At 70.9% G+C, this 57,170-nt stretch carries 47 protein-coding genes, 6 tRNA genes and 1 riboswitch; of the genes, 33 read left to right on the top strand and 20 right to left on the bottom strand.

From position 1 onward, the window contains the following. Window positions 1–4: 4 nt before the first annotated feature. Entirely contained in the window at window positions 5–2,098 is a 2,094-nt protein-coding gene (locus tag IF78_RS0124230; RefSeq protein WP_031484489.1) for an asparagine synthase-related protein, read from the bottom strand. A gap of 782 nt (window positions 2,099–2,880) precedes the next feature. Between IF78_RS0124230 and IF78_RS0124225 the strand changes: the two genes are divergently transcribed. Next, the gene (locus IF78_RS0124225) at window positions 2,881–4,305 is read left to right on the top strand and encodes an NsdA family TPR-like regulatory protein (protein WP_031484487.1); all 1,425 of its coding nucleotides are present in this window, start codon (window positions 2,881–2,883) and stop codon (window positions 4,303–4,305) included. A 92-nt stretch (window positions 4,306–4,397) separates the two neighbouring features. On the opposite strand, the gene IF78_RS50680 is transcribed toward IF78_RS0124225, so the two are convergent. Continuing rightward, complete coding sequence (locus IF78_RS50680; RefSeq protein ID WP_031484486.1) at window positions 4,398–4,610, bottom strand: hypothetical protein; 213 nt, start codon at window positions 4,608–4,610, stop codon at window positions 4,398–4,400. Between the two features lie 194 nt (window positions 4,611–4,804). Between IF78_RS50680 and lhgO the strand changes: the two genes are divergently transcribed. The 4 genes from lhgO to IF78_RS0124200 all read left to right on the top strand — a co-directional run bounded on the left by lhgO (window position 4,805) and on the right by IF78_RS0124200 (window position 8,937). Further along, the gene (lhgO, locus tag IF78_RS0124215; RefSeq protein WP_037641113.1) at window positions 4,805–6,013 is read left to right on the top strand and encodes an L-2-hydroxyglutarate oxidase; all 1,209 of its coding nucleotides are present in this window, start codon (window positions 4,805–4,807) and stop codon (window positions 6,011–6,013) included. An 82-nt stretch (window positions 6,014–6,095) separates the two neighbouring features. Next, window positions 6,096–6,947, top strand: coding sequence for a tRNA (guanosine(46)-N7)-methyltransferase TrmB (trmB, locus tag IF78_RS43855; protein ID WP_031484482.1), 852 nt, complete (start codon window positions 6,096–6,098; stop codon window positions 6,945–6,947). A 132-nt stretch (window positions 6,948–7,079) separates the two neighbouring features. After that, complete coding sequence (locus IF78_RS0124205; RefSeq protein WP_031484480.1) at window positions 7,080–8,441, top strand: PrsW family intramembrane metalloprotease; 1,362 nt, start codon at window positions 7,080–7,082, stop codon at window positions 8,439–8,441. Window positions 8,442–8,706: 265 nt separating this feature from the next. Next, window positions 8,707–8,937, top strand: a complete 231-nt coding sequence (locus IF78_RS0124200) for a hypothetical protein (RefSeq protein ID WP_031484478.1) — start codon at window positions 8,707–8,709, stop codon at window positions 8,935–8,937. An 87-nt stretch (window positions 8,938–9,024) separates the two neighbouring features. Here IF78_RS0124200 and IF78_RS0124195 read toward each other — a convergent pair whose 3' ends face one another. The 3 genes from IF78_RS0124195 to IF78_RS0124185 form a co-directional block, all read right to left on the bottom strand. Then, entirely contained in the window at window positions 9,025–10,053 is a 1,029-nt protein-coding gene (locus IF78_RS0124195) for a M23 family metallopeptidase (RefSeq protein WP_031484477.1), read from the bottom strand. An 11-nt stretch (window positions 10,054–10,064) separates the two neighbouring features. Then, window positions 10,065–10,222, bottom strand: a riboswitch (cyclic di-AMP (ydaO/yuaA leader). Window positions 10,223–10,544: 322 nt separating this feature from the next. Next, window positions 10,545–10,618: transfer RNA gene (locus IF78_RS0124190), tRNA-Met, on the bottom strand. A gap of 102 nt (window positions 10,619–10,720) precedes the next feature. After that, window positions 10,721–11,857, bottom strand: coding sequence for a dihydrofolate reductase family protein (locus IF78_RS0124185; RefSeq protein WP_031484475.1), 1,137 nt, complete (start codon window positions 11,855–11,857; stop codon window positions 10,721–10,723). An 83-nt stretch (window positions 11,858–11,940) separates the two neighbouring features. On the opposite strand from IF78_RS0124185, the gene IF78_RS0124180 reads away from it, so the two are divergent. The 14 genes from IF78_RS0124180 (at window position 11,941) to IF78_RS0124115 (ending at window position 24,161) form a co-directional block, all read left to right on the top strand. Beyond that, entirely contained in the window at window positions 11,941–12,456 is a 516-nt protein-coding gene (locus tag IF78_RS0124180; protein WP_031484473.1) for a MarR family winged helix-turn-helix transcriptional regulator, read from the top strand. Window positions 12,457–12,567: 111 nt separating this feature from the next. Continuing rightward, entirely contained in the window at window positions 12,568–13,212 is a 645-nt protein-coding gene (locus IF78_RS0124175) for a GTP cyclohydrolase II (RefSeq protein ID WP_031484471.1), read from the top strand. A 295-nt stretch (window positions 13,213–13,507) separates the two neighbouring features. Next, window positions 13,508–14,209, top strand: a complete 702-nt coding sequence (locus IF78_RS43850; protein WP_324617287.1) for a thiamine pyrophosphate-binding protein — start codon at window positions 13,508–13,510, stop codon at window positions 14,207–14,209. Next, window positions 14,152–14,718 (top strand): thiamine pyrophosphate-dependent enzyme, encoded by a 567-nt coding sequence (locus tag IF78_RS0124165; protein ID WP_199921422.1) that lies wholly within the window; start codon window positions 14,152–14,154, stop codon window positions 14,716–14,718. The genes IF78_RS43850 and IF78_RS0124165 overlap by 58 nt, the downstream gene beginning before the upstream one ends. Beyond that, complete coding sequence (locus IF78_RS0124160; RefSeq protein WP_051828140.1) at window positions 14,715–15,743, top strand: beta/alpha barrel domain-containing protein; 1,029 nt, start codon at window positions 14,715–14,717, stop codon at window positions 15,741–15,743. Before IF78_RS0124165 ends, IF78_RS0124160 begins: the two co-directional genes overlap by 4 nt. After that, window positions 15,740–16,681: an isocitrate lyase/phosphoenolpyruvate mutase family protein gene (locus IF78_RS0124155; RefSeq protein WP_051828138.1), complete on the top strand. Its 942-nt coding sequence runs from the start codon at window positions 15,740–15,742 to the stop codon at window positions 16,679–16,681. The genes IF78_RS0124160 and IF78_RS0124155 overlap by 4 nt, the downstream gene beginning before the upstream one ends. Then, window positions 16,678–17,799, top strand: coding sequence for a phosphoenolpyruvate carboxykinase (ATP) (locus IF78_RS0124150; protein WP_031484463.1), 1,122 nt, complete (start codon window positions 16,678–16,680; stop codon window positions 17,797–17,799). Before IF78_RS0124155 ends, IF78_RS0124150 begins: the two co-directional genes overlap by 4 nt. Beyond that, the gene (locus IF78_RS0124145; protein WP_031484461.1) at window positions 17,796–18,296 is read left to right on the top strand and encodes a YjbQ family protein; all 501 of its coding nucleotides are present in this window, start codon (window positions 17,796–17,798) and stop codon (window positions 18,294–18,296) included. Before IF78_RS0124150 ends, IF78_RS0124145 begins: the two co-directional genes overlap by 4 nt. After that, window positions 18,293–19,435 carry a pyridoxal-phosphate-dependent aminotransferase family protein gene (locus IF78_RS0124140; RefSeq protein ID WP_031484459.1) on the top strand — a complete coding sequence of 381 codons (1,143 nt, stop codon included), beginning with the start codon at window positions 18,293–18,295 and terminating at the stop codon, window positions 19,433–19,435. The genes IF78_RS0124145 and IF78_RS0124140 overlap by 4 nt, the downstream gene beginning before the upstream one ends. Then, entirely contained in the window at window positions 19,435–19,767 is a 333-nt protein-coding gene (locus IF78_RS0124135) for a glutaredoxin domain-containing protein (RefSeq protein ID WP_031484457.1), read from the top strand. The genes IF78_RS0124140 and IF78_RS0124135 overlap by 1 nt, the downstream gene beginning before the upstream one ends. Next, a complete protein-coding gene (locus IF78_RS0124130) occupies window positions 19,764–20,966 on the top strand; it encodes an ATP-grasp domain-containing protein (RefSeq protein WP_031484455.1) in 1,203 nt (400 codons plus the stop codon). The genes IF78_RS0124135 and IF78_RS0124130 overlap by 4 nt, the downstream gene beginning before the upstream one ends. 20 nt (window positions 20,967–20,986) lie before the next feature. Further along, window positions 20,987–21,646, top strand: coding sequence for a metallophosphoesterase family protein (locus tag IF78_RS0124125; RefSeq protein WP_158751489.1), 660 nt, complete (start codon window positions 20,987–20,989; stop codon window positions 21,644–21,646). Next, window positions 21,643–22,800: an ATP-grasp domain-containing protein gene (locus tag IF78_RS45110; protein WP_051828136.1), complete on the top strand. Its 1,158-nt coding sequence runs from the start codon at window positions 21,643–21,645 to the stop codon at window positions 22,798–22,800. Before IF78_RS0124125 ends, IF78_RS45110 begins: the two co-directional genes overlap by 4 nt. A 38-nt stretch (window positions 22,801–22,838) precedes the next feature. After that, window positions 22,839–24,161, top strand: coding sequence for an MFS transporter (locus IF78_RS0124115; protein WP_051828134.1), 1,323 nt, complete (start codon window positions 22,839–22,841; stop codon window positions 24,159–24,161). Between the two features lie 111 nt (window positions 24,162–24,272). Here IF78_RS0124115 and IF78_RS0124110 read toward each other — a convergent pair whose 3' ends face one another. From IF78_RS0124110 to arsM, 6 genes are all read right to left on the bottom strand, one after another. Then, on the bottom strand, window positions 24,273–25,247 hold the full coding sequence (locus IF78_RS0124110; RefSeq protein WP_078662558.1) for a DMT family transporter: 975 nt from the start codon (window positions 25,245–25,247) through the stop codon (window positions 24,273–24,275). A gap of 64 nt (window positions 25,248–25,311) precedes the next feature. Then, complete coding sequence (locus IF78_RS0124105; protein ID WP_031484446.1) at window positions 25,312–25,791, bottom strand: YbaK/EbsC family protein; 480 nt, start codon at window positions 25,789–25,791, stop codon at window positions 25,312–25,314. After that, the gene (locus tag IF78_RS45105) at window positions 25,788–27,596 is read right to left on the bottom strand and encodes a class II fructose-bisphosphate aldolase (protein ID WP_031484445.1); all 1,809 of its coding nucleotides are present in this window, start codon (window positions 27,594–27,596) and stop codon (window positions 25,788–25,790) included. The genes IF78_RS0124105 and IF78_RS45105 overlap by 4 nt, the downstream gene beginning before the upstream one ends. After that, window positions 27,593–29,023 (bottom strand): PLP-dependent aminotransferase family protein, encoded by a 1,431-nt coding sequence (locus IF78_RS0124095; protein ID WP_031484444.1) that lies wholly within the window; start codon window positions 29,021–29,023, stop codon window positions 27,593–27,595. The genes IF78_RS45105 and IF78_RS0124095 overlap by 4 nt, the downstream gene beginning before the upstream one ends. Window positions 29,024–29,419: 396 nt before the next feature. Next, on the bottom strand, window positions 29,420–32,698 hold the full coding sequence (locus IF78_RS0124090) for a S8 family serine peptidase (RefSeq protein WP_031484443.1): 3,279 nt from the start codon (window positions 32,696–32,698) through the stop codon (window positions 29,420–29,422). Window positions 32,699–33,015: 317 nt separating this feature from the next. Continuing rightward, window positions 33,016–33,798 (bottom strand): arsenite methyltransferase, encoded by a 783-nt coding sequence (gene arsM, locus IF78_RS0124085; protein WP_031484442.1) that lies wholly within the window; start codon window positions 33,796–33,798, stop codon window positions 33,016–33,018. Window positions 33,799–33,885: 87 nt separating this feature from the next. Between arsM and IF78_RS0124080 the strand changes: the two genes are divergently transcribed. From IF78_RS0124080 to IF78_RS0124070, 3 genes are read left to right on the top strand one after another with little or no spacing between them, the layout of a single operon-like run. Continuing rightward, complete coding sequence (locus IF78_RS0124080) at window positions 33,886–34,263, top strand: ArsR/SmtB family transcription factor (RefSeq protein ID WP_031484441.1); 378 nt, start codon at window positions 33,886–33,888, stop codon at window positions 34,261–34,263. Next, window positions 34,260–35,006, top strand: coding sequence for an aquaporin (locus IF78_RS0124075; RefSeq protein WP_167348326.1), 747 nt, complete (start codon window positions 34,260–34,262; stop codon window positions 35,004–35,006). The genes IF78_RS0124080 and IF78_RS0124075 overlap by 4 nt, the downstream gene beginning before the upstream one ends. Window positions 35,007–35,050: 44 nt before the next feature. Continuing rightward, entirely contained in the window at window positions 35,051–35,485 is a 435-nt protein-coding gene (locus IF78_RS0124070; protein WP_031484439.1) for an arsenate reductase ArsC, read from the top strand. 47 nt (window positions 35,486–35,532) lie between these two features. Here IF78_RS0124070 and IF78_RS0124065 read toward each other — a convergent pair whose 3' ends face one another. Beyond that, a complete protein-coding gene (locus IF78_RS0124065) occupies window positions 35,533–36,480 on the bottom strand; it encodes a LysR family transcriptional regulator (protein WP_051828132.1) in 948 nt (315 codons plus the stop codon). Window positions 36,481–36,642: 162 nt separating this feature from the next. Here IF78_RS0124065 and IF78_RS0124060 point away from each other — a divergent pair, with 162 nt between their 5' ends. The 3 genes from IF78_RS0124060 to IF78_RS48530 are packed head-to-tail and all read left to right on the top strand — an operon-like array spanning window position 36,643 to window position 38,765. Beyond that, window positions 36,643–37,608: an FAD-dependent oxidoreductase gene (locus IF78_RS0124060; protein WP_031484435.1), complete on the top strand. Its 966-nt coding sequence runs from the start codon at window positions 36,643–36,645 to the stop codon at window positions 37,606–37,608. After that, window positions 37,608–38,567 carry a DUF2207 family protein gene (locus tag IF78_RS0124055; protein ID WP_031484433.1) on the top strand — a complete coding sequence of 320 codons (960 nt, stop codon included), beginning with the start codon at window positions 37,608–37,610 and terminating at the stop codon, window positions 38,565–38,567. Before IF78_RS0124060 ends, IF78_RS0124055 begins: the two co-directional genes overlap by 1 nt. Before the next feature lie 36 nt (window positions 38,568–38,603). Next, on the top strand, window positions 38,604–38,765 hold the full coding sequence (locus IF78_RS48530) for a hypothetical protein (RefSeq protein WP_158751487.1): 162 nt from the start codon (window positions 38,604–38,606) through the stop codon (window positions 38,763–38,765). Window positions 38,766–39,060: 295 nt separating this feature from the next. On the opposite strand, the gene IF78_RS0124040 is transcribed toward IF78_RS48530, so the two are convergent. From IF78_RS0124040 to IF78_RS0124015, 6 genes are all read right to left on the bottom strand, one after another. Further along, window positions 39,061–39,133: transfer RNA gene (locus tag IF78_RS0124040), tRNA-Lys, on the bottom strand. A gap of 181 nt (window positions 39,134–39,314) precedes the next feature. Next, window positions 39,315–40,865 (bottom strand): amino acid permease, encoded by a 1,551-nt coding sequence (locus tag IF78_RS0124035; RefSeq protein WP_031484431.1) that lies wholly within the window; start codon window positions 40,863–40,865, stop codon window positions 39,315–39,317. Between the two features lie 48 nt (window positions 40,866–40,913). Then, window positions 40,914–42,992 carry an FG-GAP-like repeat-containing protein gene (locus tag IF78_RS0124030; RefSeq protein WP_234439877.1) on the bottom strand — a complete coding sequence of 693 codons (2,079 nt, stop codon included), beginning with the start codon at window positions 42,990–42,992 and terminating at the stop codon, window positions 40,914–40,916. A gap of 245 nt (window positions 42,993–43,237) precedes the next feature. After that, a complete protein-coding gene (locus IF78_RS0124025) occupies window positions 43,238–45,121 on the bottom strand; it encodes a DEAD/DEAH box helicase (protein WP_031498468.1) in 1,884 nt (627 codons plus the stop codon). A 284-nt stretch (window positions 45,122–45,405) separates the two neighbouring features. After that, on the bottom strand, window positions 45,406–45,951 hold the full coding sequence (locus IF78_RS0124020; protein ID WP_031484425.1) for a hypothetical protein: 546 nt from the start codon (window positions 45,949–45,951) through the stop codon (window positions 45,406–45,408). A 108-nt stretch (window positions 45,952–46,059) separates the two neighbouring features. Continuing rightward, a complete protein-coding gene (locus IF78_RS0124015; protein ID WP_031484424.1) occupies window positions 46,060–46,410 on the bottom strand; it encodes a metallopeptidase family protein in 351 nt (116 codons plus the stop codon). 85 nt (window positions 46,411–46,495) lie between these two features. On the opposite strand from IF78_RS0124015, the gene IF78_RS0124010 reads away from it, so the two are divergent. From IF78_RS0124010 to IF78_RS49780, 8 genes are all read left to right on the top strand, one after another. Then, complete coding sequence (locus IF78_RS0124010) at window positions 46,496–48,124, top strand: metallophosphoesterase family protein (protein ID WP_031484422.1); 1,629 nt, start codon at window positions 46,496–46,498, stop codon at window positions 48,122–48,124. A gap of 80 nt (window positions 48,125–48,204) precedes the next feature. Next, window positions 48,205–48,277: transfer RNA gene (locus tag IF78_RS0124005), tRNA-Glu, on the top strand. A gap of 37 nt (window positions 48,278–48,314) precedes the next feature. Beyond that, window positions 48,315–48,389, top strand: a tRNA-Asp gene (locus IF78_RS0124000). Window positions 48,390–48,411: 22 nt separating this feature from the next. Continuing rightward, window positions 48,412–48,485: transfer RNA gene (locus IF78_RS0123995), tRNA-Phe, on the top strand. 70 nt (window positions 48,486–48,555) lie between these two features. Further along, window positions 48,556–50,184 (top strand): hypothetical protein, encoded by a 1,629-nt coding sequence (locus tag IF78_RS0123990; RefSeq protein ID WP_234439876.1) that lies wholly within the window; start codon window positions 48,556–48,558, stop codon window positions 50,182–50,184. Between the two features lie 80 nt (window positions 50,185–50,264). After that, window positions 50,265–54,245: an ATP-dependent RNA helicase HrpA gene (hrpA, locus tag IF78_RS0123985; protein ID WP_031484416.1), complete on the top strand. Its 3,981-nt coding sequence runs from the start codon at window positions 50,265–50,267 to the stop codon at window positions 54,243–54,245. Between the two features lie 94 nt (window positions 54,246–54,339). After that, a tRNA-Asp gene (locus IF78_RS0123980) sits at window positions 54,340–54,414 on the top strand. A gap of 334 nt (window positions 54,415–54,748) precedes the next feature. Beyond that, window positions 54,749–54,943, top strand: coding sequence for a DUF6274 family protein (locus tag IF78_RS49780; protein WP_031484414.1), 195 nt, complete (start codon window positions 54,749–54,751; stop codon window positions 54,941–54,943). A 496-nt stretch (window positions 54,944–55,439) separates the two neighbouring features. Here the strand turns inward: IF78_RS49780 and bldC are convergent, their stop codons facing one another. Both bldC and IF78_RS0123965 read right to left on the bottom strand, forming a co-directional pair. Next, window positions 55,440–55,646 carry a developmental transcriptional regulator BldC gene (gene bldC, locus IF78_RS0123970; protein ID WP_003949541.1) on the bottom strand — a complete coding sequence of 69 codons (207 nt, stop codon included), beginning with the start codon at window positions 55,644–55,646 and terminating at the stop codon, window positions 55,440–55,442. A 601-nt stretch (window positions 55,647–56,247) separates the two neighbouring features. Then, window positions 56,248–57,090, bottom strand: a complete 843-nt coding sequence (locus IF78_RS0123965; protein ID WP_031484404.1) for a DUF8083 family protein — start codon at window positions 57,088–57,090, stop codon at window positions 56,248–56,250. Window positions 57,091–57,170: the final 80 nt, after the last annotated feature.

The raw sequence follows: 57,170 nt of genomic DNA, 5'->3' as shown, positions 1-57,170 counted from the left end.
CCCCCTACCCGCGCCGCGCCCCCGCCCCCAACGCCCCCCTCTGCGGTGTGATCCCCGCCGGTACCGCACGCTGTCGGGCGGGCGTTCCCGTCCAGCAGGTGCCACGGCGGGCCAGCAGGCGGCGCAGCCAGAGTTCCAGGGCGACCAGGTCGGCGAGGCCGTCCAGGGGGAGGGGTTCGCCCTCGGCCGCCGCGCGCAGGGCCTTGCGGACGACGCGGGCCTCGACCAGGCCCGCCTGGGCGAGGAGGGGGGTGCCGAAGAGGGCCATCAGGGAGTCGGCGGCCACTCTCATGCCCGTTCGTGCCGCCACCGCCGCCGACGCGTGGGACGGGGCGCCCCAGCCGGGTGGGAGGTCGGCCACTCCGGCGCCCTCGAGGACCGTACGGAGTATCGCGGCGCGTGCTCCGGGCTGGACGCGCAGGGCCTCGGGGAGGGCACGGCAGGCGCGGACGACCTGGTTGTCGAGGAACGGGGTGTGCAGGCGCTGGAAGCGGATCTCGGCGGCCTGTTCCAGGACGCGGATGTCGGAGGCGTGGCGGGCGAGGGCGGCACGCGCGCGATAGTCGCCGGGACGCTGGCCCGGGCCGACCCCGTTGCGGTTCGTCGCCGCTTGCAGGCGAACCGATACTTCAGCGAGCGCCTCACCGGTCAGCCAGCGTGCCGCAGGGCCCGGTCTCGCCCAGGTGAGCGCGGCGAGCGACGCCCCTACGGCACCTCCGGGTTCGTCGAAGCGGCGGTGCATGAGGCGGTCCGCCAAGGTTTCGAGGCCTGTTCGGTACGGGGTGCGGGCCAGTTTGCGTGCGGCGCCGTACACGCGCGCGGGAACCAGCACCGAGCCGTCCGCCTTCGCCAGCGCCGCGACCGGGCGGACCAGGTGGCGCCGTTTGCGGTCCATCAGCAGGTCGGCGAGGCGGGCCGGGTGGGCGTCCAGGACCTGGCGGGCGCCATAGCCCGTGAAGTGGTCCGCGCTGCCCGCCGCCAGGCGCGTGCGGTGTCGCGCCGCCGTCACCAGGCTCGGGCCCGGCTCGTCCGTCAGGGGGCCGTCCAGGTCGGCGTACGGCAGCGTGTCCTCGCCGCCGGTCACCACCACGTGGTGCAGACGGGGGTTGGCCGCCAGGGTGCCGGCCCGCTCCAGCTCGGCCTCGCGGCCGCCGACCGCCAGGTCGTTGAAGGTGACCGCCAGGAGGCGTTCGCCTGCGCCTGTGCCGTGGCCCAGGACCGTGCCCGGCATACCCGGGAGGCCGGCGGCCAGCAGGGCCAGGGTGCCGGAGGCGGGGCCGCCGGACAGGTCCGCCCCGATGCCCGGTACCGGCATCCCGCGCGCGGCACGCCGTTCGGCCGGGCCCATCCCCGGAACCGGGCCTGGGTCTATGTCGGCACCCGGGACATGGCGGGGCGCGGACAGACGCGCGCGGACCGCCTCCACCAGGGCGTCGCGTACGGCGTCCACCGCGCTGTCCGGATCGGCCGTGGGCGCCGCCACCGCCAGCGAGGCGACCGGCTCGTACCCGGCGATCTCGCGTGCTCCGGCGCGCAGGATCAGCGCATGCCCCGGCGGAATGCGCCGTACGCCGTCGTACGGGGTGGAGTCGTGCAGGGCCGCCGGTACGTCGGGGGCGGCCAGCAGGGCGGCGAGGTGGCCGAAGTCGAGGTTCGCCTCGATGAGGTCGGCGAGCGGGAGCGCGGCCGTCGCATACGCCGTACCGCCTGCCCACGGGGTGTAGAACACCGGCCGCGCGCCCGCCAGATCACCGCACACCATGATCCGGCGGCCGACCTGGACGACGGCCGTGTAGCTGCCGGACCACGCCGTCAGATGCCGAAGTGCCCCTCCGCGCGCGGCGAACAGGCCGACCCGAAGCTGCTCGTCGCTCGCCCCGCAGGTGCCGAGTACCGCGATCCTGGTCTGCTCGTCGGCCTTGACGACGCGGACCTCGTCCGGGCGCCAGTCGCCGACCGCCCACAGCGGATCGGGGTCACCCCACAGGAGTTGGGACCCCACCGGGTGGACGGTCTCGCCGTCGCTTCCAGTGGCCCCCGCGGAGCCGATCCCGGCGGCCACCGCGGCGGTGCTGCTCCATCCCACCAACCACCGCATCGACGCCTCCACAGGCTGTGGACAACCAGTGCACCGTACGAACCGGTTCACCATGCTGCCATGAAGGACGCGCGCGGGAGGGGCGGCGGAGCCGCTCGAGCTCCGGGAATCGCGCCCGCGCGGGTGCCCCCGGAGCGGCCACGGGGCACCCGAACACCCCGACCGGGCAAGGGGATCCGCCTGGGCGGAGCGACGGGATCCGCGCGGAGGAAGCGAGAAGATCCGCGCCGACGTGCCGAGGGGATCGCAGGACGGCTGCGACGCGAATGCGCCCCCGATGCGCTCCCCCAAAACGCCCTCTGCGCCGTCAAGTTCCGTGGTCGGAGCGGTAATTACCCGTGAGGACCGGGGTCGGTTTTCAGCCAAATCAGCGTCGTAGGGACAGGCTCGCGCACCCTCCGTACAAGCCCTCCGCACTACTCGCCGTGCTCGACTTGCGCGCAGTCCGGGGAACGGAGTGCGCCCCCCGGACCGTTCCGCCACCCGCGGGGATGTAGGCGGCGGAATCCCCCAGCCCACTGGATCCAGTACAGCGGGCCGACCCACGCAGAAGCCATGGAACCGCTCCCCCGATGGCTGGAGAAGAGCGCACGGACGGGCGCACAGCCACACAGCGGGAGCACGGCACAACTGTGCGTAGGGAGTGCGCACTTGAGTGCGGACCACAATCCCGCCATCCGGAAGAATGCCCCTTAACGCTTGGGATGCGGCGAACTACGCTGGGTTTACGAATGCCGCGTGGTTATGCCAGCGCGGCAGCCGTCTGTGTCGAGGGGTGGCGCATGTCCAGGGAGCAACGCGGGCCGAACGAAAAGCTCGGCGCCGTTCTCGCCCTCGCGGGAATCAGCAACGCAGGACTCGCTCGACGCGTCAACGACCTTGGCGCTCAGCGGGGACTGACTCTTCGCTACGACAAGACCTCGGTGGCGCGCTGGGTGTCGAAGGGCATGGTGCCGCAGGGTGCCGCGCCGCACCTCATCGCCGCCGCGATCGGCCAGAAGCTGGGCCGCCCGGTGCCGCTCCACGAGATCGGCCTGGCGGACGCGGACCCCGCACCCGAAGTGGGCCTCGCCTTTCCCCGGGACGTCGGACAGGCGGTGAAGTCGGCGACGGAGCTGTACCGTCTCGACCTCGCCGGGCGCCGCGCCGGCTCCGGCGGCATCTGGCAGTCGCTTGCGGGTTCGTTCGCGGTGAGCGCATACGCAACGCCTGCCTCACGGTGGCTGATAACACCGGCCGACAGCTCGGTGGCGCGCGAGGTGAGCCCCTCCGAGGGCTCCGGCGCACCGCTCAAAGTCGGCCACAGCGATGTGCAGAAGCTGCGGGAGGCCGCCGAGGACGCCAGGCGCTGGGACTCCAAGTACGGGGGCGGCGACTGGCGTTCGTCCATGGTGCCCGAGTGCCTACGGGTGGAGGCGGCGCCGCTGCTGCTCGGCTCGTACTCCGACGAAGTGGGCCGCGCCCTGTTCGGGGCGAGCGCCGAACTCACGCGCCTCGCGGGATGGATGGCCTTCGACACCGGGCAGCAGGAGGCCGCCCAGCGGTACTACATCCAGGCACTGCGGCTCGCGCGCGCGGCGGCCGACGTACCCCTCGGTGGGTACGTCCTGGCGTCGATGTCGCTCCAGGCGACCTACCGGGGCTTCGGCGACGAGGGCGTCGACCTCGCCCAGGCCGCTCTGGAACGCAACCGTGGCCTCGCCACCGCCCGCACCATGAGCTTCTTCCGCCTCGTCGAGGCACGCGCACACGCGCGCGCGGGAGACGCGCAGGCGGCCGGTGCCGCGCTGAAGGCGGCGGAGGGCTGGCTGGAGCGGTCCAGAGAGGGCGACAACGACCCGTCCTGGCTCGGCTTCTACTCCTACGACCGCTTCGCCGCGGATGCCGCGGAGTGCTACCGGGACCTGAAGGCACCGCGCCAGGTACGCCGGTTCACGGAGCAGGCTCTCTCCAAGCCGACGGAGGAGTTCGTGCGCTCGCACGGGCTGCGGCTCGTCGTCTCGGCGGTCGCCGAGCTGGAGTCGGGCAATCTCGATGCGGCATGCGAGCAGGGCGTACGGGCGGTGGAGGTCGCGGGGCGGATATCGTCCGCGCGCACCACGGAGTACGTGAAGGACCTGCTGCACCGCCTGGAGCCGTACGGCGACGAGCCGCGGGTCGTCGAACTGCGGGAGCGGGCACGGCCGCTGCTCATGGCACCGGCCTGAGCGTGCCCGCACGCGCACGTGGGGTGCGCGGCGGCTCGGCGGACCCGAGCCGCCGTCCCGCCCGTCCCGCCCGCCGCGCGGGAGCGGAACCGTTACGACGCGCCGTCCGTGCGCCCGACGCGGCGCTCCAGCTCGGCGAGGTCGTAGCCCTTGCCGCCGGGGCTCTCGTCGGTCATGGCGGGCGCGCTGGAGTACAGGTTCGCGCTGTCGACGGCGCGGCCCTGCCCCGAGCTGACGGCGTCGATCTTCTCCTTGTCGCCGGCGATCCGCCGGAACAGCCCGGGCAGCCGCCGCTCCGTCCGCACGGCCGTGGCGTGGATCTCCCGCTCGCCGCGCCCGCCGCGTCCCGGGCATATCGCCTGGTCGGGGCGTGGGAGCGCCGCGCCCCCGCAAGGTGTGGCGGCCCTCGGCCGGTCCTCCGGGCCTGCTCGGGCGGCCCTCCGGGTTTGAGGGCGTTGTCAGTGGCGCAGTGCATTATCGAAACCGGGAGGTGGAGCAGGTGCGGACGATCGCTTACGACTGTGACGTGCTCGTGGTCGGCGGTGGGATCGTCGGGCTGGCCACGGCGTACGCGATCACGCGTGCCGCGCCGGGCACGCGGGTGACCGTGCTGGAGAAGGAGCCGGGTCCCGCCCGGCATCAGACCGGGCGCAACAGCGGGGTCATCCACAGCGGGATCTACTACCGGCCGGGCTCCCTGAAGGCGCGGTTCGCGGTGCGGGGCGCCGCCGAGATGGTCAAGTTCTGCGCGGAGTACGGCATCGCGCACGCCGTCACCGGCAAGCTGATCGTCGCGACCGAGCGGCAGGAGCTGCCGCGCCTGCACGCGCTGGTGCAGCGCGGGCGGGAGAACGGCATTCCGGTACGGGAGCTGGGCGTCGCGCAGATCGCGGAGTACGAACCGGAGGTGCGGGGGCTCGCCGCGATACACGTCGGGACGACGGGCGTGTGCGACTTCGTCGGGGTCGCGCGGCAGCTGGCGGAGGCGTCGGGGGCCGAGATCCGGTACGGCGCTCAGGTCGAGCGGGTCGACCGGCGGGCGGACCTGGGGGTCGCCGTACGGACCACGCGCGGGGACATCGTGCGGGGGCGGGTGCTGGTGAACTGTGCCGGGCTGTACTGCGACGAGGTGGCCCGGATGACGGGGGACGAGCCGGAGGTGCGGATCGTGCCGTTCCGGGGGGAGTACTACTCGCTGGCGCGGCCCGAGCTGGTGCGGGGGCTGGTGTATCCGGTGCCGGATCCGGCGTTTCCGTTCCTCGGGGTGCATCTCACGCGCGGCATCGACGGGGATGTGCACATCGGGCCCAACGCGGTGCCGGCGCTGGCCCGGGAGGGGTACGGGTGGGGGGTCGTACGGCCTCGGGAGGTCGGGGCGACGGTGGCGTGGCCGGGTGTGTGGCGGATGGCTCGGCGGCACTGGCGGTACGGGGCCGGTGAGCTGCGGCGGTCGGTGTCCAAGGGGGCGTTCACGGAGGCGGTGCGGAGGTTGTTGCCCGCGGTGGAGTCCGATGACCTGGTGCCCGCGGCGGCGGGGGTGCGGGCGCAGGCGGTGTTGCGGGACGGGGCGCTGGTGGACGACTTCCTGATACGGGAGGGGGCGCGGGCCGTGCATGTGCTGAACGCGCCGAGTCCCGCGGCGACCGCGTCGTTGCCCATCGGGCGGGAGGTGGCGCGGAGGGTGCTGGCGGTGCTGGAGGGGGCGTGAAGGGGCGTGAAGGGGGCGGAGCGGGGTTCGGGAAGTGGCCGTAAGTCTGTCGGGGCTCCCTCACCGTAAAATCGGTCTCACTGTGTCTGAGTCTCTCAACGCCCCCGAAGTCCCCCGGCCCGGTACCCCCGGGCAGCCCGGCACCGACGGCGCGCATCCCCGCCATGTCCCCGGTGTGTCCGTCCGGCACACCCGGGCCAAAGGTGAGCCCCGGTTCCCGGACGGGCCCAAGGCCGATCCCGCCGGGTCGCACTTCGAGCGGCGGATCCGGAGTTTTCAGCCGCGGCGCAGTCGGGTGACCGCGGGGCAGGCGGACGCGTTGCAGCGGCTGTGGCCCAAGTGGGGGCTCGACATCGACGGGCAGCAGGTCGTCGATCTCGGTGAGCTGTTCGGGAACGGCAATCCGGTCGTGCTGGAGATCGGGTTCGGGATGGGGGAGGCCACCGCGCAGATGGCCGCCGCCGACCCGGACACCAACGTCCTCGCCGTCGACGTGCACACGCCGGGGCAGGGAAACCTGCTCAACCTCGCCGACCAGAACGGGCTGAGCAACGTCCGCGTGGCCAACGGCGACGCCATCATCCTGCTGCGCGAGATGCTCGCCCCCGACTCGCTCGACGGGCTGCGCGTCTACTTCCCCGATCCCTGGCCCAAGAAGCGGCACCACAAGCGGCGTCTCATCCAGCCCGAGTTCCTCAGCCTCGCCGCGACCCGGCTGAAGCCCGGTGCCCTCCTGCACTGCGCCACCGACTGGGAGCCGTACGCCGAACAGATGCTCGAAGTTCTGACCGGTCACCCAGACTTCGAGAACACCCAGGCCGACGGCGGTTTCGCGCCCCGTCCCCGGTTCCGGCCGCTGACCCGTTTCGAGGGGCAGGGACTGGACAAGGGTCATGTGGTGAACGACCTGCTCTTCCGCCGCGTACAGCCGTAGGAGCAGCGGGAAGAACACCCGGAAGAACATCTGGAAGACGACCGGGCGACCAGCACCGACAGCCCACCCCACCGGCGCCAGAGCCCCTCGCGCTGCTGCGGGCGGCGCCCCTGTCTCGTTAGGGTCGATGACGTGGCCACCAGTCCCCCGTACCCGACGCACCCCACCGGTCCCACCGGCGGCGCACTGCGGCACGCGCACTGGTGGCAGAAGCGGTGGGTGCGTTACGGCGCGCTCACCACATTGCTCACGCTCTCCGGCCTGGTCATCCTCGCCCTGGTGCGCGAGCAGACCGGCACCGAGGGGTTCCTGGTCGGGCTCGGGCTCGCCGTGCTGCCCGTGCCGCTGCTCGTCGCCTCCTTCCGCTGGCTGGACCGGGTCGAGCCGGGCCCCTGGCGGAATCTGGTGTTCTCCTTCGCGTGGGGCGCCTTCGCGGCGGCGCTGATAGCGATCATCGCCAACAGCTTCGCGACCCGGTGGATAGCGATAGCGACCGCCGATCCGTCGCACGCCGACACCCTCGGCGCGACCGTCATAGCGCCCATCGTGGAGGAGACGGCGAAGGCGGTCGCCGTACTGCTCGTCTTCCTCTTCCGCAGGCGGGACTTCACCGGGATCGTCGACGGCGTGGTCATAGCCGGGGTCACCGCCACCGGCTTCGCCTTCACCGAGAACATCCTCTACCTCGGTACCGCCTTCGGTACCGACCAGCTCTCCGGCGACAGCGGCATCGCCTCCGTCACGGCGGCGACCTTCTTCGTCCGCGTGATCATGTCGCCCTTCGCGCACCCCCTCTTCACGGTCCTCACCGGCCTCGGCTTCGGCATCGCGGCGCTGTCGGGTCCACGCCAGCATGTGCGCCGCGTTCTGCTCCCGATCTCCGGGCTGCTGCTCGCCATGGGCATGCACGCCCTGTGGAACGGCTCGTCGGCCTTCGGCGAGTTCGGGTTCTTCGCCGTGTACGCCGCCTTCATGGTGCCCGCGTTCGGGCTGCTGACCTGGCTGGTGATCTGGACACGGCAGCGTGAGCTGCGAACCGTGCGCGAGGAGCTGCCCGCCTACGTCATGGCCGGATGGCTGGCCCCGGGCGAGCCGTTCGCGCTCGGCTCGATGCGGGCACGGCGGATGGCCCGGCAGTACGCGCGGCGGCGCGGGGGGCCGACGGCGGCCCGGGCGGTGGCGCAGTACGAGGCCTACGCCACGTCGCTGGCGTTCCTACGGCACCGGGGGCGCCGTGGGCGGGCCGGTGCGGACTTCGCCGTACGGGAACGGGAGCTGTTGCACGAGCTGTGGGGGCGGCGGGGGTTCGCCCGGCCGGCGCTGGAGCATGCGGTCGCCGCGCAGCCTTGGCGTGCGTACGGGTACGGGTACGGGCAGCCGGTTCGGTGGCAGCAGCCGTACGGACAGGGGCACGGCGCCATGTACGGGCAGGCGCCCGGCGCCACGTACGGGCCGACGGCGCCCTATCCCGCGTACAACCCGTATCGGATGTGAGGCGGACGGGCCCCTCGGACGCCGCCATCGACGTCCCGCGCTCCTCAAGATCACCGTCCCTACCGCAACCCAAGCGGAACACCTAGGGTGAGGGAAGCTTTCTTCTGTACGGGGGTGAGGGCCGGTCAACCGGCCCTGGGGGAGGCGGCGATGAGCCGACCGGCCGATCCGAGGCCGGCCCATACGTTGGTGTCCGCACCGGCCACGGTCGAGGAGCCGTCGACTTCGACGTCGTCGGCAGCTCCGACGAGATGACGGTCTGCGCATGAGCAGCGGTCGTCACGATCCCAGCGCCGCCCGGCCCGCCCGCGAGCCGGATCAACGCTGGAAAGCGAAGGTCAAGACGGGCGTCCTGTGGCTGCTGGCCCTGGCCGCCGTCGCGTTCACGGTCACCGTCGTCTGGGGATTCCTCCAGCTCGACAACGACATCGACAACCCCGAGGGCGGCTTTTCGGGCTGGCAGTGCGCGGGCCAGTCCGGCACCTGTGATCCCTGACCGCCCTCGCACGACAGCGACGCCGGCGAGGGCATGCTCTGCCTCGCCGGCGTCTCTACGCGATCGGGGGTTGCCCCCCCGGGGGGGTCAGACCGAGAGGCCCTTGCCCTGCAGCCAGGCCATCGGGTCGATGCCGTTCGTGCTGCCGTCGGGGTGGACCTCGAGGTGCAGGTGGGCGCCGGTGACGTTGCCGGTGGCGCCGACGCGGCCGATGACGTCGCCCGTGTTGACCTTCTGGCCGACGCTGACGCTGATCGAGGACTGGTGCGCGTACCAGATCTCGGTGCCGTCCTCGAGGGTGAGCACCGTCTTGTAGCCGTACGAGCCGTCCCAGCCGGCGAAGGTGATCGTGCCGGTGTGCACCGCCTTGATCAGCGTGCCGGACGGGGCGGCGAAGTCGAGGCCCGTGTGGTAGCCGGAGGACCAGTAGGCGCCGGCCTGACCGAAGGTCGAGGTGACGGTGTACGAGGAGGTCGGCAGCGCGTACTGCTTGGCCAGCTCGGCGAGGCGCTCGGCCTCGGCCTTCTTGCGGGCCTCCTCCTCGGCCTTGGCCTTCGCGGCGGCGGCCTTGGCCTCGGCCTCCTTCTCCGCCTTGGCGGCCGCGGCGGCGGCCTCCTTCTCGGCGGCGGCGATCGCGTCCGCGGCGGCCTTGCTGTCGAGTTGGTCCTGCTGCAGCTCGGCCTGCGCGATGATCCGGCTGCGCAGCGCCTCACCGGCGTCGGTGCTGGTGCCCTGCGCGGTCTCCTGGGCCGTCTCCCCCATGGTGCTGAGCGCGGTGGTCGCGTCCTCGGCAGCGGCGGAGTCGTCGTCGGAGATCAGCGGCAGGTCCGGCATGGTGATGGCGACCGGCGGTTTGCCGCTGTTCGCGCTGGCCATGCCGCCCGCGCCGACGGCGGCTATGACGCCGACGCCGAGAACCGTGGAGCTGCGGGCGAGTCCCCCACCACGCTGCTTGGCGACGCGGTGCCTGCCACGTACGGGACGAATGGACTCCGCGGTGGGGTTCCACTCCTCGAACGGGCCCTCGTCGGTGCGGTAGCGGTCGTAGCCGAAGGTGTCGGTGCTGCGCTGACTCGGCACGAACGGGGCTTGCGGAGCAGGCCTGTTGGACGCCACGTGGGCGTACTCCTTTCCTTCCTTCTCGCCTACCGGGTTAGCTGACGGGTTCGGAGCAGGAAGGTCTCCTACGCGCGTATACCAACCGTGACTTCACGGCGGAATCCGTGCGATTCACCCCAGGGTGGTGGTTCCCCGGCTCCCTTGCGGGACTCGGCGCATGAGCACGGAGCCGTCTCTTGTGACGGCTGGGACGACCGCGCTGCGTTATCGAACGTTAATAGACCCGAGGTGCGGATTCCAAGCTGTTCCACTTGATCATTAACGATTTTCGCCTGGACTTACGGGTCATGAGCGGCCTAAATCGGGCGAGTTGACCAAGGCTCAGGAGTCACACAGGCATTGACAGTATGTCAGTTGTTATGCGGAGGGCGGTCGCCCGCTCACGGCTGGTAACAACGATCAAGGGTGCCGTACGACGGCTCGACGGAGACATGGGGAAAACACTCAGGGCCGGAACTGACTGATCAGTTCCGGCCCTGAGCCTTCAGTAGCGGGGACAGGATTTGAACCTGCGACCTCTGGGTTATGAGCCCAGCGAGCTACCGAGCTGCTCCACCCCGCGTCGATGAGTCCATAGTACGCCATCAGCGGGGTCCGAAGCACACGGCTTTCCAGGGCCCACCCCTGACCAGCGTTTTCCGGTCGGTCCGCGGGCCGCATCGGGTCAGAACGTCAGGTGGGCGTTGGGCGCCTTGGCCCGCTTCTCGTACTCCGGCAGCACCAGGACGTCCACCCCCTCGGCCGCCAGCACCCCGCTCCCGTCGGCCCCCGTCACGAACGTGTCCGGCTCCCGCCAGGCGGTCACCACCCGCCGGACCCCGGCCACCAGGATCAGCCGCGCACACGGCATGGGCCGGGAGGCACGGCGGGTGCACGGTTCCAGGCTGCTGTACACCGTCGCGGACGCCAGCCGCGGATCGTCCGGCGCGATCTTCGCGAGCGCCGCCTCCTCCGCGTGCACCACGAGGTCGCCGCCCTCCCTGGAGTACCCGCGCGCCAGCTCGGTCCCGTCGGCGGCCACCACCACCGCCCCGACACTGAACGCCGTCTCCGACGGCGGGCACTGCGCCGCGAGGTCGCACGCCAGGGCCAGCCAGTGCCGGTCGGCGGCGGAGGGCAGGACACCCGTCCCCGGCGCCGTGGGCTCGTAGCGCATCAGCACGACGTCCTCGATGCGCCGGGTCTCCAGCAGGCGCAGCCGTCCGCCCTGATATCCGCCCGGCCCGAACAGCCGCGGGGCGTCCGGGTCGCCGACGAACAGCGGCGCCACCACCAGCTGCAGCTCGTCCGCCAGCCCCTGCTGGAGCAACTGCGTGTGGATCGTGCCGCCACCCTCGACCATCAGCCGCTCGACGCCCCGCACCTCGCGCAGGTGCGTCAGCAGACCCCGCCAGTCCAGCTCCGCGCCCAGCGCGACCACGTCCGCCGCGACCGGCGTCCGCCGCAGTCGCTCGGCGCCCTTCTCCGTCGTATAAACGATCTTCTCGCCGCCCGTGTGCCAGAAGTTCGCCGTCGACTCCAGCTCGCCGGACGCGCTGACCGTGACCTTCAACGGATACTCGGGCTTGCCGGACGCCACCCGCGCGGCCCGGCGCTCGGCCGAGTTCACCAGCAGCCGTGGGTTGTCCGCCCGGATCGTGCCGGCGCCGATCAGGATCGCGTCCACGGAGGCCCGTACCTCGTCGACCCGGTCGAAGTCGGCGGGGCTGGACAGGAGCAGGCGCTCGGGGGTGGTGTCGTCGAGGTAGCCGTCCAGGGAGACGGCGGCGGACAGCAGGACGTAGGGGTACGACGAGGGCATCGGCGCGCTCCCTTTCGGAGCCGGAGTGGAACCGGGGCAAGGCGGGGCTTGGTTCAAGTTTGAAACAAACCTACACTGGTCTCATGACGACTCGCTGGCTCACCCCCGAGGAGCAACGCGCCTGGCGCGCGTACATCGCCGCCGCCATGCTCGTGGAGGACGCGCTGGACCGGCAGCTCCAGCAGGAAGCCGGCATGCCCCACCTGTATTACTCCATCCTCGCCACCCTGTCCGAGACCCCGGAGCGCCGGCTGCGCATGACCGATCTCGCGGAGGGGCTGAAGATCACCCGCAGCCGGCTGACGTACGCCGTCTCCCGGCTGGAGAAGGACGGTCTGCTGCGGCGCGAGAACTGCCGCTGGGACAAGCGGGGCAGCATCGCGACCCTCACCGACGAGGGGATGCGGGTTCTGGAGCAGGCGGCACCCGGTCATGTGGAGACCGTACGGTCGCTGCTCTTCGACCGGCTGACCCCGGAGCAGGTGGGGCAGCTGGAGGAGATCTTCACAGCGGTCGGCGAGGGGTTCCAGGGGGAGGGTGCCAACGCCGGCACGGACGACGTGCCGTGGCGCCGGCGGTCCTCCAAGTCCTGTTCGTGACCCGCGCGACAAATTTGTTGCTTCAAATTTAAAGCATGGGGTAGGGTCCTGGTCCGAGGAGCTGCTTCAAATCTGAAGCAGACGGTCACGTACGGAACCCGGAGAACCCGCATGCCCGACTTCACCGCCGCCGCCACCCAGCGCGCCCGCGTCCGGGTCCCGCTGCGCTTCCACGACGGCTACCGCGTCGACACCGAGCTGGTCACCTTCCACGGCCTCACCGACGGCCAGGAACACGTGGCCGTCGTCCTCGGCGACCCGGCTCCCGGCACCACCCCGCTGGTCCGTCTCCACTCCGAGTGCCTGACCGGCGACGTCTTCGGCTCGGCCCGCTGCGACTGCGGTCCCCAATTGCGGGAGGCCGTCGAGCGCATCGCGGAGCGCGGCGGCGTGCTGCTGTACCTGCGCCAGGAGGGTCGGGGCATCGGCCTCTACAACAAGCTCGACGCGTACGCCCTGCAGGACCAGGGCCTCGACACCTACGCCGCGAACGCCGCCCTGGGCCTGCCCGAGGACGACCGCGACTACACGGCGGCCGCCCAGATGCTCACCGCCCTCGGCGTCCGCGAACTCGACCTGCTCTCCAACAACCCCGACAAGGCCGAGCAGTTGCGCGCCCTCGGCATCGAGGTCCGCGACCGGGTGCCCACGGGCGTCTTCGCCACCCCGGACAACGTCCGCTATCTGCGCGCCAAGGTCCTCCAGACCCAGCACACGCTCCCGCTGGGAGACCTCGCGGAGCTCAGCGCCGGCTGACGCCACGGCGCTGCCGCGCAGCGAGCAGTACCTCGAACATGCCGACAGGGGCCGCCTCTCGAAAGGCGGCCCTTTCGCGTTCCACCCTCGGTGAATTGCGGCGACCGATCGAAATCAAGGCAAAACTCCCGGAAATCCCCCGAAGCGTTTTGTCGCCTTTCACGCTCGGGCCTGATTTCAAACGTCGAAATCGAGACATCAAGATGTGGAGATTCGGCCGCCCTCAGGTTCACGGAATGCCGGTCAAGGCGGGATATGCGCCGAATCATTCCATCGAAAACTGAATTCTTGAATCGTGGAACGCCATTGCGGATTCCCTCGACGTTCATGCAAGATCCACTTCGTCGGGGGGCACATAGACGCCTTCCGTCGGCCTGGCCGCATCCGTGCTTCGTCAGAAGGAAGGCCGCACGTGCAAGCTGTTTCGTCGTTAAGCGAAAGGTCCGGGGCGACCACCGCGGAACTCCTGCTCAATGCCCTCGTAAGGCACGGGCACTCGCACTTCACCGGAGTGCCGTGTTCTCTTTTGAAGGGGCTCTTCCGGCTGCTCGAGGAACCCGACTGCCCGGCGACCTATATACCGGCGCCGCGCGAGGACAGCGCCTTGGGAGTGGCCTCGGGCCTGGCCGTGGCGGGAGCCAGCCCGGTGGTCCTCATGCAGAACTCCGGGCTCGGTTACTCGCTGAACGTCCTCACGTCGTTCAACCTCATCTACGACGTCCACCTGCCGATCGTCGTCAGCTGGCGCGGGCACGGGGGCAACGACGCGGTCGAGCACGACGTCATCGGTCGCGAACTCACCCGGCTGCTGGACGTGTTCGGGCTGCCCTGGACCGTGCGGACAACGAACGGCCCGAGGACTCGGTCGAGGCGTTCCTCAAGCAGTACGACTCCGGCCGCAGCACCGCCGTACTCATCGTCCGGGAAGGGGTGTGAGCCGTGCTGGACATCCGTGACGCCATCGGCGCGCTGCTGGAGCGCGAACCGTCCGCCCTGACGGTGAGCACCTGCGGCTACATCACCCGCGACCTGTACAACATCGGCGACCGCGCCAACCACTTCTACCTGGTCGGCTCCATGGGCATGGCCGCCCCGATCGGCCTCGGCATCGCGCTGGCCCACCCCGAACGCCGGGTACTGGTCCTGGACGGCGACGGCTCCTACGCCATGAACCCGGGCTGCCTGCCGATGATCGCCGAGCACCGGCCGAATCTGGTGCACGTCGTCCTCGACAACGGCGCCCACGAGAGCACCGGCGGCCAGCGCACCGCGGCCCTCGGCGACCCGGCGGCCATGGCCCTCGCGGCCGGTTACGCCGCCGCGTACACCGTGGACGACCTCGACCAGCTCGCCGCCCTGGACCTCACCGGCACGCCCGCGCTGGTGCGCATCCGATGCGCGCCCCGCACCCACCCGGCCGGCAAACGCGTGGAGCTGACGCCCCAGCAGCTGGTGTCGCGCTTCCGCGCCGAGCTGGCCACGGCCGGCACGGGAGGAGCCGCGTGAAACCGATCCTGCTCGACTGCACCCTGCGCGACGGCGGGAACCAGAACGACTGGCAGTTCACCCCCACCGACGTGCACACCATCGTCAGCACCCTGGACGCCGCCCACGTCGACGTCATCGAGGTCGGCTACCGCGGCGGCTCCGGCAGCAGGGCCAGCGCGACGGCCGGTCCCTCGGCGCACTGCACACCCGAGTACCTGGCGGCCCTGCCGGACGTCTCCCACGCCGAGCTGGCCGTGATGGTCGTCCCCACCGTGTGCCCCGTGTCAGCCATGGCCGACCTCGGCGACAGCCCGGTGTCGATGGTGCGCATCGCCGCCTACCCGTGGAACATCGACGGGGTACCGGAGTACGTCCGTGCCGTGCGCGCGCTGGGCCTGAAGGCCGGCGTCAACCTGATGGCCGTCAGCTACACCACGCTCGACCAACTCGCCACGATCGCCGAGACCGTGGCCTCCGAGATGCCGGACGTCTTCTACATCGCCGACTCCTTCGGCGCGCTCACCCCGGACGACGTACGGCAGCGCATCGAACTGCTCGCCGAACGGCTGCCGATCCCGCTCGGCATCCACGCCCACAACAACCTCGGTCTGGCCGCCGCCAACGCGCTGGCCGGCCTGGACGCCGGGGTCGGCTGGCTGGACGCCTCGCTGGGCGCGATGGCCCGGGGCGCGGGGAACCTCGCCACCGAGCAGGCCGCGGCCTTCCTCACCGCCTGGCCCAAGTACGAGACCCACGCCGATCTGCCGCTCGTCTGCGAGGCCGCCGAGTACGTGGCCGAGCAGGTGCTGCCCCGCCCCATGACGGTGCGCCGGGCCGAGATCGCGGCCGGGATCAACGACCACCACTTCTACTTCCAGGACCGCATCGACAAGATCAGCGCCCGCCACGGGCTCGACCCGTGGCAGGTCGGGCGGCGGATCGGCGCGGCGCGGCCGCGCAAGGTCCTCGACGAGACGGTCGAGCAGGTGTGCCGGGAACTGGCCGCCGACGAACAGGAACTGACCGAAGGAAGGCAAGCATGACCGACAGCCGACCGCACCAGCACGACGCCGGGACCGGCGCGACCCCCCGCAGCGCCGCCCAGCGGCTGCGCGCCGCGCTGCACGCCCCGCGACTGGCCCGTGCCATGGGCGCGCACAACCCGCTCAGCGCGCGGCTCGCCGAGGAGGCCGGCTTCGACGTCATCTGGGCCAGCGGGCTGGAGATCTCCGCCTCGGCCGGCGTACCGGACGCCAACATCCTCGCCATGGGCGAGTGCCTCGACGCGGCGGCCGACCTCGCGGCCGCGGTGGACACCCCCGTCCTCGCGGACTGCGACTCCGGGTTCGGGAACGTCAACAACGTCATCCACATGATCCGCTCCTACGAGGCGCGTGGCGTGGCCGGCGTGTGCATCGAGGACAAGCAGTTCCCCAAGCTCAACAGCTTCATCGAGGGCAACCAGGATCTCGCCCCGCTGGACGACTTCGCGGGCAAGATCCGGGCCGCCACCGAGACCCGTACCGACATGGTCGTCGTGGCCCGGCTGGAGGCGCTGATCTCCGGGCAGGGCATGGCCGAGGCGCTGCGCCGGGCCGACGTCTACGAGCGCGCCGGGGCGGACGCCCTGCTCATCCACTCCAAGCGCAAGGACCCGGAGGAGGTCTTCGCCTTCCGCGAGGCCTACCGCGGTGACCTCCCGGTGATCGTCGTGCCGACGACGTACAACCAGGTCACCGTCGAGGAGCTGGAGCAGCGCGGCTTCGCCATGGCGATCTACGCCAACCAGGCGCTGCGCAGCTCGATCCGGGCCATGCGGGACACCCTCACCCGGATCATGCGGGACGGCACCACCCACCATGTGGAGGCCGAACTCGTCCCGGTCAAGGAGATCTTCGACCTGCAGCGCGCTCCCCAGATGCTGGCACAGCAGGAGCGCTACGAGTCCCTGGGACGCGAACTCGCGGAGGCAGCACAGTGACCACCCTTCCCACCGCCACCGCCCTGCGGCTGGACTTCCACGGCACCCAGCTCGACCTGGAGGTGGAGCACGGCGCCGACATCGACGACGCGCTGGCCTTCCTCGCCACCCACCTGACCGCCGAGGAGGCGAAGCCCGACGACACCGGCCGCGAGCCGGTCGCGACCCTGCGGATACGCGCCACGGACCCGGCGGACCTCGCCCCCGCGGCCGGGACCCCGCAGGAGGACATCTACCTCCGCAAGAGCGCCAGCGCGTTCTTCACCGTCCCGGCCCGGCGGGCCGTACACGACGGCCGCGAGTACCTGGAGTGCACCAAGACGGGCACCCGCTTCGTCTTCGACCGCGCCGCCCGTGTCATCGACGTGGCGCTCGGGGCCGGCGGGCATATGGACCTGGTCGAGCTGGTGCGTGACCTCGTGCTGAAGCACCAGGAGAACACCGGCGCCGCGGTGCTGCACGCCACCGCCGCCTACCGGGACGGCCAGGTCGTGCTGGTCACCGGGGCGAAGGGGGCCGGCAAGAGCACGCTGCTGCTGGAACTGGTGGAGCACTTCGGCTACCAGGTGCTCAGCGGCGACAAGACCGTGCTGCACGAACTGCCGGACGGTTCCGTCGTCGCCGCGGGCTGGCCCGACTACCCGCACCTCGGCTACGGCACCGTCGCCAAGTACCCGGGGCTCAGGGAGATCGCCGGCATCGGGGACGACTATGTGCCCACCGAGGGCCACGCGTTCTCGCCGATAGGCAAGTTCGCCGTCGATCCGCTGCCGTTCCGGGACCGCTTCCCGAGCGGCCCGGTCGGGGTGCGGGTGCCCGTGGCGGCGATCCTGCACCCGGCGATCGGCCCCGGTGACCGCACGGTCGTGGAGCCGCTGGCCGGCAGCCGTCAGGAGCACGCCGATGTGCTGCGCGCCAACGTGGAGTCGGCGTTCGACGGCGCCAACGCGGGCTGGCACCACTACCTCGACGACGGCCGCGCCGCCCACACCGCGCAACTCGCCCGCATCACCGCCGCCCTGGCCGGGGTGCCGGCCTGGACCGTGACCGGGCCGGGCGACCTGACGGCCGAGAACGTGCCGTCGGTGATCGCCGGGCCCGCGGAGGTGGCCCGGTGATCGAACTGACGGTGGAGAGCACCGGCCTCAACTCCCACTACGACCTCACCGACCGGATCGCCACGGCCCTTCAGGAGCACGGCACCGGCGACGCGCTGGCCGGGGTGTTCGCGCACGGCAGCACCATCGGGCTGACCGTGATGCGGTACGAGCCGGGCGCCGTACAGGACCTGCTGCGGACCCTGGAGCGCATCGCGCCGGAGTCCCCCGCCGACGGCAGCCGCTATCTGCACGAGCTGACCACCGCCGACCCCAACGGCTTCTCCCACCTGAAGTCGTCGCTGCTCGGCACCAGTCTGCTCGTTCCTTTCCGGGACGGCCGCCTCGCCATGTCGCCGAGCCACCGCGTGGTGCTCTTCGACTTCGACCTGAAGCCCGCCACCCGCCGCGTCTTCGTCGACGCGCCCCGGTCCGCGGCACCCGCCGCCCACGACACCGACACCGACACCGACACCGACACCGACGTGCGGAACGACGTTAAGGAGGACAGCCGGTGAAGCTGCGGCTGGCCACACCCGGACCGACCGAAGTGCCCCAGCGCCTGCTGCTGGCCGGGGCCCGCGAGATCATCCACCACCGCTCCACCGAGATGGAGCAGCTGATCCACGAGATCAGCGGCGGTCTGCCCCCGCTGTTCGGCACGAGCGCCCCGGTGTACACCATCGCCTCCTCCGGGACCGGCGCGATGGAGGCCGCGGTCGCCAACTGCTTCTCCGCCGGCGACGAGGTCCTGGTCGTCTCCAACGGCTACTTCGGCGAGCGCTTCCAGGCGATCTGCCGCAACTACGGCCTCGTCGTGCACGTCGTGGAGAGCGACTGGGGCACCAGCGCCGACCCCGAGCGGGTGGCCGCGGCCTACCGTGAACACCCGGAGATCCGGGGCGCGTTCGTCGTCTACAGCGAGACCTCCACCGGTGCGCTGAACGACGTCGAGGCCATCGGCCGGATCTTCCGCGACACCGACGTGGTCGTGGTCGTCGACGCGATCAGCGGTCTGCTCGTCCATCCGCTCGAGATGGACGCGTGGGGTCTGGACGTCGTCCTCGCCGCCTCCCACAAGGGCTTCATGCTGCCCCCGGGACTCGCCTTCGTCGCCCTGTCCGACAAGGCGTGGACGGCGGTCGAGCGGTCGAGCGGGCCGAACTACTACTGGTCGTTCGAGCGGCTGCGGCACTTCTACCCGATGTCGTCCTCCTCCCCCGCGGTGTCGCTGCTGCTCGCCCTGCACGAGTCGCTGAAGATGCTGAACGAGGAGGGCATGGAGGCCTTCCGCGCCCGGCACGCCACCCTCGGCAGGGCGGCCGAACGCGCCCTGCTCGCCCTCGGGTTCACCACCTTCGTCAAGGAACCGCACCGCCGCAGCCACGTCATCACCTCGGCGCTCGCCCCCGAGGGCATCGACACCGGGCAGCTGCTGAAGACGCTGTCCGCGTCCTACGGCCTCACCATGACCGGCGGCCAGGCCCACCTCAAGGGCAAGCTGATCCGGGTCGGGCACGTGGGGGCGGCCGACGCCCTCGATCTGAGCGCCGTCTTCGGCGCCCTGGAGATGGCCCTGCTCGACCTCGGCCACCGGTTCACGCCGGGCTGTGGTGTCGGTGAGATCATCCGCACGTTCCACGAGGAGGGCCGCTGATGCTCGTCCTGTTCCAGCGCGAGACCTGCCCGGACTGCAAGCCGGTGCGCGAACTGCTCACCAAGCTGCAGGTGTCCTACATCAACATCAACGTGCCCAAGCCGCGCGAGGAGCGGCACGAGCTGATCCGCACCACGGGCAGCAAGTTCATCCCGGCCCTGGTGGACGGGGCGACGGTGATCCCGGGCAAGCTGCGGGAGAACGCGGACATCATCGCGTACCTCAAGGAGCGGTTCGGGGACCCGGACGCGGTGGCGCCACCGGCGGGAGCCGCCCCGGCGGCCCCGGAAGCCGAGGCCGCGGTGACGACCCGGCCGGAGTCCGTCGGATGACATCCGGGCAGCAGGTGCCCGCGACGCCGCGTCTCGCGGTGCTCGCGGGCACCCCCCAACTGGTGGCCGCGGCAAAGGCGTTGGGCGTCGACACCGTCTTCGTGCACGACCCGGCCGAACCGGTGCCGGCGCACGCCGCGGCGGCCGACACGGTCCTCGCGGTGGACCTGACGGACACCGACGCCCTGCACTCGGCGCTGGCCCCGCTGCACGCGGACCGCCCCTTCGGCCGCGTGCTGTCCCTCACCGAGCGCGGCCTGCTGCCCGCGGCCGCCGTCGCCGAACGGCTCGGCGTCCCCGGCAACTCCCTGCACACCGTGGGCCTGTTGCAGGACAAGCGGCGCATGCGGGAACTCCTCAACGCCCGCGGGATCGCCCCGGTGCGCACCGCCGCGCCGCGCGGATCCGCCGACCTCGCGGAGTTCTGCCGTACGACGGGCGGGCCGGTGATCCTCAAACCGGCCGCCGGCACGGCCAGCCAGGCCGTGTTCCGGCTGGCCGGGCCCGAGGCCGCGGACGAGACCTGGCGGGCGTTCGAAGCGGCGGGCGGCACCCGGCCGGTCGCCGAGGAGTACCTCGACGGGCCCGAGATCAGCGTGGAGACCTTCTCCCACGACGGGACGCACACCGTCCTCGCCGTGACCGACAAGCTGGTCGGACCGTCCTTCGTGGAGACCGGGCACACCCTGCCCAGCACCCTGCCCGCGCCCGTGCTGGACGACGTCGCCGACCTGGTGGTCACCTTCCTGGACGCGGTGGGGCTGGTCGAGGGCCCCGCGCACACCGAGGTCAAGGTCACCGGGAGCGGCCCGCGCGTCCTGGAGTCCCATAACCGCATCGGCGGTGACAAGATCCGCGAACTGCTGCGCCGGGCCTACGGCCTGGACGTGGTGCGCCTCACCGCGGGCTGCCCGCTCGGCCTGCTGCCCCCGCCGGCCGGGGCGCCCCTCGCCCGCCGGGGAGCGGCGATCAGGTTCCTCACCCCGCCGCCCGGAACGGTCCGCCGGATCACCGTGCCCGGCCTCGGCGACTCCACCGCCGTGGTCCGGCTGGACGTCGAGGTCGGCGACCGCGTCGGCCCGGTGCGCCGCTCCCAGGACCGCTGCGGCCATGTGATCGCCGACGGCGCGGACGCCGCCGAGGCGGCCCGGCTCTGCGAGGAGCTGGCCGGCCGGGTGCTGATCGAGACGGGTGAGTGAGTGCCGTGCGCCTTGCCGTCGTGACCGACATCCACGGTGACACCGCCCGGCTGCGGGCCGTGCTCCGACGGATCCGGGAGCAGGAGGTGCACCGGGTCGTCTGTCTCGGCGACGTCTTCGAGTGCCGTATCGGGAAGCGGGAGGCTCCCGGGTACGAGTTCGGCGGCCGGCTGACGGACGTCTTCGACCCGAATCCCGAACTCGCCCGGCTCCTGGACGGCGTGCTGCTCGTGCGGGGCAACCAGGAGGAGCGGATCCGCTCCCTGGTACCCGACCCCGAACTGCCCGGCTGGGCCCGCCCGTTGCTCGACGCCCCGTTGGAGCACCGCACCGGCTTCGCCCTGTACTGCCACGGCCATCCGCTGCCGTGGCGCGAACTGGAGCCCGGCCTGTGGTGCCCGGTGGACGCCGACTTCCCCGGCCGGGCACTGGTCCACGGGCACCACCACCGCAGTGCCCTGTACCGGGTGCGGACCGTCGGGGACGGTCCGGCTCAGGCGGTGCGTGTGCCGTTCCGGTTCGGCGAGCCGGTGCCGCTCGCGGCGGACGGCCGCTACGTCGTCAACGTCGGCTCCGTCACCCGCTGCGCACCGGACCGCGGCCCCTCCCCCGTCTGGGCCGTCGTCGACGAGGCCGCCGCCACCGTCACCTACCACCACGCCGAACTGGAGAACACGTGACCAGGCAGGTGCTCCTGCTCAATTCCGACAAGCCGGAGGTCCTCGAGGCGCTGGCGCGCCGGCCCGACGTGACCGTCCGCGTCATCACCCGCAAGGTGTACGCCGACCTGTACCGGGACCACGACGTGGCGTACGTCGACAGCTTCGCCGATCTGACACAGGTGGAGCGGGCGGCGTACGAACTCGCCGCGAGCGGTCCCGTGGACCATGTGATCGCCGCCACCGAGAAGAGCGTGGTGGCGGGCGGGCTGGTGCGCACCCTGCTCGGGGTGGACGGACCCGGCGTGGACCAGTCCCTGTGGGCCACCCACAAACGGGCGATGAAGGACCGGCTGCGCGCCGCGGGGCTGCCGGTGACGGACTACGCCCAGGCGGCCACGGTCGACGACGTGCCCCGGGCGGCGCGACGGACCGGATGGCCCGTCGTGATCAAGCCGGTGTTCGGCGCCGCGTCGAAGTCAACCCACCGCGTGGCCTCGCCGGAGGAGTTCGCCGAGCGGCACCGCGCCGACGCCTTCGCCGACGTCGCCGACCGGCGCCTGCCGGTCCAGGTCGAGCGCCTGGTGGAGTTCACGCACGAGTACCACTGCGACGGCGTCGTCCAGGACGGCGAGGTGGCCCGCGCGGCCGTCTCGCGCTACTTCCTCCCGCCGCCGGTCACCACGCCCAGCCTGAACAGCGGGTACGTGGCCGACCAGACGGACCCCTTCGCACAGCAGGTCCTGGCGCTGCACCACGAGGTGGTCGCCGCCCTCGGCCTGCCGGCCGGGGTCACGCACCTGGAGGTGTTCCGCACCGCCGCGGGCCCGGTCATCGGCGAAGTGGCGATACGGCCGGGCGGCATGGGCATCTCCCGCATGTGGTGGCACGCCTTCGGAGTGGACCTGTGGGAGGAGTTCGTCCGGGTCTCGACCGGGGAGCGGCCCAGCCGCCCGGCCGGCCCGCCGCGCTCCGGGATCGTCGGCCGCACCCGGCTGCCCGCGCTCCCCGGCCTGCGGGAGTCGGTGGCCGCCCTCCCCGGCGTACTGGAGGTGCTGACCCCGGAGGAGTGCGCCAGCCCGGGCCACCTCGAGGCCTACCTCACCGCCGCCGACGAGGCGTCCGCGGAGGCGTTCATCGCCCGGCTGCACACGATGGCGGTGGCCGCACGGTGAAACGGCCACCGACCGAGGGCGGTGGGTCGCATACGGCGGTGTCCGCGCCGGACGCCGCCGCCGGTACCGCCTCCGCCCCGCGGCCACCGTCGCCGGGGCGGGCGCGTGCCGTGCTCGGCGCCCTTCTGCCGCCGCCCGGCGACTCCCGGCTGCTGGCCGTGTCGTGGCTGGTCAAGACGGTCGGCAGTGGCCTGTACCTGACCACCAGCACCCTGTTCTTCACCCGGGTGGTGGGGCTGCCCGTGCACCAGGTCGCCTCGGGTCTCACCCTCGCGGGCATCGTGGCCCTGGCGGGCGCCGTACCGCTGGGCAAGCTGGCGGACCGCTTCGGCCCCCGGCGCACGTACACGGTCCTGCTGGGCATCCAGTTCGCCACGATGGCGGCGCTGGCCTTCGCCCGCACCTTCCCGGCGTTCCTGGCGCTCGTCCTGGTCTTCCTCCTCGCCGAGCAGGGCAGCACGGCGGCGCGCGGAGCGCTGGTGGCCACGGTGGGAGAGGGTGCCGAGAGGGTGCGGCTGCGGGCCTATCTGCGCGTGGTCACCAACGTGGGCATCACGATCGGTGCGGCGGCGTCGGCCCTGGTCATCCAGGCCGACACCGCGGCCGGATACATGGCGCTCCTGTGGTGCACGGCGCTCACCTACCCTGCCGCCGCGGTGCCGCTGCGCCGGCTGCGCTCGCGCGCGGGGACCCCCGTCGCGGCCGGCCCGCGGAAGGCGGAGCGCTCCGGATCCGGCTGGCAGGTCCTGCGCGACGTGCGGTACGCCGCCGTCACCCTGATCTGCGGCGTGCTCTCCCTGCAGGCGCAGATCCTGTCCTTCGCCGTGCCCCTGTGGGTGCTGCGGCACACCGAGGCGCCGCCGGTCCTGGTGTCGGGCATCGTGGCCGTCAACACGGTGATGGTGATCTGCCTCCAGATCCGGTTCAGCCGTGGCGCCGAGGACGACGGGCGGGCGGCCCGGATGTGCCGCCGCTCCGGGATCGCGCTGTTCGCTGCCTGCGCGCTGGTGTCGTTCACCGGAGGGATGGGCGGCTGGGCCGCGACGGCGCTGCTGCTGCTGTTCGCGGCGGCTCTCACCCTCGGCGAACTGTGGCTGTCGGCGGGTTCGTTCGGGCTGAGCTTCTCGCTCGCACCGGACGGCATGCACGGCCAGTACCAGGGCTTCTTCTCCCTGGGCCGGGGCGCCGCCACCGCCGTGGCCCCAGCTCTGATCGCGGTGTTGTGCCTCGGCGACCATCCACGCGCGGGCTGGCTCGCCCTGGGCGCCCTGTTCGCCGTGGCCGGCGCGGCGGCCCCGTTCGCCCTGCGCGCACGGGGCGCCGTACGGCACGAGCCGTCGCCGTCGCCGTCGACGGGATGACGGGGCCGTACGACCGCCTCGTACGGTCGACGACGACCAGTACGCCGGCGAGTTGGCGTTCCCGCCGAGCGGCACGGCCGTCCTGACCGCGCCGCTCGGTGGGGCGCCGTCTCAGCGAGCCGCGCCCTTGACCGGCTCGGCCTCCACCACCGCGTCGGACGCGACGTTCTCACCGCGCCCCGAAACCGCCGCCGCACCCCGCGCCCCGGCCCCCGCTTCGGGCGCGCCGTGGGCCGCGATGATGCCGGCGATGACCAGGGCGGCGCCGAAGGGCTGGTTCCACGTCAGCCGCTCGTCCAGCAGGAGCACTCCCGCCGTGACGCCGACCACGGGCGTGAGGTAGGTGACGGCGGCGGCGTTCACCGCGCCCCAGGCCTGGACGATGTTGTTGTTCCACAGGTAGGCGAGACCGGTGCTCAACGCGCCCAGCGCCAGCATGCTCAGCGCGATGCGCGCGTCGACACGCGGTGCGGGCGCCGCCAGCCAGGGAGTGGCCGCGAGCATGATCAGTGCGCCGATGGTGACCTGCACGAAGGCGATGGGCACGGCCGGCAGCCCGCGCGGGGTGACATGGCGGCGCAGATAGACGAAGGCGAAGCCGTAGCAGGTGGTGGCGGCCAGGCAGGCGAGCTGGGCCGTGAGGTGCCCGCCGCCGGACAGTCCGCCGGGGCCGATCAGCACCAGCACACCGGCGAACCCCGTGAGCAGCCCCGCGGTCCGGCGCCGGGTGAGCCGCTCGTCGGTCAGGGCGACCGTACCGACGGCCAGGGTGAGCAGCGGGGTGGTGGCGTTGAGGATGCTCGCCATGCCGGACGAGATCTGCTGCTCGGCCCAGGAGAAGAGCAGGAACGGCACCACGCACAGCAGTACGGACACGACGGTGAGCCGCAGCCAGAGCCCCGGGTCCCGGGGGATCCGGCTGCGCGTCACCGCCATCACCGCGCTGAGCGCCACCGCGCCCAGCACCAGCCGCCCCCACACCACCTGAGCGGGTGTCAGCCCCTCCAGGGCGACCTTGATGAACAGGAAACTCGAACCCCACGCACACGCCAGCGCGACGAACTGCGCGACAACCTTCGCCCGCAAACCGAAACACCCTCTCCGGGCCCCCGTGGCCCCGCTTGCTCTCCCGGATCAGACACTCCGGACGCTACTCCGCCGCGATGGACGCCACCGCCGGCCCCACGATCCGCACATAGTCCTCCGTGGCCATCACCACGGACCGGTCCAGCCGCCCCGCGTTGAACGCGATCTCCTCGTGCGCCGCCAGGAAGTCCGCGTCCGCGACCACGGGCAGGCCCTCCCCGGAGAGCCACAGCGGCGGAATCGCGCCGACCGCGCAGCCGGTGAGCTGTTCGGCCAGTTCGGACGGGGCGAAGCCGCCCTTCTTGCCCTCGACGGCGGCCACGACCTTCTTCAGGTCCGCACGGCGGTCGCCCGCCAGGACGGCGAGCACCGCCGGGGAGTCGATCCCCTTCACCCGGCAGACGAGCGCCTTGGCCCCCTGGGACACCGTCGTACCCCGCACGGCCGACACCTCCTCCGACCGCCCCTCGGCCGCGTGCTCGACGACCCGGTAGCGGGCCTTCTCACGGTCGAGGATGTCGATGATCTGCTCGAACGGGCTCAACTACGGCCTCCCACGGGCTCTGCGGGCGTACGGCCACGGAGCGGTGCGGCGTAGCACCGCTCCAGCCGGCTGACGAAGGTGTCGACGAAGGACGGCGGCGCGTCGGTCCAGGACCGCCAGTCGCGCGTCGCCTCCGCAAGGTACGACATGCGCCGCACATGCTTCCAAGTCCCGTCACTCGAAGGCGACTTGAGGTCGACCGGAAGATGAGCGCGGAGCGCTTCGAGGTAGTCGGCGTAGACCCCGCTGCCGAAGTTCACCCGGGCCACCCCGTGCGCCGGCAGGGTGGCGAGGTCGACCCGGGAGAGCGAACTGCCGCCGTGCACGACCAGCCCCCGGCCGGTGCCCCGCAGGACACCCGTGAGGGCGCGGACCAGCCCGTGGTCGATCGCGGCGTAGCGGTGCTCGCGCGCGGGCTCGGTCGCGAACACCCCGTCCCACAGCTCGGCCTTGCGCCGCGACTTGGCCAGCCGCCGCTCCAGCCACTCCTTCTCCAGCACGTCCAGCAGCGGCCGCTGGAACACCGGCACCCGTGCCCGCGCCGCGCGCAGCACTCCGTCCACCCCGGTGTCCGCATCCGCCCCGCCGGCCTCCATCGCCTGCCGCGCCAGCGCCGCGACCAGCCGGTGCTCCGCCGAGTACGCCGGCAGCCCGGCATCGGTCAGCGCCCCCTCGACGCGCGCGCACGCCTCGGCGAAGGCGTGCAGGTCGTCTCCGACGGCACGGTCGTCCAGCAGACCGATCTCGGCCAGCGACCGGCGCGTGGCCGCGAAGCCGTAGTCGAAGCTGTGGAACTGCCCGATGTGCGCGCCGACGAAGTCCAGGTCGGTGTCCGCCACGAACCGCGTGAAGTCACCGGTGGTCGTCTTGGACCACTTGCGCAGCCCGGCGCTGTCGATGCAGCCGATCTCCCCCTCGACGAGGACGTCGTAGCGCCGCGCCAGTTCCGTGGCCGCGTTGGTGAACAGCACGTTCTGGTGGAGCGTGCGACCGGACCCGTCGACCATGACCGAGTCGAACCCGGCCTCGCACGCCGCGCGTACGACCTCGTAGTCGTCGGCGTGGTCGAGGTGCAGCCGAAGCCGGGAACCGAGGGCGGAGTTGAGCCGGTCGACATCCCGCTGCAGGGTCCGGAAGACCTCGGCGACGGCGGCGAGCGGCCCCCGGCCCCCGCTGTCCGCGACGAACAGCAGCGCCTCCTGGGGCGAGATCTCGCAGTAGACGTCCCGCCCGGTGCGCGCGGACAGCAGGGCGTACGGCAGCAGCATGGACGGATGCTTGACGTTGAAGTTCGGCACGGTGCCGCTCCACCGCTCCGGGCGCGTCCCGGCCGGCGCGGCCGGCAGCTCCGGACGCCGGTTGCGCAGCTCCCAGTGGACCTCCCGCCGTACCCGCCGCACTTCCTCGAGGAAGGCCGGCAGGTCGGTGTCACCGGGGGTGAGGGTGCGCACCAGCGGCCCGAGGGCCCGCGGATCCAGCGCCCTGGGGTCCTCCACCATGAACACCACGCCGAGCAGCGGGTCGTCGCGGCGCAGCGCCTCGATGCGCCGCGCCACCCAGGTCAACGCGGCCAGCCCGCTGACCGGCAGTTCCTCGCACACGAACGCCACCGACTGGGCGGCGAGCGTGTCGAGCACCCGCTCGGCCGTCAGCCGTTCGTCGGCGATGACGGTGCGCAGCCCCAACTCCTCCAGCAGCGGCCGGGCCCACTCCGTGTGCCACACCTCCGCGCTGATGACGGCGTGCGGCGCGTCGGTACGGCGCCGCAGGGCCGCACCCGGCAGTACTGCCGAAAGCGCGCTCACCGGAACACCTCCCCGAGCAGCCGGGCCGCGGCCGGCGAGTCGACGTAGGAGTCGAACGAGAAGGCGAGCCGGTCGAGCGGGAAGTGCTGGAGCAGGTCGGCCACTTCGGCGCGGACGGCGGCGGGCTCGGCACGGCGCAGCACGACCCTGGCCACCAGCCGGGCCACCTCGCGCATCTCCGCCTCGCGCAGCCCACGCCGGGTCATCGCCTGGACGCCGAGCCGCAGGCCGTGCAGGCCGTTGGCGCCGGGCACCTCGATGTTGGTGGTGCGGATGCCGGCCAGCGCCAGGTCGCCGAGCGAGAGCCGCAGCGCGTCGTTCGCGGACCCGGTGACGACGTGCACCTGGTGGGTCTCGGTGAACCCGAAGGACTCGCCGGAGACCCGCACCCCCTCCTCGTGCAGCCCACCCGCCAGGGCCGCCGCGTTGGCGAGGATCTGCCGCGCGTAGTCGTGGCCGTGGAGGGCGACCTCGGACAGCGCCACGTACATCGGCGCGATCAGTTCGGCGTGGGAGTTGCTCTGCATCTGCGGGCACACCCAGTCCGACACCGGCCGCAGCTTCGGATGGTCCGCGTCCCGGAAGGCGATGTACGCCTTCTGCGGACCGGCGATGGTCTTGTGCGTGTTGCCGTGTACGGCGTCGGCGCCGAGCAGGGTCGGCTGCGGCAGCACTCCGCCCGCGATCAGGGCACCGTCGTGGCTGGCGTCGTAGGCGAGGAAGACGCCCTCCGGCAGCGCGGCCCTGATCTGCGCCAGCGGCTGCCAGCGCAGTTTGAACGACTGGTCGAGGATGACGAGCTTGATCTCGGGGTGCTCGGCCACGAGCGTGGCCAGCCGGTCCACGTCGATGAGCAGGGTCCGGTCGACCATCGGCAGGTGGTACGTGTTGACGCCGGCCGCGGCGGCCAGCGACTCCAGGGCGAAGTGCCCGCCGTCCTTGTGCGCGAAGTGCACGAAGCCGTCACCGCGCCCGCACGTGCCCAGCAGTACGGCCTGTTCCGCCACCGATCCGCCGTTGGGCCGCCAGTCGAAGGTGGCCGCTTCGAAGAGCTGCCGGCCGATCCCGGTCAGCTTCCCCACCAGCGACGCGTTCGCGCCGGAGTCCGGGAACGCCCACTCGCCCGGCTCGGTGGGATACGGCGGGGCGAACTCGTAGAACCCGCCCTGCAGTCCGCTGCCGAGCATCCGCACCAGCTTGCTCGGGTAGTTCTCGCTGGCCGTGAGGCTCAGGTGCTGCTCACGGTAGCTGTTGTCGAGCACGAAGTCCGAGGCGAGCCGCTCCAGCAGCTGCTCCACCCGGCCGTCGGACCACGCCTCTGCGACATCACCGCTCGCGGCCTCTCCGACGTCACCGCTCGATGCCTCTTCGACGTCACCTCGTGCGGCCTCTTCGATGATCTCTTCGGCCTCTTCGACGACACGCATGAATCAACCCCCGCTTGCACAAACATTCGGCCGGAAATCCGGCCGGAAAACCACAGAGAAAACCAGGGAGAATGTCGACCGCGACAGGAGGGAAGGCCCCCACGCACCACACTGTGCGGGGCAATGGCCCGACGCGCCCTCCCCCGATCCGCCGGGGACCCTGCCCGGAGAGATCAGCACGTCAACGGCGCCGACTGTACACGTCAAAGATCAACTTGCGCGGTCGAAATCCAGCCGCCCTCCAGCCACCGAGAAACCCTGACGACCGGCACAGAACTCCCCCCGAAACACCACCTTCCGCCGAACTCGGCCTGGCCGAATCACGCTCTTGTGCGCGGCAAAACGAAAGGGCGGGTGTCCAATTCCGGACACCCGCCCCAAACTGCCGTATCAGGCCTACGGCGTGACCTTCTCGATCGTCACGCCGCCCACACCCGCGGTCGTCCCGCGCGTGTTCACCAGCCGTACCTCACCGAAGAGCTGCCGGCCCTCGGGCACGGCCCGCGCGACGGTGACGTTCGCCGACACCTTCGCGGTGTCCCCCGTGCCGAGCTTCACCGGCGACTCGTCGACGGTGACCGAGCCGAGCGCAGTGGAGAAGAACGCGTCCCGGTAGTCGAACTCGGTCGAGCCGGACGGCACCTCGAAGCCGACGACCTCGACGGTGTAGGTGCCGGCGGCCGGGTTCGCGATGGAGACGGACTCCTCGGAGTCACCGTCCGCGGACTGGCCGACGAGCTTGCCCCCGGCGTCGTACACCGACAGGTCGAGGTCGGAGCCCAGGTCGGAGACCTTGCCGATGGCGACGTCCAGCGACGTGGTGCCTTCGGGCACCTCGACGGTGCTGGTCTGCGTCTCACCGCCCTTGATGGTCGGCCGCGCGGTCTTCGACGAGCCGAGCGCACCGCCCTTGAGGGTGCCCTCCACGGCCTCCATCTTGTTGGTCACCGTCCAGGAGGCGGCGACCGGCGTGCCGACCTTGGCCTCCGGAACGGTCACGGACGCCGGGTCGAAGGACGCGCCGTACACGGTGGCGTTCAGCTTGTACGGGTTGTCCAGCAGGGCCGACGTACGGCGCGAGTCGACCTCGATCTCCCAGACGCCGGGCAGCGGGTCCACGTACCGGGCGATGTCCGTCGTCTTCACGTCGTCGTCGGCGACCTGGGTGCCGTACGGGCTGATCGCGCTGAACACCGTCCGGCTGCCCTCCTTCAGACCGCCCAGCGTGACCTGGAGCGACTTGGTGCCCTCCGGGACAGTCACGAAGTACGACTTGAAGTTGTTGCGCTGCACCGAGCCGGAGGCGGTGAAGGTGTGCTTCACCGGCGTGGAGACCACGACGGTGTTGAGGATCTGCTTGTCGACGCCCACGGTCCGCGGGTCGTCGGCGACCAGGATCGCGCTCTTGATGCCCGCGTGCTTGGGCGCGGCCTGGACCTTGACGGTCACCGCCTTGTTCAGCGGCAGGTCGACCACCTTCGGGCCGACGATCGAGAAGGTGCGGGCCTTGTTGTTCGCCAGACGGAGGACGTGCGGCAGCGACCCGGACGGGCCGGACGTACGGGTGATGGTGACGTCGTACCACTTCTTCTGGCCGGCCTTCAGACCGCCCTCGCGGTCGTAGACGCCCGTGCCGAAGCCCGGGGTCTTCAGCGCCTGGTCGAGCGCGGTGTCGACCGGGGCCTTGACGGCGTAGTCGTGGGCGGTGGCGCCCGCCTTGATCGCCTTCCAGGCGTCGGGGATGTCGATGAGGCCGGCACCCTCCTCGTAGGCCTGAAGTCCCTCGATGTGCTTGGCGGTCGAGGTGAGCGCGGTGCGCAGCTTCTGCGGCGTGAGGGCGATGCCCTTCTGCTTCGCGGCGCTCAGCAGCAGCGCGCTCGCGCCCGCGGCCTGCGGGGACGCCATCGAGGTGCCGTTGTACATGGCGTAGCCGGCCGGCAGCTTCCAGCCCGCCTCGGCGATCGGCGCGCCGGGCATCCAGGCCGGGATCGGGCTGACCGCGGCGCCGGGGGCGACGACGGTCGGAGTGAAGCCGCCGTCCTCACGCGGGCCGCGCGAGGAGAAGTTGAACAGCTGGTACTTGTTCTCGACGCCGGTGCCGTAGTTGGCGGCGAAGGTCTCCTTGGAGACACCGGCGCCGACCGAGACGACCTTGTCGGCCAGGCCCGGGTCGCCGATGGTGTTGGCGCCGGGACCGGAGTTGCCCGCCGAGATCACCAGCTGCACGCCGTACGTGTCGATGAGCCGCGTGTACAGCTCGGCGCGGGCGTTGTTGCCGTCGTTCAGCGGGGGCAGGCCGCCGATGGACATGTTGATGACGTCGACGCCGCGGTTGACGACGAGGTCGATCATGCCCTCGGTGAGCGCGACGTTGGAGCAGCCGGGGCCGAAGACGCAGGCCCGCGAGGACACGATCTTCGCGCCGGGGGCGGCGCCGTTCATGTGCTTGCTGCCGAGCATGCCGTTGGCGGCGGTGATGCCGGCCACGTGGCTGCCGTGCGCGCCGGCGGTGAGGCCGACGTTGACGAAGTCGGCCTTCTTGCCGACCCAGTCGCCGCCCAGCGGGTCCATCGGGACGTCCTTGCGGACCTCCACGACGAAGTCCTGGGACTCGGGGATATCGGTGGCCGGGTCGTCCGTGCCGAAGTGGCCGACCTGGTGGCCGTCCTTGTACGGCTTCATCGGGGTGTCGTCGGTGAAGTCGCCGTTGTCGTCGACGTCGACGGTGACCGTGCCGGCGGCCGGGTCGTACAGGACACCCCAGTCGTCGGTCTTGTCGCCGTCGCGGTTGACGTCACCGTCGGCGTCGCCGTCCTTGGCCTCGCCCTGATTGGTGACGGCCTCACGGAAGGTGCTGATCAGGTAGGAGCCCTCGGGCGCCTTCCAGCTCTTGCCGCCGAAGGTGAAGGACGGCCCGGAGACGGAGGTGGTCATCGCCCGCCAGGTGCCGTCGCCGTCGACGATCGGGTCGGTGGCGGTCACCCAGTCGACGATCTTGCGCTCGCCGGTCGTCGTCTTCTGCAGCGCCGGGCTCGCGAGGTCGACACCGGTGTCGAGGACACCGATCGTCACGCCGCGCCCGTCCGCCTTCGGGTTCTTCTTCACGAAGTCGACGGCGCCCGTCTCGAAGGACGGGTTGTACGGGTTCTTCGCGGGGGTGTTCTCGTCCGGGCCGGGGTAAGTGGCCGCGGAGGCGCTCGACTTGGTGCCGCCGTCGAGGCTCGGCTCCTCCAGGGGTATCTCGTCCCGCAGGTCGATGGCCTGCACGGAGGAGAGCTTCGCGGCGGCCGCGATGGCCGAGTCCGCCTTGCCGGTCGGCACGGTGGCCCGTACGTAGCCCAGCTTGTCGTAGGTACGGCCCACGGAGCCGCCCTTGATCGCGTCCAGCTCCGCGGCGACCTTCTCGGTCTGGCCGGGTGCGGTGGCGATCATCATCGTGACGGTCTTGTCGCGCTGTGCCTTGGCCTCCGCGAGGAGGTCGGCGTCGTCCGAACCGAGCTTGTCGTGGGCGGACTTGACGCCGGGGTCGGCCGCGGGAGCCTGCTGGCCGTCCGCGGCGAGGGCGAGGGGTATGGGCCCGGCCGCGGAGAGGGCGGCGACGAGGCCTGCGGCCACGGCGATACGGGCGATGCGTTTCGCGCCCGATATCGGGGCCGGGTGGGGGGTGGTGGGCATGGTGATCCCTGGTGCTGAAGGAATGTAGACGTCGGCGGCCGGATCGAGCACCTTCGACCGCCGCGGTCCGGAATGTGATCCCGGATGATCGCCTAGCTTCCCTCAAGGGACCGATTTCTGTTGATAGTTCATGGAGAGGAGATCGCGGACTGGCGTATATCCGCCATACGCCACTGGGGACTTAACGGACCAGGCTGTGACATTCCTGTGAGGCGGCAGGGGCTGGCGGGTGCGATGGAATCGCTGTGACTGATGAGCGGCTGTGACTGGTGAGTGGCTGTGACTGATGGGTGACAGCCCCCGCCCTCCGGTTGCCGTCAGGTGGCCGGCTTCACGGCCCGGACGATGGCGGAGTGCATGCCGTCGGCGACGGCGTGCGTGGGCGTGATCTCTACGTCCGTGAACCCCGCGGCCTGCAGCCCCTCCCGGTACTCCGCGAAGGAGAGCGCGCCGGCGATACAGCCGACGTAGTCGCCGCGCTCGCCCCGCTGGGCGGGGGTGAGGGTGTCGTCGGCGACGACATCGGTGACGCCGATCCGTCCGCCGGGCCTGAGCACGCGGAAGGCCTCGGCGAAGACGGCAGGCTTGTCGACGGACAGATTGATGACGCAGTTGGAGATCACGACGTCGATGGTGTTCGCGGGCAGGGGGATCGCCTCGATGGCGCCCTTGAGGAACTCGACGTTGGCGACTCCCGCCTTCGCCGCGTTGGCGAGGGCCAGGGCGAGCATCTCCTCGGTCATGTCCAGCCCGTACGCCTTGCCGGTCGGGCCGACCCGGCGGGCGGAGAGCAGGACGTCGATGCCGCCGCCGGAGCCCAGGTCGAGAACGCGCTCGCCCTCGCGCAGTTCGGCCACGGCGGTGGGGTTGCCGCAGCCGAGGGAGGCGGCGAGGGCTTCGGCGGGGAGGGTGTCGCGGTCGGCGGCGGCGTACAGCGTGGAGCCGAAGTTCTCGTCGACCTCGAGGGGCTCGGGTCCGCGACCGTCGGCTCCGCAGCAGTCCGAGCCGCAGCAGGCGGCGCCGCCTTCGGTGACCTTCAGGGCTGCGGCGGCGTACCGCCGGCGGACGGTTTCACGCAGGTGGGTGGACTGCTCGCTCATGACTCACTCCTGGATGCGCGTTCGGCTTGCATTGACGTTCTTCTATGCAACCTTGCGCCTTGCATAGAAGGATGTCAACATAGAAGTATGTCGAAACAAGAGCTGGAGGTGCTCGGCCAGGAAGCGGCCGACGCCTGCTGCGCGGGCCTGGCCTCCGCACCCCTGGACGATGACCGGGCCACCGAGCTGGCGAAACTGTTCAAGGCCCTGGGCGACCCGGTGCGGCTGCGCCTGCTGTCGATGATCGCCTCACGGGACGGCGGCGAGGTCTGCGTGTGCGAGCTGACCCCGGCCTTCGAGCTGTCCCAGCCGACGATCTCCCACCACCTCAAGCTCCTCCGTCAGGCAGGGCTCATCGACTGCGAGCGGCGGGGTACGTGGGTCTACTACTGGGTGCTGCCCGACACCCTCGACCGGCTCGCACAGTTCCTGAGGACTCCGCAGTCCGCCGGAGCGCCCGCGTGAGCGCGTCGCTGGCCCGGCGCGTGGCAGCCGAGGCCGTCGGCTCGGCGGCGCTGGTCGCGGTGGTGGTCGGCTCCGGCATCCAGGCCACCGAGCTGTCCCGTGACGTCGGAGTGCAGCTGCTCGCCAACTCGCTGGCCACCGTCTTCGGCCTGGGCGTGCTCATCACGCTGCTCGGCCCGGTCTCCGGCGCCCATTTCAATCCGGTCGTCACACTCGCCGTCTGGTTCAGCGGACGCCGGGGCGGGGACGGGCCGACTGGGCGGGACGTGGCCGCGTACGTTCCCGCCCAGGTCGCGGGCGCGGTCACCGGTGCGCTGCTGGCCGACGCCATGTTCGGCAGACCGCTGGTCCATCTGTCCACCCACGACCGCTCGGCCGGTCACCTGTGGCTCGGCGAGGTGGTCGCCACGGCCGGCCTGGTCCTCCTCGTCCTCGGCCTGCCCAGGGTCGGCCGCGCCGCACTCGCTCCAGTCGCGGTGGCGTCGTACATCGGCGCCGCGTACTGGTTCACGTCGTCCACCTCCTTCGCCAACCCGGCGGTGACGGCCGGCCGTGCCTTCACCGACTCGTTCGCGGGGATCGCGCCGGCCTCGGTCGGCGGCTTCGTGGCGGCGCAGTTGGTGGGCGGCGCACTCGGACTGGCGCTGGTGGCGGGGGTGTTCGGACGCGAGAAGGCGGCCGTACGCCCGGAGCCCTCCCCGGTCCGGGAGGCGCTGGAGGCCACCACCCCCACACTGCCCTGACCCACCCCCACCCCCCGACTGGCTCACCAGAACAGGTCACCGACATGAGCACCCGCACCCCCGCCGAACGCCCGTCCGTCCTCTTCGTCTGCGTCCACAACGCCGGCCGCTCCCAGATGGCCGCCGCCTTCCTCACGCATCTCGCCGGTGACGCGGTAGAGGTCAGGTCGGCCGGCTCGGCGCCCGCCGACACGGTGAACCCCGCGGTGGTGGCGGCGATGAGCGAAGCGGGTATCGACATCTCGGCCGAGACCCCGAAGATCCTGACCACCGAGGCGGTCCAGGCCTCGGACGTGGTGATCACGATGGGCTGCGGCGACACCTGCCCGGTCTTCCCCGGCAAGACCTACCTGGACTGGACCCTGGACGACCCGGCAGGTCAGGGCGTGGACGCCGTACGGCCGATCCGCGACGAGATCGAGCGCCGGGTCCGCGCACTGCTGACCGACCTCGACGTGCCCGCCGGCAAGACCCCCTGAGCTCGGGTCACCCCAACCGCACGCGGGGTGCGTTGATGGCTTCTCCATCACGGCCTGGGCGTCGACCCCGGCCCCACGCCACCCACCGGGTCCCCGGAGTCATCCGGTCCCGCCTGGTCGGCCACCGACTCGACGACATCCAGGAGCCGGTCCAGCAGGGGAGTGGCGGTGCGTCGGTGGTAGGCCAGGGCGATGTCCACGGTGGGGACGGGGGCGGTCAGCCGACGTAGGCGCACCCCGGGTATCCGGAGCGCACGCGCTCGCCCCTCGGGCACCGGCGCGATTCCTGCACCCGTGGCCACCGCGAGGAGAAGCTGCTCGTCGTCGGGTTCCTCGCGGACGATGCGCGGGCCGCCATGGGGCCACAGCTGCTGGGTGATCCGGTCGTGCATGCCCGGGCCGTTCTCGCGCGGCCACAGGATCACCGGTTCCGAGGCGATGCGGTGGCGGGGGATCCGGCGTTCGCCGGCGAGCGGGTGGTCGGCGGGGACGGCCAGGAGGAGTTCTTCCCGGGCGATCAGACGGCACTGTATGCCCGGTGTGTCCAGTGGAGGGCGGACGAAGGCCGCGTCCAGCCGGCCGGCGAGCAGTTCGCTGACGTTGTGTGCCGTCCATCCCGTCTGCGGGACGAGGTCGATATCCGGGTTGCGTGCGCGGAACTGCGCGACGAGGGCGTCGACGACACCCCCACGGGCGGAGCGTGTGTAGGCCAGGCGCAGTTGCCCCCGCCGCCCGTCGCGTGCCGCACGGATCCGCTCCTGCGCCGCGGCCGCGTGGGCCAGCAGTTCGACGGCTTCACGCGCCACGACCGTACCCACGGCGGTCAGGGCGCAGCCACGACTGGTCCGGTCGAGCAGCCGGGCACCGATGTCCCGTTCCAGCGCCTTGATCTGCTGGCTCAGCGCGGGCTGGGCGATGTGCAGCCTGTGCGCGGCCCGGGTGAAGTTCAACTCCTCGGCCAGTACCGCGAAGTACCGCAGCCGTCGCAGGTCCATCCACCGACTATAGGCGCTTCCATAAGCGCTTCTTATGGCATCGAGCAGGACTGGTCTTGGACGGTCCGTCAGCCCGGGCTGTGCACTGGGCAGTACGCGAATCCGCGAGGTCCACGAGGTCATCCGCGAGGTTTTCCACGAGGTCAGGACGGTGGTGCCGAGATGTTCGATGTGACGGTCGTCGGTGGCGGGGTCATCGGGCTCACCAGCGCGCTGCGGTTGCAACAGGCGGGCGCCCGGGTCGCCTTGGTCACGGCCGAGCCGCCGGGCTCGACCACCTCGTCGGTCGCGGCGGCCGTCTGGTACCCGACCCGGACACCGGGCCAACCGCGGGTACTGGACTGGGCCACCCGAACCTTCGACGAACTCGCGCGCCAAGCGGCCGACGGTGTCCCCGGGGTGGTGATGCGCCCGACCAGGATGCTGCTGCGGGCCGAACCTCCCGCCGTTCGGTGGTGGACGACGGCCGTCCCCGACGTACGTCGGCTGAGGGCGGACGAGATACGGGCGCCCTACACCGCCGGTCTGGCGTTCACCGTGCCGTCCGTGGAGATGCCCCGCTACCTGCCGTGGCTGCAGGAGCAGTTCACCGCGGCGGGCGGCACGCTGGTGCTGCGCCGGATCGACCGCCTGGACCAGGCGACCGCGTGGGCACCGGTGGTCGTCAACGCCACCGGCCTGGGCGCCCGCGCGCTGTGCGGTGATGCGCGGCTGCGGCCGGTCAGGGGCCAGCTGCTCCTCGTCGGCAACCCCGGCCTGCACGTCTCCCTGCGGGACGAGGACGACACGGACGGCTACACCTACATCCACCCCCGCAGCACCGATGTCGTCCTGGGAGGCACGTTCGAGGACGACCGGTGGGACACCGCGCCCTGCCCGGACACCGCCCAGGCGATCCTGCGCCGCTGCACCGCCCTGCAGCCGGAACTCGCCGACGCCCCGGTCATCGGGCACGTGGTGGGGCTACGGCCGCACCGAAACGGCGGGATCCGGCTGGAAGCCGACCCGCACGTCCCGGACGGGGGGACACGGCTGGTCCACAACTACGGGCACGGCGGCGCCGGCGTCACCCTGGCCTGGGGCTGCGCCGATGCCGCCACCGCCCTCGCACTCGGCGGCGACCGCTGATGCCCCGCCGCCGACCTACCGACGAGAACGCCGGCCCCACCGCGTCAGCGGAGCAGCTCCAGCGCACCCTGGACAGCCTCTACGACCAGGCCAGTGTGCTGGGCCACGGCCTCCTCGCACTGCGCCGCGCAAACGCCACCGAATCCGTCGCCCGAAGCATCGCTCACCAGATCCTTCACCTGGCCACGCGCGGCGTGGTCCGAGTGCCCGACGACCGCACAATCCACCGGTCCACCGACCCCAGCCCGGAGAACCTCCGTCCGGACGAACGGCTTCTCCTCCGACTGCTGTTCACCGACAGGGTCGACGGCACCCCTGTCCGGACGGCCTCGTTCGCCGCGGAATACAAGGGCGATCACCAAGTCGCCACCTGGGCTCATCTGGTCCGCCCGGTCAGAAGGTCGGCCGACGAGGAGTTGCGGCGAGCCGGATGGGCTCGGACCCGGCCGGTCTCGGCCAGGGGCTGCATGCGGGCCCTGGGCGTCCTGAGCTTCTACCCCGGGCTCTCCGGCACGCTTGTGCTGGCCCAGACAGCGGGCGCGATCTCCCCGGCGGCCGGCATCGGCCTGGCCTACGGCACCGTAGCGGGAGCCGGCCTGGCCTGGGTCGCGCCGTCGATCGACTGGTTCCTCACCGGGGAGGGCCGACGAGTGCGCGACGCGGCCCGCGCGTACGCCGACCGACTGCGAGAGCTCCTGGCCCACGACGACCCGTTGCCGCCGGACCAGGCCTCGCTCACGTTCTACGAGCAGGCGCTGCCCTTCGCGATGCTGCACGGATTCGGCTCCGAGTGGGAAGAGCGCCTGCGCGAGCACTACGCCCTCGACACCACCCGCCACACGGCCCTTCTCGACGATCCCCCGCCCCATGGGCTCGCCGCCCTTGCCCACGCGATCGTCGGCACCATCGCTCCCCTTCGGCCACCGGGCGCGGACAGCGGAGGCGGCGGGGGTGGGTGAGACAGCGTCCGGTCACAGCTGTCGCCCTGGCCGAGCATGCGACCAGGGCGACAGAACTACGCGCCGGGAAACTCCGCGGGGGCGTTCACGGACTTCACGACCAGCTACGGCGACCGCGAATCGCTCTCCATGTACGACGCGATCATGACGGCCCGCTTCTGTGCAGGCGTGGACTGCTTCGCCAGCGTGTACGCATAGCACCGAACGGCAGCGCCGATTCCTGCGATCGACGCCCCCTTGGCCAGAGCCTTGGCAAAACCTGCCGCGCCAGTGCCAACCTGACAAAACTGGAAGAAGGAGAGGTACGTCCCAGATGGACTTCGTCCTGACCGACATGGAACCGCTCTTCGAACAGTGCCTCGGCGAACTGGCCGTGACCCTCGGCCTGACCACGGAGTCCTGACACTTGAAAACGAAGCAGCGCCCGACCCGACCGAAGCCGACTCAGGCGCTGCACAGCAGGTCAGAGGGTGTATCCCCGTCACCCGCACCGTAGGCCCTGTGGGACTCGAACCCACAACCAATGGATTAAAAGTCCACTGCTCTGCCAATTGAGCTAAGGGCCCAGGCGATGTTGCCACCCCGAGCATAGCCGGACCCGGCCGTGTCTCCGATCGGGTATCGGGGTCACGGCCGCGTCGGCGGCTACGAACGGGTGCGGACAGCGGTCACGTACCGCGCCGGAGCGAGCGCTCACGAGCGAGCCCTAACGCGCCCGGTGCCACGAAATTACGGCGCACCGGAGCCCTAGGGATCAACCGGTTCGGGCGCCCCCGCCCGCCTCGCCTCCCGCGCGGCCGTCCGCTCATGCTCGGGATTGAGGAACCAGTGCCGGGCCGAGACCGCCCACCACACCGCCGCGAACCCGAGAACCACCAGCACGGCGACCGGGGCGTAGTTGAAGGTCTCCCAGGTCACCGGGGACACCTGCGGCAGCATGAACAGCACGGTGATCACGCCGACCCACACCACCGCCACCACGCCCACGGCCGCCGACCAGCGCCCCAGGTGCCACGGCCCCCGCTCGAAGGCCTCCCCCTTGCGCAGTCGCAGCAGCGTCGGGATGACGTATGCGATGTACAGGCCGATCACCGCGATCGAGGTCACCGCCGCGTACGCCGTCAGGTTGATCAAGTACGGCAGTCCGAGGACCAGCGCCCCGCCCGCCGCCAGCCACACCGCCGCCACCGGCGTCCGCGTCCGCGGGCTGACCGTGTGCCACACGTGGGAGAAGGGAAGCGCCCCGTCCCTCGAAAAGGCATAGATCATGCGGCTGTTGGCCGTCACGGACGCCATCCCGCAGAACAGCTGCGCGCCGATCACCACCAGCAACAGCAGCTTGCCGGCCGTCGCCCCCAGCGCGTCCAGCAGGATCTGCGCGGGCGGTGCGCCCGTCGGTGAGGTGAGCGCACCCTCGTACGACTGGATCGCGAACGTGAAGCCGAGCAGCAGCACGAACCCCGCGATCCACGACGTCCAGATCGACCGCACGATGCCCTTCGGGCCCGCCGTCGACGCGTCGTGCGTCTCCTCCGTCATATGGGCCGAGGCGTCGTACCCGGTGAACGTGTACTGAGCCATCAGCAGCCCCAGCAGCACCACATACACCCCGCTGCCCCAGCCCGTGTTGTTCACGAACTCGCCGAACACGAAGGACGCGGACTGGTGCTCGTCCGGTACGAAGGTCAGCGCCCCGACGATCACCGCCACGCCCAGCACGTGCCACCACACGCTGGTGCTGTTGAGCAGGGCCACGATGCGGACGCCGAAGGTGTTGAGGAGGCCGTGCAGAATCAGGATTCCCGCGAAGAGCAGGATCGTCCGCCCCGGCGTCACCTCGAAGCCGAACTGCAGATTCAGGTACGCGCCCAGGAAGGACGCGGCCCCGAAGTCGATGCCGGCCGTCACCGCCACCTGGCCCAGCACGTTGAACCACCCCGTGAACCACGCCCAGGCGGCGGCCGTGCGGGGTGGCGCGAGCCGGTGCGCCCAGAAGTACAGGCCGGCGGATGTCGGGTACGCCGAACAGATCTCCGCCATCGACAGACCGACGAACAACGTCATCAGCCCTACGGCGACCCAGCCCCAGGTGATCACGGCCGGGCCGCCGGTGTTCATGCCGAACAGATACAGGGTCAGACAGCCCGACAGGACCGAAATGATCGTGAAGGAGACCGCGTAGTTGGAGAACGCCGACATGCGGCGGGCGAGAACCTGCGTGTAGCCGAGCTGGGCCAGCCGCTCTTCGTCCGAGATCCCCCCGGAAGACCGCCCACTCGCCATGGCGTCATCTGTCATGTCCCCAGCGATTCCCTCGCCGGGGGCATGACACACGTCACAGCTTGGCTAGAAAAGGCCCTTGTAGCCCTGCCAGCCACTCGCGATCTTCACCCGCGGCCCGAACGTCCCGTTCCCGTTCCCGGAGTTGCGGTACAGGTTGCCCGCGGTGTCCCGCGCGACCAGGTCGTTCTTCCCGTCCCCGGTGATGTCGCCGACACCGACCACGGCGTTGTACGACGCCCCCCACTGGGCAGCGATCTTCACCCGGGCCTTCAGCTTCCCGGCGCCGGCACCGTCGAGCCGGTACAGCGCCCCGTACTTGTCACGCGCCAGCACGTCACCGATCCCGTCGCCGGTCAGGTCACCGGCGCCGACCATCCGCGTGTAGCCCTTCCAGGCCGAGGCGATCTTCACGCGCGCCTTCAGCTTCCCGGCGCCGTCGTTCGCGAACACGAAGACGTCACCCGTGGACGCCTGACGCGCCAGCAGATCCGTACGGCCGTCGCCGGTGAGGTCGCCGGGCGCGGTCAGGACGTCGTAGGCGTTCCAGCCAGTGCCGAGGGAGGTGTGACTGCTCGACGGGCTGTACGACGACCCACACTTGCCCGCGTACCGGCGCAGCTCCCCACCGGGCATCCGCACCAGCATCTCGGAGCAGCGGTCGGTGCCCATGTCGCCGAACGGGACGGCCACGGTCCCGGCGGGCCAGCCGGAGGCGGACTGCTTCCAGTCGAACGCCCCTATGCCCTCGGTGTAGTGCAGGGTCAGCGCGCCCGACGAGTTGAGGGTGACCAGCTCGCCGTAGCTGTAGCCGCCCTGGTCGTGGTGGCCCTGGCGGCCGCCCGAGAGCCCGAAGGTGCCGCTGGTCGTGTAGGAGCCGCCGCCCTCGGTCGCGGTGGCGCTCAGGGCCCAGGTGTAACGGCCGTTGTAGGCGTACGTACCCGCGTCCGTCTTCCCGTTCCAGCCGGCCTCGGCCTCGGCTCCGGTCGTGGTGCCGGTGTCGGTGTACACGGCACGGCCGCGAGAGTCCTTCACCGTGAACTTCCAGGACGCCGGCTTGTTGAACTGCCAGGTGCTGTTCCAGCGGTCGTCCTTGGCGCCCACATAGCCGTCGTCCGGTTCCGCCTCGATCACCGACAGAGCCGACGACGGCACACCGCTCGGCACGATCCGGATCGCCTTGCCCTGCTCGACGTACGCGATGTCGCCGCCGAATCTGTCCACGGCCCAGGTCAGCCGTCGCTGGTCGGCGGTGTTCCCGCCCGGCAGGTCGGCGATGGGGCGCGGCGCGGCGGCCGTACCGGTGTGGAAGTCGGTGAGCATCAGCTTCCCGGCCGGCCGGTCGTGCCGGACGAGATAGCCGTCGCCGACGAGGGCGGGCCCGGACGGCACGGTGATCTTCTTCTTCGCCGCACGGTCGTACACTCCCGCGGCGCCCGTGGGCCCGCAGTTCCAGTAGATCCAACGGCCCACCGCCTGAAGCTCCTTGACCGTGCAGGGCGCGCCCGTGGTGAGCGTCTCGACGGTCTTCTTCCGCTCCAGGTCGTACGCGGTGACGACCCCGGCGCCCGAGCCCGGCGCCCACAGCCGCGAGCCCCACAGGGAGGCGGCGGTGACGGAGCGGGTGAGGCGCACATCATGGCCGTGGTAGCGGTGGGTGGCGTCGACGTACTGCTTGCCGGTGGACGGCGCGTCGTAGGCGAAGTACCGGCCGGTGAGATCCACGAACCGGGCGCCGGCCACGGCGGGCTCCGACGCCGAGTGGTAGCTGTCGGGGGCGTCCCAGATCTGTGCCTTCTCCTTGTCGCCGTCCGCGAAGAAGACACCGACGTTTCCGTTGCCAGCCGCCCGCAGAACCACGCAGGAGCCGGCGTCGCACGGCACCCTCTTCACGTGCTGGCCGTGCGCGAAAGTGCCGGCGTAGATCCATGCGGTGCGGTCGCCCGCCGAGGCGCCGTCCGCGGAGATCGGGCGGTTGGTGACGTACGGGTCTCCGTTCGGGGCGGTCTCGGCCGTCGTCAGGATGCCGCCGGCGAAGTCGATGCCCCACACGCCGTCCACCGTCTGGACGGGCGTGGGTGTGGTGTCCGCGGCCGCAGGGGCCACGATCGTCAGCGAGCCGGCGCTCAGAGCTGCCAGACCCACCAGAAAAGAGCGTGCGCGCACGCGCCGAGCCAAGGGTCCCTCCCCAGGGAAACGAGAGCGAGGCAGGCGCACCCGCGTCGAATCCCCCCGGCCGCGCACCTCAAGAAAGTCAGCGGATGCTAACAACCACCACACAACTGGCGGTAGTCGAAAAGCGAACGGTTACTCTTCCGCCGTCCCACGAACGTGCGAAGGGCCCGTACGACCGGAGTCGTACGGGCCCTTCGAGGTCAAATCAGCCGGCGTCAGCCGTTGCGCTTCCAACGCGGCTTGTCCTCACGCCGCCCGAAGGAGCCGCCACCGGTGCCACGGTGGTCGTCACGACGGCCGTACGGACGCTCGTGGCCGCCGGAGCGGAAGCCCGGCCGGTCGTCGCGGCGGTCGCGGTTGAAGGGGCGGTCGCTGCCACGGTGACCGCCACGCTCGTCACGGCGCTCGAAGGAACGCCCGGCAGCCGGACGGTCGTCCCGGCGGAAGCGCTCGAACCCACGGTCACCACGGTCACGGTTGAACCCACCGCGATCGTCCCGACGCTCGAAGGAACGCCCACCCCGGTCGTCCCGACGGTCGTCCCGACGGAAACCGCCACGGTCGTTGTCCCGACGCTCACGACGCTCGTACGCCGGAGCCTCCGCCTTGTCGACGTCCTGCGCCACCGGCTGCTCGGGCACGGCCACCTCGGCGGCCTCGACCACCGCGGCCGCCTGCGCCTCGGCCACCGCCGCCTCAGGGTCCTCGCCCCGCTCGCGCGCCACCCGGGCGACCAGCCGGTCCGCCTCCTCACGCAGCTCGACGGCACGGCGCTGCGCCCGCTCCAGCTGCTTGGTGAGCTGGGCGACCTCACGCTCGGCCTGCTGAGCGGCGTTGCCGGCCGACTCCGCCTGCACCTCGGTCATCGAACGGGCGCCGGTGATCTCAGCGACCTCCGGGTCGAAGGCGGCACCGCCCTGGATGATGTGGCGCGAGGCGTCGACGCCCGCGTCCTCCATCAGCCGGAAGATCTGGCGGCGCTGGTGCGGAAGCGACAGCGACACGACCGTGCCGGTACGACCCGCACGCGCCGTACGGCCGGCCCGGTGCAGGTAGTCCTTGTGGTCGCCGGCGGGGTCGACGTTCAGCACCAGGTCGATGCCGTCGACGTGAATACCGCGCGCGGCCACGTCGGTCGCGACGAGGACGTTGACGTACCCGTCCTTGAAGTCCGCGAGGGTCCGGGTCCTGGCGCCCTGCGTCATACCGCCGTGCAGCGCGTCGGCCTTCGCACCGGCGTCACGCAGCTGCTCGGCGACACGGTCGGCGCCCAGCTGGGTGCGGACGAAGATGATGGTGCGGCCCTTGCGGGAGGCGATCGCGGCGGTGACCGGCGCCTTGTCCTTGGGCTTCACGATCAGGATGTGGTGCGACATGGTCGTCACCGCGCCCTGCGCCGCGTCGACCTCGTGCAGGACCGGGTCCGTCAGGTACCGGTCGACGAGGGTCTTGATCTCGTTCTCCATGGTCGCGGAGAACAGCATCCGCTGACCGCCCGCCGGAACCTGGTCCAGCAGCTCGGTGACCTCGGGCAGGAAGCCCAGGTCGGACATCTGGTCGGCCTCGTCGAGCACGGCGACCTCGACGTCCTCGAGGGAGCAGGCGCCGCGGTTGATGATGTCGCGCAGTCGGCCCGGGGTGGCCACCAGCACGTCCACGCCCCGCTCCAGGGCGTAGATCTGGTTGCCCATCGACGTACCGCCGCAGACGACCTTCATCTTCAGACCGAGCTGGTCGCCGTACGGCTGGAGCGCGTCCGCGACCTGCATCGCGAGCTCGCGGGTCGGGGTGAGGATGACGGCGCGCGGCTTGTGCTTCTCGGTGCGGCCGCCGGACAGGCGGGCCAGCGTCGGCAGACCGAACGACAGCGTCTTGCCGGAGCCGGTGCGGCCACGGCCCAGGATGTCCTTGCCGGCCAGGGCGTCCGGGATGGTCGCGGCCTGGATCGGGAAGGGGGTGGTCACGCCGTTCTGCGCGAGCTTGCGCACGACGCCCTCGGGGAGACCGAGGTCCGCGAAGGTGACCTCGGGGGTCTCCTCGACAGCCTCGTTCTCGCCGTTCTCGGGCACGACGACGTGATCAGTACTGGAAATGGACATGCGTATGCGAAACCTTCCGGAGTCTCGTCGGCACGCGCCCGTCAACTCCGTGATTCGCAATACGACCGCCTCAATGCGGTCCGCCACGGCAAGGGAGAGTACGCGCCACACGGCGCGCTCTGCAGTGGCGCCGGGCAAATGGGATCAAACGATCTACCACCATACGCACCCTCAGCCCCCCAAGGCAAACCGACGGCCACCCGTGTAGGCAACGTCACGTATTGAGGGCCATCCGCGTAGGCCACCTCACGTGCGACCACCCCCGCAGGCCCACCCATCCCACCTCACGCCGGCGCCCCCGCGGCCGGTGCCGGCTCCCGCTGGGCCAGTTGCGGTCCCGTCTGCTCGTGGGCCGACGAGGACGGCTCGGCCTGCGTGGGCGTCGGCGTGGCGGACGTCGGCTGCTCGGTCGGCGTCGGCACGGGGTCCGGCGTCCGGGTGGGCGTCGGATCGGCCGGGCGCGTGGGCCCCGGCTGCTCGCTCTGCCCCGGCCGTACCGGCTTGCCCCCCGCCGGAGCGGACGCGCTCGCCGCCGCGGACGGCGAAGCCGAGGGAACCGCGGACTCCCCGGCCTTCTTCCCCCGCCCGCCCTTGCCGTCCTTGCCCTTGTCCTTCTCCCGCTGGCCGCCCTCCGCGTGGACTCCGGCGCCGGCCCCGCCACCGGACACGGCCGACCCCCCGTCGGGGGCCTCACCACCCCGCTGCCCGGCCGACTGCGACGGCTTCGCACTCCCGCCTCCGCCGTCGTCGCTCACGCTCATGCAGCCGGCGGCAGCAGCGACGGCCATGACCGTGGCGGTCAGACGGACGGGTACGTACAAGGGGCGCACGCGAGCCACCTCCAAGGGCGGGCGAAGAAGTCAACATGCCCAACTCCCGCCGCCCACAAGAGGACACGCGCCCGGCGGCACAGCCTCGACACCGGTTTCGGCGCCCGCTCACCCGTAGCCGAGAGCATGCAGCCGCGCGTCGTCGATCCCGAAGTGATGCGCGATCTCGTGCACCACCGTCACCTCGGTCTCCTCGACGACCTCCTCCCGCGACTCGCACATCCGCAGCGTCGGCCCCCGGTAGATCGTGATCCGATCCGGCAGCACCCCGGCGTACCACTCCCCGCGCTCGGTCAGCGGAGTCCCCTCGTACAACCCGAGCAGCTCGGGATCGTCCACGGGCGGTTCGTCCTCGACGAACACCGCGACGTTGTCCATCAGCCGCGTCAACTCCGGTGGAATCCGGTCCAGCGCCTCGCCGACCAGTTCCTCGAACTCCTCGCGCGTCATCTCCAGCACAGGCCCATTGTCGGGTACGACACCGCCGTACGAGAGCCGCCAACAGCCCCGCATATCCACCCCGGCACTTGGGCATACGGGACCAATGGCCCGCGTCCCCGCCGCAGTCATGAAGGTCCTCGGTCAGCTCCCCAGGGCCCCACGCGCCCTGGCCCGCCTCCCCCACGCTCGAACAACCTCGCGCGGGGGGACCCCCATCGCCACCCGCCGCCCGCTCCCCACCCCGGAACTCGTCAGCCAGCCCCACCCCTGGACTCGAGCCGTCGGCCTGGTCACGGTCGTGCTCCTCGGCGCCTGGCTCGGCCTGCTGATCGTCGGCAACGTCCGCGCCCCGGTCGGCCCCATGAACACGACGATGACCCTGCGCCCCTCCCTCACCGGCGGCACGAAGATCAACGTCTCCCCGCTCGGCGCCCTCCACCTGGACAGCCACTTCGCCCCCGTCCGCCTGGACGTCAACGTCGACCAGCTCGACCCCGCCCGCGCCCAGGCCCTCGTCGACCACCCCGAACGCCTCTCCGGCCTCCAGGACGAGGTCACCCAGGACGTCACCCACGGCACCCGCGACCTGGCCCTGCGCAGCTGTGTGGCCGTCGTCACCGGCGCCACCGCCCTCGGCCTCGCCGTCTACCGCCGCCCCCGCCGGGCCCTCGCGGCCGGCGGCCTCGCCCTCACCCTCCTGGCCGCCTCAGGCGGCACGGCGTTCGCCACCTGGAACCCCGAATCGGTCCTGGAGCCGAAGTTCTCGGGCCTGCTCTCCTCCGCCCCGTCCCTGGTCGGCAACGCACGCAGCATCGTCACCGAATTCGACGTCTACCAGAAGGAGTTGGCCCGCCTGGTCACCAACGTGACCAAGCTCTACGACGCCACCTCCACGCTCCCCGCCTACGCCCCGGACCCGAGCACCATCCGTGTCCTGCACGTCTCCGACATCCACCTCAACCCGGCGAGCTGGAAGATCATCGCCTCGCTCGTCGACCAGTACAAGGTCAACGTGATCGTCGACTCCGGCGACACCATGGACCACGGCACCGCCGCCGAGAACGGCTTCCTGGACCCCATCGAGGACCTCGGCGCCCCCTACGTCTGGGTCCGCGGCAACCACGACTCGCGGCTCACCCAGCGCTACCTGGAAGGCCTGAAGAACGTCCACGTCCTGGACGACGGCAAGGCCAAGACCATCGCCGGCCTGCGCTTCGCCGGCATCGGCGACCCCCAGTTCACCCCCGACCGCTCCCAGGTCCCCGGCGGCGACGCGGCGAACGAACTGGCCGGCGCCCGCCTGGCCACCTCTCTGCGCGACCAGGAGGCCGCCGGCACCCCCGTCGACGTGGCCATCGCCCACGAACCGGTGGCGGCCCGCCAGACCGACGGCGAGGTCCCGCTGGTCCTCGCCGGCCACCTCCACCATCAGGAGATGGAGGTCCTGCCGTACGGCACCCGGCTGCGCATCGAGGGCTCCACGGGCGGCAGCGGCCTGCGCGCGATCGAGGGCAAACACCCCGACCCCATCCAGACGTCGATCCTCTACTTCGACCGCGACACGCGCCGCCTCCAGGCCTGGGACGAGATCGAACTGGGCGGCCTGGGCCTGACGACGGCGGAGGTACGCCGCCACCTGCCCGAGGAGAACCAGCCAGGCGCGACGGACTCCCCGAGCCCTTCGAGCCCCTCTCCCAGCCCTCCGAGCCCGTCCCCCGCCCGCGTCCCGTAAACCGTTTTGGCGATACCTCCCGCCATCCCATATGCTTCTCACGTCCCCGACGCGCTGAGAAGCGCCCAGGCGGGCCGATAGCCCTCATCGTCTAGCGGCCTAGGACGCCGCCCTTTCAAGGCGGTAGCACGGGTTCGAATCCCGTTGGGGGCACGCAGTACGGTGTGCGACACTGTCGTACACATCGCTTGGTCCTGTGGAGCAGTTTGGAGTGCTCGCCACCCTGTCAAGGTGGAGGCCGCGGGTTCAAATCCCGTCAGGACCGCTGGGGCTTCTCGAAGCCTCGTGGCTGGGTAGCTCAGTTGGTACGAGCGTCCGCCTGAAAAGCGGAAGGTCGCCGGTTCGACCCCGGCCCCAGCCACACAGTACGAAACCCCCCACCGGACACCGGTGGGGGGTTTCGTCGCTCACAAGGAGCCTGAGGGGGGTTCTTGAGACGCATCACCAGAGGACTGGTGACGGCTGTCGCCGTCCTGTTCTCCACACTCGCCGTGCCCGGCACGGCCCAGGCCGCGGCGCCGACCGTCCAGTCGGCGTCGAGCGATCAGGCCGACTGGTCGGTCATCCGAGTACGGCTCAACTACAGCGGTGAGATCGACAAGGTCACCGCGGCGCTGCGCCCCGTCGGCAGCAGCGAGTCGGAGACGCCGGTCGCCACGGTCACCGACTTCACCCAGAAGTACTGGATCAGCTCGTGGGACGGGATCTGGACCTCCCAGCCCGTCCACCTGGACGCCCTCGGCGACTACACGATCGACGTGGAGGCCACGAACACCGCGGGCGAGACCACCGTCCAGCGGAACGCGGGCACGCTGCACTACCAGAAGCAGCCCGTCATCAGTGGTTTCGCGGTCACGCCGACCGAGCCGGACATCGAGCACAGGACGGTCACCGCCACCGGCGACATGGTCATGCGCGACCCCAGCACCCGCGAGACGGTGCCGCTGCCCGGTGCCACGGTGGACCTCACGTTCGACCAGAACGACGAGACGACCGCCGTCACGGACGACGCCGGCCACTTCTCGGCCTCCCACGAGGTGACCGCGGGCGGCTGGACCTTCGCCCAGTACAACGGCGACCTCGGCTTCGCCACCAGCCCCTGGATCGACGTCCGCCCGAAGGCCGCGCCGACCCGGTTCGTCCTGGACAAGAGCAGCTTCCACGTCACCGCCGGCGACAAGGTCGACGTCACCGGCACGCTCCAGTACCAGTACGGCACGGAGTGGAAGCCGCTGGCCGGCGTCCCGCTGGAGATGGACTACAAGGACTGCACCACCTGCAGCCCCGTCGAGTCGACCACCGACGCGAACGGCCGCTTCTCCTTCGTGCGGGCCCCGTACGGCAGCAAGAGCGTCTACGAGGTGGCCTTCCGGTCGTACCCGTACAACCCGTTCATCCAGCGCACCGCGACCGCCGACGTCACCGTGGCCGTCACCGCGCGGACGCAGTTCACGGAGTTCACGGCGCGGATCGACAAGTACGCGCAGCTCGAGGTCACCGGCTCCCTCGACCTGATCGGGCGCGACACCAGTGACCAGATCAGCGTCGACATCCAGTACTCGGCCAACGGCACGACGGGCTGGACCACCAAGAAGACCGTGAAGACCAGCTTCGGCTCGCAGTTCATCGTCGAGCGGCTGCCGGGCTACACGGACGGCTACTGGCGACTGCGCTACGCCGGATCCACCACCAAGGACATCCTGGGCACCGTCAGCAAGAGCCTGCGCAAGAACCGCGCCCTCACCCGCGTCAAGGACGGCAACGCGTCCCCCGAGCCCGTGTACAAGGGCCGGACGATCACCGTGAAGGGCGTGCTCCAGGAGCGCCTGGCCGGCTCGTCGACGTGGAGGGCCTACGGCGGCAAGCAGGTGCAGATCCTCTTCCGGCCCAAGGGCCAGAGCACCTGGTACCAGATGGCCACCGTCACCACGAGAACGAACGGATCCTTCAGCAAGGGCTTCACCGCCCGGCAGGACGGCACCTGGGTGGCCGTCCACCTGTATCCCGACAGCAAGCACTTCGTGGGCAGCGGCCGGGAGGACTACGTCGACGTGCTGTGACGCCCGTCGGGCGACGTGAGCGGGGGCGGGCCCAAAAGGGTTCGCCCCTTCTTTGCCCGGGATGAGATCCTGGACCGCGTATGTCTACGCACCCTGCCCCCGCCATCGGCCCCCTGGCCCCCCGCCTGTCCGAGCTCTCCCTGCGCGACGCGCACCGGCTCGGCCGGCGGCTCGAAGGCGCGCGCAAGATCCGTAAGCCGGAGGCGCGCGCCGCCGTGCTCGCCGAGATCGAGGCGGAGATCGCCAAGGGCGAGGAGCGTATCGCCGCCCGCCGCGTCGGCGTGCCCGCGGTCACGTACCCCGAGCAGCTGCCGGTCAGCCAGAAGAAGGACGAGATCGCGGCCGCCATCCGCGACCACCAGGTCGTGATCGTCGCCGGCGAGACCGGGTCCGGGAAGACCACGCAGATCCCCAAGATCTGCCTCGAGCTCGGGCGCGGCGTACGCGGCATGATCGGGCACACCCAGCCCCGCCGTATCGCCGCCCGTACCGTGGCCGAGCGGGTCGCGGAAGAGATGAACAGCCCGATCGGCGAGTCCGTCGGCTGGAAGGTCCGCTTCACCGACCAGGTGAACCCGGACGCCACCTTCATCAAGCTGATGACCGACGGCATCCTGCTCGCCGAGATCCAGACCGACCGCGAGCTGCGCGCGTACGACACGATCATCATCGACGAGGCCCACGAGCGGTCTCTCAACATCGACTTCCTGCTCGGGTACCTGTCCCAGCTGCTGCCGAAGCGCCCCGACCTCAAGGTCGTCATCACCTCGGCGACCATCGACCCCGAACGCTTCTCCCGGCACTTCGGTGACGCCCCGATCGTCGAGGTCAGCGGGCGGACGTATCCGGTCGAGGTGCGCTACCGCCCGCTCCTCGAAGAGGACGGTGACGACGCCGACCGCGACCAGATCACCGCGATCTGCGATGCCGTCGAGGAGCTCCAGGCCGAGGGCAAGGGCGACATCCTCGTCTTCCTCTCCGGAGAGCGGGAGATCAGGGACACCGCCGACGCGCTCGTGAAGAAGAACTACCGCTTCACCGAGGTCCTCCCCCTCTACGCCCGCCTCTCGCACGCCGAGCAGCACCGCGTCTTCCAGCCCCACACCGGGCGCAGGATCGTTCTGGCTACGAACGTCGCCGAGACGTCCCTCACGGTCCCTGGCATCAAGTACGTCATCGACCCCGGCTTCGCCCGGATCAGCCGGTACAGCCACCGCACCAAGGTCCAGCGGCTCCCCATCGAGGCGATCTCGCAGGCCAGCGCCAACCAGCGCAAGGGCCGCTGCGGCCGTACGTCGGACGGCATCTGCATCCGCCTGTACTCCGAGGACGACTTCCTCGCCCGCCCGGAGTTCACGGACGCGGAGATCCTCCGTACGAACCTCGCCTCCGTGATCCTGCAGATGACCGCGGCCGGGCTCGGCGACATCGAGAAGTTCCCCTTCATCGACCCGCCGGACCACCGCAACATCCGCGACGGCGTGCAACTCCTGCAGGAGCTCGGCGCGCTGGACCCGACGCAGAAGGACGTACGCAAGCGGCTCACGGACACCGGCCGCAAGCTCGCCCAGCTGCCCGTCGACCCGCGCCTGGCCCGGATGGTCCTGGAGGCCGACAAGAACGGCTGTGTCCGCGAGGTCATGGTCATAGCGGCCGCGCTCTCCATCCAGGACCCGCGCGAGCGCCCCGCCGACAAGCAGGCCCAGGCCGACCAGCAGCACGCCCGCTTCAAGGACGAGACGAGCGACTTCCTCGCCTACCTCAACCTCTGGCGCTACGTCCGCGAGCAGCAGCGCGAACGCGGCTCGTCGTCCTTCCGCCGGATGTGCAAGCAGGAGTACCTGAACTTCCTGCGCATTCGCGAATGGCAGGACATCTACACGCAGTTGAGAACGGTCGCCAAGCAGATGGGCATCCACCTCAACGAGGACGACGCCCCCGCCGACCGCGTCCACGTCTCGCTCCTCGCGGGCCTGCTCTCCCACATCGGCATGAAGGACGTGAAGGAGTCCAAGGACTCCGGCCCGGGGAGCGCGCGCAAGGACGGCGGTCGCAACGAGTACATCGGCGCCCGCAACGCCAAGTTCGCGATCTTCCCGGGCTCGGCCCTCTTCAAGAAGCCGCCGCGCTTCGTGATGTCGGCGGAGCTGGTGGAGACGAGCCGCCTGTGGGCCCGCGTCAACGCGAAGATCGAACCCGAGTGGGTCGAACCGCTCGCCGAGCACCTCCTCAAGCGCACGTACTCCGAACCGCACTGGGAGAAGGACCAGGCGGCGGTGATGGCGTACGAGAAGGTCACGCTGTACGGCGTCCCGATCATCGCCCAGCGCAAGGTGAACTACGGCCGTATCGACCCGGAGGCCAGCCGCGAGCTGTTCATCCGCAACGCCCTGGTCGAGGGCGACTGGCGCACACACCACAAGTTCTTCGCCGACAACCGCAAACTCCTCAGCGAGGTCGAGGAGTTGGAGCACCGGGCGCGGCGCCGCGACATCGTTGTGGACGACGAGACGCTGTTCGACTTCTACGACCAGAGGGTCCCCGACCACGTCGTCTCCGGCGCCCACTTCGACTCCTGGTGGAAGCGCAAACGGCACGAGGAGCCCGAGTTCCTGGACTTCGAGCGCGAGATGCTCATCCGGGAGTCGGCGGAGGCGGTCACCAAGGCTGACTATCCGGACTCCTGGCGCCAGGGACAGCTGAAGTTCCGCGTCACCTACCAGTTCGAGCCGGGCGCGGACGCCGACGGCGTGACCGTCCACATCCCGCTGCAGGTCCTCAACCAGGTCACGGACGAGGGCTTCGACTGGCAGATCCCGGGCCTCAGGGAGGAACTGGTGACGGAGCTGATCCGTTCCCTCCCCAAGCCGATCCGCCGTAACTACGTGCCGGCGCCGAACTTCGCGAAGCGGTTCCTCGATACGGCCGTCCCGCTGCAGGAGCCGCTGACGACGACGATGGCCCGCGAACTGAAGCGCATGGTAGGCGTGCCCTTCGAGGCGGACGACTTCGACTGGACGAAGGTCCCGGAGCACCTGCGCATCACCTTCCGGATCATCGACGAGCGGCGCCGCAAGCTGGCCGAGGACAAGGACCTGGAGGCCCTGAAGCTCCGCCTGAAGCCGAAGGCACGCAAGGCCCTCTCCCAGGCCGCGGCGGCCACCGCGTCCCGCGAGGGCGGCGAGTCCCTGGAGCGCAAGGGCCTGACGGACTGGACCATCGGCTCCCTCACCCGCGTCTTCGAGACCCGCCGAGCCGGTCAGCCGGTCAAGGCGTACCCGGCGCTCGTCGACGACGGCGACACGGTCTCGGTCCGCCTCTTCGACACGGAGGCGGAGCAGCAGCAGGCGATGTGGAAGGGCACGCGTCGGCTGATCCTCCGCAACATCCCGGTCAACCCGGCGAAGTTCGCGTCCGAGAAGCTCACGAACGCCCAGAAGCTCGCCCTGTCCGCGAACCCCCACGGCTCCATCCAGGCCCTCTTCGACGACTGCGCGATGGCGGCGGCGGACCGGCTGATCGGGGACTTCGGCGGGCCGGCGTGGGACGAGGAGTCGTACCGGAAGCTGTACGACAAGGTGCGCGCCGAGATCGTCGACACGACGGTCCGTACAGTGGGCCAGGTGCAGCAGGTCCTCGCCGCCTGGCAGGCCGCTGAACGCCGCCTGAAGGCCGTACGCAGCCCGGCCCTGCTCGCGAACCTCACGGACGTGCGGGGGCAGCTGGACGCCCTTGTGAAGCCCGGTTTCGTGACCGAGGCGGGGTTGCGGCGCCTGCCCGACCTGATGCGGTATCTGATCGCGGTGGACCGCCGCCTGCAGCAGATGCCGACGAACGTCCAGCGCGACACCACGCGCATGGAGAAGGTCCACGAGATGCGGGACGAGTACGCCTGGCTCCTGGAGCAGATGCCGCAGGGCCGCCCGGTGCCGCAGCAGGTCCTGGACGTCCGCTGGATGCTGGAGGAACTCCGCGTCAGCTACTTCGCCCACGCGCTGGGCACGGCGTACCCCATCTCCGACAAGCGGATCGTGAAGACGATCGACGCGCTGGCGCCGTAACGGGGCGCGCACGCTGGGTGAGTTCGACCGGCGGGCTCACCCTCCTGTACAGTCTCTTCTCGCAGCGCAACGCACGAATGGCGCAGCAAAACCTGGTCCTGTGGAGCAGTTTGGAGTGCTCGCCACCCTGTCAAGGTGGAGGCCGCGGGTTCAAATCCCGTCAGGACCGCAGTGAAGAGGCCCGCACCGGCATAACGGTGCGGGCTTCAGTCATCAAATCGAGGCCCGCGCCCCCATGGGGGATGCGGGCCTTGTTCATGACCAGGTCCACGCATCCAGCACCGGCCGGCATCAGGCAGCCCGTCCGGCGATTGAGGACGAGGCCCCTTCAGGGCCGAAGCGGGGGGCCTGGGGGCCGCAGGCCCCCCGAGAGGGCGGCCATGGCAACGCCGGGTCACAGGGGCCGTCGGCCCCGCGGAGCCCCCCGCCACCTTGACGGCGTCACATTCGCTCGGTACCCAGAAGTCAGGGCTCTTCCCGGCGTGGCCCCCTGGAGGTGGCGTATGGCGGCATCGGCAAGGCACGAAACGCGGGCGTTGCTCCGCGCGCACCTGTCGGCTGCCTCCTCCTATCGCCATCTGACCCGCCACTGCCCGATCTGCCACCGCCTGCTCCGCCTGGCGATGGACTCCGCCCCACGCGTCCCTCAGAGGGCCCCCGCCGAGGTCACCGAGGACGAAAGCGCTTCCACCACGTGACGCCTCGCGGGCGTCAACTCCCGCTCAGCGATGGGGTGCTGGAGCCTCGCGCGCCCCTTTAGCGCACACCGGCCAGCGGCAACAAGCATCGAGGCGTGTGACGGGTGTCACCGCATGAGTTTCCGGGAACGCGGTACTTACACCCCGCCTACAACTGGTCAATTTAATATGTGCAATTGCACCAACTGAGAAGGATCGGCCCGCACACGCTCAGCAACCACCCAGAGCGAGTCCACAGGAGATCCGACCCCCCTCCCCAGACTCCGACAAGCCTGCCCACAGGACACCGGCCGGCACACACTCCGCACACAAAAAAGATCGCGCTGGACCCGGCGGAGTCCAGCGCGATCTACGACGCACCCTTGTTGCGTGCCTGCGAAGCTCTGTTCGGCTTGGGCGTGGGCCCTGTTGGGGCAGAACCCGCGTCGCTTGGAGCTAGAGTTCGGGCGCCACGGCGAGTTGGGGGAACCGCCGGTTTGCCCGGTTATGCAGTTGTTCAGGCCTCGCTGCGCTGCTGCGGGATACCCGCGAGCAGTGCGCGGACCTCAGCCTCGCGGTAGCGGCGGTGCCCGCCGAGCGTACGGATGGACGTGAGCTTCCCGGCCTTCGCCCACCGCGTGACCGTCTTCGGGTCCACGCGGAACATGGTGGCGACCTCAGCCGGGGTCAGCAGCGGCTCGGCATCAGGGGTGCGAGCGGTCATGAGCGGCCTCCTCGGGAGAACCGAACCTTCTCGGTTCTTTCCTCTAAATTCTGCACCTTGACCCGCGTTGCCCGAAATGGCGGACGCGAGTCGAGTCGGTTATAGGACGAACGGCTTGTCCTCGGCACTACAACTACACCATCTGTCCAGCCGCGTCGGCCAAACCGATGGAATTGCCCTCCCAGGTGTTCATCAGCGACGGAAGCCGATGGACCATGCCATAGCGGACAGTCACGCCACTGTGACGATCAGTCACAGTGGCGCGCAGGAGTCACAAGACCCCCCAAAGCGTGCAATGTCGAGAGAGAGTCCTCCCCGGACTCCTTGTCCTATTTTGGCACGAGGGTGGGTTAGGGGCGCAAGGGCCGCGTACGTGCGGTCCGTCACGCTTACGCGCGTTGACGCATCCTTGATGCATACGCCCGGATCGGGTCCTACGTCCCATGTTGACGAGGCATCAAGAACCTCAGAGCGAGCACGAAACCCCAAAACGGGCGCCCCGTCAAACGCCAGTTCGTTACATCACACAGTGCGTCAGGTCACACCCAACGCAGTGCCTCAGGTCACACCGGGGACAGTGCGCCAGGTCACATCAACCGGCTCAGTTCGCCGACCGCCGGTCGCGCACCGCCCGCCACCGCTCCACGAGCCGCGCGTACGCCTCCCCCGCGGCCGCCCCGTCGCCGAGCCGCAGCGCCTCGATGCCGGCGGCCACATCGGCCGCCGAGTGATCGTCCTCCAGGTCGCCGGCCGGCAGGGTGTGCACCAGGCCGCCGTAGTCCAGCTCGACCAGCGAGCGCGGGTGGAACTCCTCCAGCCAGCGCCCCACGTCCACCAGGCCGTCGATGAGCGGCCCTTCGTCGATGGCGTCCTTCAGCGTCCGCAGCGCCCGCGCCACCCGCCGCCGCGCCTGCACCATCGGCGTCCGGTAGCGCAGCATCGGCGGAACCTCGCCCGAGCCCTTGTCGAAGCGCCGCTCCTCGTCCGACACCAGCACGAACCAGTGCAGCGGCACCTGCCAGGTCGAGGTGCGGATCCAGGGCCGGGCGTCCGGGTTGCGGGCCAGCCAGCGCTCGTAGTCCTGGGCCGCCTGGCGCCGTACGACCTCCGGCAGCACCGCGTCCAGCACCGGCTTCGGCAGCTCGTCGGGGAGCTCCCCGAGGGCCTGCCAGCCGCGCAGCCGGGTGCGCCACGGGCACACGCACAGCACCCCGTCGACCTCCAGCACGAAGGCGTCGCTGCTCTCGTGCACGGGGACGGCGACGGGTGGCGTGGGCAGCAAGTCGGCCAGGGAGCGGCGCAGTTCGTCCTGGTACGACGGGCGGTCGGGGCGGCGGGCGTAGCGGGCCCAGTGGCCGCGCTCCGGCTCCGGGAAGGCGGCCAGCGGCTCGTACACGCGCAGATAGGCCGCGTACGGGACGATCACCGAGGACACCTTGGGCACGCCTGCTCCCTCCCCCGCCGTCTGCCAGGAAAACCTGCGAAACCCGCCTACAGACGTGCGGGAAAACTATGCAAATCGTC

The organism is Streptomyces bicolor (assembly GCF_000719285.1).
GTDB lineage: Bacteria > Actinomycetota > Actinomycetes > Streptomycetales > Streptomycetaceae > Streptomyces > Streptomyces bicolor.
Note: the sequence above shows the minus strand (reverse complement) of the source record. Positions and strands in the feature narration are given on the sequence as shown.

Coding starts and splice junctions, on each gene's coding strand:
- IF78_RS0124230 (WP_031484489.1), bottom strand. CDS start 2,098: ATGCGGTGGTTGGTGGGATGGAGCAGCACCGCCGCGGTGGCCGCCGGG.
- IF78_RS0124225 (WP_031484487.1), top strand. CDS start 2,881: ATGTCCAGGGAGCAACGCGGGCCGAACGAAAAGCTCGGCGCCGTTCTC.
- IF78_RS0124200 (WP_031484478.1), top strand. CDS start 8,707: ATGAGCAGCGGTCGTCACGATCCCAGCGCCGCCCGGCCCGCCCGCGAG.
- IF78_RS0124185 (WP_031484475.1), bottom strand. CDS start 11,857: ATGCCCTCGTCGTACCCCTACGTCCTGCTGTCCGCCGCCGTCTCCCTG.
- IF78_RS0124180 (WP_031484473.1), top strand. CDS start 11,941: ATGACGACTCGCTGGCTCACCCCCGAGGAGCAACGCGCCTGGCGCGCG.
- IF78_RS0124175 (WP_031484471.1), top strand. CDS start 12,568: ATGCCCGACTTCACCGCCGCCGCCACCCAGCGCGCCCGCGTCCGGGTC.
- IF78_RS0124155 (WP_051828138.1), top strand. CDS start 15,740: ATGACCGACAGCCGACCGCACCAGCACGACGCCGGGACCGGCGCGACC.
- IF78_RS0124135 (WP_031484457.1), top strand. CDS start 19,435: ATGCTCGTCCTGTTCCAGCGCGAGACCTGCCCGGACTGCAAGCCGGTG.
- IF78_RS0124130 (WP_031484455.1), top strand. CDS start 19,764: ATGACATCCGGGCAGCAGGTGCCCGCGACGCCGCGTCTCGCGGTGCTC.
- IF78_RS0124095 (WP_031484444.1), bottom strand. CDS start 29,023: ATGCGTGTCGTCGAAGAGGCCGAAGAGATCATCGAAGAGGCCGCACGA.
- IF78_RS0124090 (WP_031484443.1), bottom strand. CDS start 32,698: ATGCCCACCACCCCCCACCCGGCCCCGATATCGGGCGCGAAACGCATC.
- arsM (WP_031484442.1), bottom strand. CDS start 33,798: ATGAGCGAGCAGTCCACCCACCTGCGTGAAACCGTCCGCCGGCGGTAC.
- IF78_RS0124080 (WP_031484441.1), top strand. CDS start 33,886: ATGTCGAAACAAGAGCTGGAGGTGCTCGGCCAGGAAGCGGCCGACGCC.
- IF78_RS0124070 (WP_031484439.1), top strand. CDS start 35,051: ATGAGCACCCGCACCCCCGCCGAACGCCCGTCCGTCCTCTTCGTCTGC.
- IF78_RS0124065 (WP_051828132.1), bottom strand. CDS start 36,480: ATGGACCTGCGACGGCTGCGGTACTTCGCGGTACTGGCCGAGGAGTTG.
- IF78_RS0124060 (WP_031484435.1), top strand. CDS start 36,643: ATGTTCGATGTGACGGTCGTCGGTGGCGGGGTCATCGGGCTCACCAGC.
- IF78_RS0124055 (WP_031484433.1), top strand. CDS start 37,608: ATGCCCCGCCGCCGACCTACCGACGAGAACGCCGGCCCCACCGCGTCA.
- IF78_RS48530 (WP_158751487.1), top strand. CDS start 38,604: ATGCGACCAGGGCGACAGAACTACGCGCCGGGAAACTCCGCGGGGGCG.
- IF78_RS0124035 (WP_031484431.1), bottom strand. CDS start 40,865: ATGACAGATGACGCCATGGCGAGTGGGCGGTCTTCCGGGGGGATCTCG.
- IF78_RS0124025 (WP_031498468.1), bottom strand. CDS start 45,121: ATGTCCATTTCCAGTACTGATCACGTCGTCGTGCCCGAGAACGGCGAG.
- IF78_RS0124010 (WP_031484422.1), top strand. CDS start 46,496: ATGGCCCGCGTCCCCGCCGCAGTCATGAAGGTCCTCGGTCAGCTCCCC.
- hrpA (WP_031484416.1), top strand. CDS start 50,265: ATGTCTACGCACCCTGCCCCCGCCATCGGCCCCCTGGCCCCCCGCCTG.
- IF78_RS49780 (WP_031484414.1), top strand. CDS start 54,749: ATGGCGGCATCGGCAAGGCACGAAACGCGGGCGTTGCTCCGCGCGCAC.
- bldC (WP_003949541.1), bottom strand. CDS start 55,646: ATGACCGCTCGCACCCCTGATGCCGAGCCGCTGCTGACCCCGGCTGAG.